At 64.9% G+C, this 55122-nt stretch carries 54 protein-coding genes, 1 tRNA gene, 1 other RNA gene and 1 pseudogene (1 of these 57 only partly in view); 29 read left to right on the forward strand and 28 right to left on the reverse strand.

What is annotated here, in order from left to right:
• Nucleotides 1-333: 333 nt before the first annotated feature.
• The 10 genes and pseudogenes from PVZ72_RS09155 to PVZ72_RS09195 all read right to left on the reverse strand — a co-directional run bounded on the left by PVZ72_RS09155 (nt 334) and on the right by PVZ72_RS09195 (nt 10045).
• Entirely contained in the window at nt 334-624 is a 291-nt protein-coding gene (locus PVZ72_RS09155; RefSeq protein ID WP_187980285.1) for a DUF2845 domain-containing protein, read from the reverse strand.
• 41 nt (nt 625-665) lie between these two features.
• Complete coding sequence (locus tag PVZ72_RS09160; protein ID WP_187980284.1) at nt 666-1247, reverse strand: DNA-3-methyladenine glycosylase; 582 nt, start codon at nt 1245-1247, stop codon at nt 666-668.
• Complete coding sequence (locus PVZ72_RS09165) at nt 1244-3043, reverse strand: glycoside hydrolase family 15 protein (protein ID WP_273861755.1); 1800 nt, start codon at nt 3041-3043, stop codon at nt 1244-1246. The genes PVZ72_RS09160 and PVZ72_RS09165 overlap by 4 nt, the downstream gene beginning before the upstream one ends.
• Before the next feature lie 5 nt (nt 3044-3048).
• Nucleotides 3049-3942 (reverse strand): SDR family oxidoreductase, encoded by an 894-nt coding sequence (locus PVZ72_RS09170; protein ID WP_187980282.1) that lies wholly within the window; start codon nt 3940-3942, stop codon nt 3049-3051.
• A 364-nt stretch (nt 3943-4306) separates the two neighbouring features.
• Nucleotides 4307-4561, reverse strand: coding sequence for a hypothetical protein (locus PVZ72_RS09175; RefSeq protein ID WP_133861354.1), 255 nt, complete (start codon nt 4559-4561; stop codon nt 4307-4309).
• Between the two features lie 166 nt (nt 4562-4727).
• On the reverse strand, nt 4728-5591 hold the full coding sequence (locus PVZ72_RS24190; protein WP_443218244.1) for a methyl-accepting chemotaxis protein: 864 nt from the start codon (nt 5589-5591) through the stop codon (nt 4728-4730).
• Nucleotides 5586-6368: pseudogene (locus tag PVZ72_RS24195) on the reverse strand (MCP four helix bundle domain-containing protein); the annotation flags it as partial. The pseudogene PVZ72_RS24195 and the gene PVZ72_RS24190, both read right to left, overlap by 6 nt.
• Before the next feature lie 109 nt (nt 6369-6477).
• Nucleotides 6478-7419 (reverse strand): Gfo/Idh/MocA family protein, encoded by a 942-nt coding sequence (locus tag PVZ72_RS09185; protein ID WP_273861757.1) that lies wholly within the window; start codon nt 7417-7419, stop codon nt 6478-6480.
• Nucleotides 7420-7485: 66 nt separating this feature from the next.
• On the reverse strand, nt 7486-8559 hold the full coding sequence (locus PVZ72_RS09190) for a saccharopine dehydrogenase family protein (RefSeq protein WP_133861351.1): 1074 nt from the start codon (nt 8557-8559) through the stop codon (nt 7486-7488).
• Between the two features lie 325 nt (nt 8560-8884).
• The gene (locus PVZ72_RS09195; RefSeq protein WP_273861758.1) at nt 8885-10045 is read right to left on the reverse strand and encodes a PQQ-dependent sugar dehydrogenase; all 1161 of its coding nucleotides are present in this window, start codon (nt 10043-10045) and stop codon (nt 8885-8887) included.
• Between the two features lie 28 nt (nt 10046-10073).
• On the opposite strand from PVZ72_RS09195, the gene PVZ72_RS09200 reads away from it, so the two are divergent.
• Nucleotides 10074-10544 (forward strand): hypothetical protein, encoded by a 471-nt coding sequence (locus tag PVZ72_RS09200; protein ID WP_273861759.1) that lies wholly within the window; start codon nt 10074-10076, stop codon nt 10542-10544.
• Between the two features lie 10 nt (nt 10545-10554).
• Here the strand turns inward: PVZ72_RS09200 and sugE are convergent, their stop codons facing one another.
• The 4 genes from sugE to PVZ72_RS09220 all read right to left on the reverse strand — a co-directional run bounded on the left by sugE (nt 10555) and on the right by PVZ72_RS09220 (nt 12092).
• On the reverse strand, nt 10555-10872 hold the full coding sequence (sugE, locus tag PVZ72_RS09205; protein WP_133861349.1) for a quaternary ammonium compound efflux SMR transporter SugE: 318 nt from the start codon (nt 10870-10872) through the stop codon (nt 10555-10557).
• Between the two features lie 174 nt (nt 10873-11046).
• Entirely contained in the window at nt 11047-11433 is a 387-nt protein-coding gene (locus PVZ72_RS09210; RefSeq protein ID WP_273861760.1) for a hypothetical protein, read from the reverse strand.
• A gap of 100 nt (nt 11434-11533) precedes the next feature.
• On the reverse strand, nt 11534-11764 hold the full coding sequence (locus tag PVZ72_RS09215) for a hypothetical protein (protein WP_273861761.1): 231 nt from the start codon (nt 11762-11764) through the stop codon (nt 11534-11536).
• Between the two features lie 251 nt (nt 11765-12015).
• Nucleotides 12016-12092 (reverse strand) — tRNA-Arg (locus tag PVZ72_RS09220).
• A gap of 342 nt (nt 12093-12434) precedes the next feature.
• Here PVZ72_RS09220 and gabD point away from each other — a divergent pair.
• The 3 genes from gabD (at nt 12435) to PVZ72_RS09235 (ending at nt 16694) form a co-directional block, all read left to right on the forward strand.
• Complete coding sequence (gene gabD, locus PVZ72_RS09225) at nt 12435-13883, forward strand: NADP-dependent succinate-semialdehyde dehydrogenase (protein WP_273861762.1); 1449 nt, start codon at nt 12435-12437, stop codon at nt 13881-13883.
• Between the two features lie 220 nt (nt 13884-14103).
• Nucleotides 14104-15384, forward strand: coding sequence for a 4-aminobutyrate--2-oxoglutarate transaminase (gene gabT / locus PVZ72_RS09230; protein ID WP_273861763.1), 1281 nt, complete (start codon nt 14104-14106; stop codon nt 15382-15384).
• Nucleotides 15385-15497: 113 nt separating this feature from the next.
• Complete coding sequence (locus PVZ72_RS09235) at nt 15498-16694, forward strand: HDOD domain-containing protein (protein ID WP_273861764.1); 1197 nt, start codon at nt 15498-15500, stop codon at nt 16692-16694.
• Here the strand turns inward: PVZ72_RS09235 and PVZ72_RS09240 are convergent.
• From PVZ72_RS09240 to oscA, 6 genes are all read right to left on the reverse strand, one after another.
• A complete protein-coding gene (locus PVZ72_RS09240; protein ID WP_273861765.1) occupies nt 16691-18241 on the reverse strand; it encodes a methyl-accepting chemotaxis protein in 1551 nt (516 codons plus the stop codon). The genes PVZ72_RS09235 and PVZ72_RS09240 overlap by 4 nt on opposite strands.
• A 143-nt stretch (nt 18242-18384) precedes the next feature.
• Complete coding sequence (locus PVZ72_RS09245) at nt 18385-19353, reverse strand: sulfate/molybdate ABC transporter ATP-binding protein (RefSeq protein WP_273861766.1); 969 nt, start codon at nt 19351-19353, stop codon at nt 18385-18387.
• 6 nt (nt 19354-19359) lie between these two features.
• Nucleotides 19360-20226: a sulfate ABC transporter permease subunit CysW gene (cysW, locus tag PVZ72_RS09250; protein WP_273861767.1), complete on the reverse strand. Its 867-nt coding sequence runs from the start codon at nt 20224-20226 to the stop codon at nt 19360-19362.
• A 10-nt stretch (nt 20227-20236) separates the two neighbouring features.
• On the reverse strand, nt 20237-21049 hold the full coding sequence (gene cysT, locus PVZ72_RS09255) for a sulfate ABC transporter permease subunit CysT (protein WP_133861341.1): 813 nt from the start codon (nt 21047-21049) through the stop codon (nt 20237-20239).
• A 106-nt stretch (nt 21050-21155) separates the two neighbouring features.
• Nucleotides 21156-22157 carry a sulfate ABC transporter substrate-binding protein gene (locus tag PVZ72_RS09260; protein ID WP_273861768.1) on the reverse strand — a complete coding sequence of 334 codons (1002 nt, stop codon included), beginning with the start codon at nt 22155-22157 and terminating at the stop codon, nt 21156-21158.
• Between the two features lie 77 nt (nt 22158-22234).
• Entirely contained in the window at nt 22235-22420 is a 186-nt protein-coding gene (gene oscA / locus PVZ72_RS09265) for a sulfur starvation response protein OscA (RefSeq protein ID WP_273861769.1), read from the reverse strand.
• Between the two features lie 250 nt (nt 22421-22670).
• Here oscA and desA point away from each other — a divergent pair, with 250 nt between their 5' ends.
• The 3 genes from desA (at nt 22671) to PVZ72_RS09280 (ending at nt 27113) form a co-directional block, all read left to right on the forward strand.
• A complete protein-coding gene (gene desA, locus PVZ72_RS09270) occupies nt 22671-23864 on the forward strand; it encodes a delta-9 fatty acid desaturase DesA (protein ID WP_133861338.1) in 1194 nt (397 codons plus the stop codon).
• A 113-nt stretch (nt 23865-23977) separates the two neighbouring features.
• Nucleotides 23978-24955, forward strand: a complete 978-nt coding sequence (locus PVZ72_RS09275) for a sensor domain-containing diguanylate cyclase (RefSeq protein WP_133861337.1) — start codon at nt 23978-23980, stop codon at nt 24953-24955.
• Between the two features lie 781 nt (nt 24956-25736).
• Nucleotides 25737-27113 (forward strand): OprD family porin, encoded by a 1377-nt coding sequence (locus PVZ72_RS09280; RefSeq protein WP_133861336.1) that lies wholly within the window; start codon nt 25737-25739, stop codon nt 27111-27113.
• 60 nt (nt 27114-27173) lie between these two features.
• Here the strand turns inward: PVZ72_RS09280 and aguA are convergent, their stop codons facing one another.
• Nucleotides 27174-28271, reverse strand: coding sequence for an agmatine deiminase (gene aguA / locus PVZ72_RS09285; protein ID WP_273861770.1), 1098 nt, complete (start codon nt 28269-28271; stop codon nt 27174-27176).
• A 142-nt stretch (nt 28272-28413) separates the two neighbouring features.
• Complete coding sequence (locus tag PVZ72_RS09290; protein WP_133861334.1) at nt 28414-29790, reverse strand: glutamine synthetase family protein; 1377 nt, start codon at nt 29788-29790, stop codon at nt 28414-28416.
• Nucleotides 29791-30196: 406 nt separating this feature from the next.
• On the opposite strand from PVZ72_RS09290, the gene PVZ72_RS09295 reads away from it, so the two are divergent.
• The 9 genes from PVZ72_RS09295 (at nt 30197) to PVZ72_RS09335 (ending at nt 40062) form a co-directional block, all read left to right on the forward strand.
• On the forward strand, nt 30197-30946 hold the full coding sequence (locus PVZ72_RS09295; RefSeq protein ID WP_273861771.1) for a gamma-glutamyl-gamma-aminobutyrate hydrolase family protein: 750 nt from the start codon (nt 30197-30199) through the stop codon (nt 30944-30946).
• Nucleotides 30947-30980: 34 nt separating this feature from the next.
• Complete coding sequence (locus tag PVZ72_RS09300) at nt 30981-32339, forward strand: glutamine synthetase family protein (protein WP_133861332.1); 1359 nt, start codon at nt 30981-30983, stop codon at nt 32337-32339.
• A gap of 22 nt (nt 32340-32361) precedes the next feature.
• Complete coding sequence (locus PVZ72_RS09305; RefSeq protein WP_273861772.1) at nt 32362-33720, forward strand: aspartate aminotransferase family protein; 1359 nt, start codon at nt 32362-32364, stop codon at nt 33718-33720.
• A gap of 105 nt (nt 33721-33825) precedes the next feature.
• Nucleotides 33826-34923 (forward strand): polyamine ABC transporter substrate-binding protein, encoded by a 1098-nt coding sequence (locus PVZ72_RS09310; RefSeq protein ID WP_133861330.1) that lies wholly within the window; start codon nt 33826-33828, stop codon nt 34921-34923.
• 149 nt (nt 34924-35072) lie between these two features.
• Nucleotides 35073-36131 carry a polyamine ABC transporter substrate-binding protein gene (locus PVZ72_RS09315; RefSeq protein WP_169853377.1) on the forward strand — a complete coding sequence of 353 codons (1059 nt, stop codon included), beginning with the start codon at nt 35073-35075 and terminating at the stop codon, nt 36129-36131.
• A 55-nt stretch (nt 36132-36186) separates the two neighbouring features.
• Nucleotides 36187-37341 carry a polyamine ABC transporter ATP-binding protein gene (gene potA / locus PVZ72_RS09320; RefSeq protein WP_133861329.1) on the forward strand — a complete coding sequence of 385 codons (1155 nt, stop codon included), beginning with the start codon at nt 36187-36189 and terminating at the stop codon, nt 37339-37341.
• On the forward strand, nt 37338-38246 hold the full coding sequence (locus tag PVZ72_RS09325) for an ABC transporter permease subunit (RefSeq protein WP_133861328.1): 909 nt from the start codon (nt 37338-37340) through the stop codon (nt 38244-38246). Before potA ends, PVZ72_RS09325 begins: the two co-directional genes overlap by 4 nt.
• Nucleotides 38243-39139 carry an ABC transporter permease subunit gene (locus PVZ72_RS09330; protein WP_133861327.1) on the forward strand — a complete coding sequence of 299 codons (897 nt, stop codon included), beginning with the start codon at nt 38243-38245 and terminating at the stop codon, nt 39137-39139. Before PVZ72_RS09325 ends, PVZ72_RS09330 begins: the two co-directional genes overlap by 4 nt.
• A 128-nt stretch (nt 39140-39267) precedes the next feature.
• The gene (locus PVZ72_RS09335) at nt 39268-40062 is read left to right on the forward strand and encodes a thymidylate synthase (RefSeq protein ID WP_133861326.1); all 795 of its coding nucleotides are present in this window, start codon (nt 39268-39270) and stop codon (nt 40060-40062) included.
• A 17-nt stretch (nt 40063-40079) separates the two neighbouring features.
• On the opposite strand, the gene PVZ72_RS09340 is transcribed toward PVZ72_RS09335, so the two are convergent.
• The 3 genes from PVZ72_RS09340 to PVZ72_RS09350 form a co-directional block, all read right to left on the reverse strand.
• The gene (locus PVZ72_RS09340; protein WP_273861773.1) at nt 40080-40574 is read right to left on the reverse strand and encodes a gluconokinase; all 495 of its coding nucleotides are present in this window, start codon (nt 40572-40574) and stop codon (nt 40080-40082) included.
• 41 nt (nt 40575-40615) lie between these two features.
• Nucleotides 40616-41479, reverse strand: a complete 864-nt coding sequence (locus PVZ72_RS09345; RefSeq protein WP_187980265.1) for an EamA family transporter — start codon at nt 41477-41479, stop codon at nt 40616-40618.
• A gap of 69 nt (nt 41480-41548) precedes the next feature.
• Nucleotides 41549-41893, reverse strand: coding sequence for a hypothetical protein (locus tag PVZ72_RS09350; RefSeq protein WP_133861323.1), 345 nt, complete (start codon nt 41891-41893; stop codon nt 41549-41551).
• Between the two features lie 229 nt (nt 41894-42122).
• Here PVZ72_RS09350 and PVZ72_RS09355 point away from each other — a divergent pair, with 229 nt between their 5' ends.
• The 8 genes from PVZ72_RS09355 to PVZ72_RS09390 all read left to right on the forward strand — a co-directional run bounded on the left by PVZ72_RS09355 (nt 42123) and on the right by PVZ72_RS09390 (nt 48605).
• The gene (locus PVZ72_RS09355) at nt 42123-44567 is read left to right on the forward strand and encodes a Lon protease family protein (protein ID WP_187980264.1); all 2445 of its coding nucleotides are present in this window, start codon (nt 42123-42125) and stop codon (nt 44565-44567) included.
• 161 nt (nt 44568-44728) lie between these two features.
• Nucleotides 44729-45070, forward strand: coding sequence for a PA4575 family protein (locus PVZ72_RS09360; protein WP_007160783.1), 342 nt, complete (start codon nt 44729-44731; stop codon nt 45068-45070).
• 95 nt (nt 45071-45165) lie between these two features.
• On the forward strand, nt 45166-45654 hold the full coding sequence (locus PVZ72_RS09365) for a TIGR00645 family protein (RefSeq protein WP_133861321.1): 489 nt from the start codon (nt 45166-45168) through the stop codon (nt 45652-45654).
• Between the two features lie 147 nt (nt 45655-45801).
• The gene (locus PVZ72_RS09370) at nt 45802-46107 is read left to right on the forward strand and encodes a DUF6482 family protein (RefSeq protein WP_133861320.1); all 306 of its coding nucleotides are present in this window, start codon (nt 45802-45804) and stop codon (nt 46105-46107) included.
• Nucleotides 46104-47654 (forward strand): cryptochrome/photolyase family protein, encoded by a 1551-nt coding sequence (locus PVZ72_RS09375; RefSeq protein WP_273861774.1) that lies wholly within the window; start codon nt 46104-46106, stop codon nt 47652-47654. The genes PVZ72_RS09370 and PVZ72_RS09375 overlap by 4 nt, the downstream gene beginning before the upstream one ends.
• A complete protein-coding gene (locus PVZ72_RS09380) occupies nt 47651-47809 on the forward strand; it encodes a DUF2256 domain-containing protein (protein ID WP_273861775.1) in 159 nt (52 codons plus the stop codon). Before PVZ72_RS09375 ends, PVZ72_RS09380 begins: the two co-directional genes overlap by 4 nt.
• A gap of 41 nt (nt 47810-47850) precedes the next feature.
• Nucleotides 47851-48468: an FKBP-type peptidyl-prolyl cis-trans isomerase gene (locus tag PVZ72_RS09385; protein WP_273861776.1), complete on the forward strand. Its 618-nt coding sequence runs from the start codon at nt 47851-47853 to the stop codon at nt 48466-48468.
• Between the two features lie 61 nt (nt 48469-48529).
• Nucleotides 48530-48605, forward strand: a non-coding RNA gene (locus tag PVZ72_RS09390) — sX9 sRNA.
• 12 nt (nt 48606-48617) lie between these two features.
• On the opposite strand, the gene PVZ72_RS09395 is transcribed toward PVZ72_RS09390, so the two are convergent.
• Nucleotides 48618-48872, reverse strand: coding sequence for a PA4570 family protein (locus tag PVZ72_RS09395; protein WP_007160789.1), 255 nt, complete (start codon nt 48870-48872; stop codon nt 48618-48620).
• Between the two features lie 137 nt (nt 48873-49009).
• A complete protein-coding gene (locus PVZ72_RS09400) occupies nt 49010-49984 on the reverse strand; it encodes a polyprenyl synthetase family protein (protein ID WP_133861316.1) in 975 nt (324 codons plus the stop codon).
• A gap of 400 nt (nt 49985-50384) precedes the next feature.
• On the opposite strand from PVZ72_RS09400, the gene rplU reads away from it, so the two are divergent.
• The 4 genes from rplU (at nt 50385) to proB (ending at nt 53454) form a co-directional block, all read left to right on the forward strand.
• Entirely contained in the window at nt 50385-50699 is a 315-nt protein-coding gene (gene rplU, locus PVZ72_RS09405; RefSeq protein WP_007160791.1) for a 50S ribosomal protein L21, read from the forward strand.
• A 26-nt stretch (nt 50700-50725) separates the two neighbouring features.
• Nucleotides 50726-50986, forward strand: a complete 261-nt coding sequence (gene rpmA / locus PVZ72_RS09410; protein WP_007160792.1) for a 50S ribosomal protein L27 — start codon at nt 50726-50728, stop codon at nt 50984-50986.
• Nucleotides 50987-51108: 122 nt separating this feature from the next.
• Nucleotides 51109-52320, forward strand: a complete 1212-nt coding sequence (cgtA, locus tag PVZ72_RS09415) for an Obg family GTPase CgtA (protein ID WP_133861314.1) — start codon at nt 51109-51111, stop codon at nt 52318-52320.
• Nucleotides 52321-52335: 15 nt separating this feature from the next.
• Nucleotides 52336-53454: a glutamate 5-kinase gene (gene proB, locus PVZ72_RS09420; RefSeq protein ID WP_017640856.1), complete on the forward strand. Its 1119-nt coding sequence runs from the start codon at nt 52336-52338 to the stop codon at nt 53452-53454.
• A 95-nt stretch (nt 53455-53549) separates the two neighbouring features.
• On the opposite strand, the gene rpsT is transcribed toward proB, so the two are convergent.
• The gene (gene rpsT / locus PVZ72_RS09425; RefSeq protein ID WP_007160795.1) at nt 53550-53828 is read right to left on the reverse strand and encodes a 30S ribosomal protein S20; all 279 of its coding nucleotides are present in this window, start codon (nt 53826-53828) and stop codon (nt 53550-53552) included.
• 243 nt (nt 53829-54071) lie between these two features.
• Here rpsT and murJ point away from each other — a divergent pair, with 243 nt between their 5' ends.
• Nucleotides 54072-55122 carry the 5' portion of a murein biosynthesis integral membrane protein MurJ gene (gene murJ / locus PVZ72_RS09430; RefSeq protein WP_133861313.1) on the forward strand. The gene runs 488 nt beyond the window's last position, so only the first 1051 of its 1539 coding nucleotides appear in the window; it begins with the start codon at nt 54072-54074; its stop codon lies beyond the right edge, outside the window.

A 55122-nucleotide genomic window follows, 5' to 3' on the forward strand; every position in this document is an offset into this window, starting at 1 on the left:
GCGCTCAACACAATCTACGCCTGAGCCGCCTCGCCCCTGCGTCGGAGCTGCTGCCTTTCCCCCTCTCCTTCCGGGAGAGGGTTGGGGTGAGGGTGTCTGGCCTTTGGGCTTCGCTGCGCTCAACACAATCTACGCCTGAGCCGCCTCGCCCCTGCGTCGGAGCTGGTGCTTTTCTCCCTCACCCTCAGGGAGAGGGTTGGGGTGAGGGTGTCTGGCCGTTGGGCTTCGCTGCGCTCAACCCAACCTACGCCTGAGCCGCCTCGCCCCTGCGTCGGAGCTGGTGCTTTTCCCCCTCTCCCTCCGGGAGAGGGTTGGGGTGAGGGAGGCTTCCCGCTAACGCTCGACTCTGATCTCCACCAGCTTGCCGTCGATGAACTTGAGGTGCCGCGAGGCGCCGTTCTCCGGGCCATAGGTCCAGAACTGGGTCTCGGCGGCATTGAATTTGGGCACGTTGTTGTTACGCAGCGCCGGTGGATTGATCTTGCGCTCGGCCGGGGCGCCGCAGGCGGCCAGCACCTGTTCGACGCTGTCGCCTTCCTCGACGAGACTCTGACCACAGCGCAGGCTCGCCTGGGCGAGGAGGGGAAAGAGCAGGGCGATAGGCAGCAGCTGACTGGCGCGCATGGGGCCTCCGAGAGGTTGCGGCAACGGTCGTTGCCTTCAGCCTAGCTGTTATCGCCGGGCTGGGGCGCTTTGGCAAAGCCACGACTCAGATAGTGCGAACCGGCCAGGCCGAAGCGCCAGGGCACCTCGCGCGCGCGGCTGATGCCGATGCGCGGGCCCGCGATCACCGCTACCTCGGCAGCCGCGGGCTCCAGCAGGAAGGGTGGCTCGATCAGCGGCAAGCCATCGTGACTGCCGTCGATGGCGAGGGCCTGGCATAGCCGGCCGGGACCGGCGCACAGCAGGCGATCGGCCAGGCCGCCCCGACGTTCCCGCATCACCTCCAGACCCCACAGTGGCTCCAGCGCGCGGATCAGCACACCCGCGCCATGCCCGGCCTCGCGGCAGACCAGATTGAAGCACCAGTGGATGCCATAGGAGCGATAGACATAGGCATGCCCGGGCGGACCGAACATGGCGCGGTTGCGCGGAGTGGGGCCGGAAAAGCTGTGGGAGGCCGGGTCTTCGCCGTCGTAGGCCTCGGTCTCGACGATCAGGCCGCCCACACCCTCGACCCTGAGCGTCGCCCCGATCAGTTGCCGGGCGACCTCGTCCACCGGGCGGGTGAAATCCAGATCGCTCACGCCTCGGGCTCCGGCTCTTCCAGGATCAGCGCCGCATGCACCATGGCCAGGTGACTCAGGCCTTGGGGGAAGTTGCCCAGGGCCGCGCCATCCCGGGGATCGCGCATCTCGGTCATCAGGCCGACGCCATTGAGACTGGCGGCCAGGACCTCGCGCATCAGTTCCCGCGCCTGGTCCACCTCGCCCAGCACGGCATGGGCCTCGACCATCCAGTAGGAACAGGCCAGGAACGCACCTTCTTCCTGCTCGGCACCGCTGTAGCGATAGACCAGAGGGCCATGGGCCAACTCACGGCGAATGGCCGCCAGGGTGCTGACCGAACGCTCACCACCGTCGAAGCCGAAGCGGATGCCGAGCAGCAGCCCGGCGTCCAGGCGCTCGGTACCGGCATAGAAGGTGTAGGCCTGCTTGCGTTCGCTCCAGCAGTGCTGGTTGACCCAATCGCGGATGCGGTCGCGCTCGCGCGCCCAGCGACCGCACATGGCGTCGGGGATATGGCCATCGCGGGCCAGGGTCACGGCGCGGTCCAGGGCGAACCAGCAGCCCAGCTTGGACAGGGTGTAGTGGCGCTCTTCAGGCAATTCCCACATGCCGGCATCCGGCTGGCGCCAACCATCGGCACAGAGATTGGCCAGGTCGGTGAGCAGGCTGGCGGTGGCGAAATCCAGCACATGGCCCTTGCTGGCATAGAGGCGGAAGGTCTCCAGTAGATCGCCATAGAGACTCAGCTGACACTGGGCGCTGGCGCGATTGCCGACGCGTACCGGCTGGGAGTCGCGATAGCCAGGAACCGGAATGATGCGTTCCTCGGGGGCCAGTTCGCCTTCCAGGGTAAAGCAGGTATGCAGGCGATTGCCGTGGCGGCGGATGACGTTCTGGATCCAGGCCAGGGCCGCCTGGGCCTCGCCGAGGGCACCCAGGCGCAGGAAGGCCTTGATGGTAAAGACCGCATCGCGCACCCAGGCATAGCGGTATTCATAATTCTTGTCGCCGCCGATGCGTTCCGGCAGCGAGGTGGTGGCGGCGGCGACGATGGCACCGGTGGGGGAGTAGAGCAGCAGCTTGAGAGCCAGCGCCGAGCGCTTCACCTCGCTGAGGAATTCGCCCCGGTAGGCGAAGCCCTGGGCCCATTCGCGCCAGGCCTGGTCACTGCGATCGATACGCTGGTCCACCTCGTCCAGGGAGGGCACCACCAGGGGTTCGTTCTCGGTCGCGGTCAAGGCCAGGACGCTGCGTTGCCCGGCTTCCAGTACCAGTCGCCCCACCAATCGGCGATCATCGCATTGGAGGATCTCCAGCCGCTCGCAATAGCGCAGGGTGGCCATCACGCCATCGACGTGCATGACCTCGCCATTGGGGGTGCTGCGCATCCAGGGCGACACGGTCTGGCCCTGGGTCCCGGGTACCAGCTCGATACGCAATTCGACCCGTCCGGAAAGGCCTTCGACGCGGCGACCCAGTTCGCACCAGGGCAGGCGTCCGGCCGAACCGCTGTTGAGCGATTCGGTGAGGCGCACGCTGCCGTCAGCGGTGTGAAAGCAGGTTTCCAGGACGTTGCTGTCTTCGCGGTAGGCGCGCTCTACGCGATAGTCGGCCACCGGCGCGATCGAAAAGAAACCGCCTGTCGGGGCATCCAGCAGGCGGTCGAACAGCGGTGCGGAATCCATGTTGGGCACGCACCACCAGTCCAGCGAGCCGTCCGGCGCCACCAGGGCGACCGAACGCCCATCGGAGAGGGCGGCATAGCCCGCCAGGGGCGCGTAGCCATCCTGGCGGGCGGGATCGAAGGCCGCCATGGCCGTCAGCCCATGCCTCCGGTGGCGCCATAGACCTCACCGGTCACATAGCTCGACTCCTGGGAGGCCAGCAGTACATAGATGGGCGCCAGTTCCGCCGGCTGCCCGGGACGCTTGAACACCGTCTCGCCGCCGAAGGTGGGGATCTTCTCCTGGGGCTGACCACCGCTGGGCTGCAGCGGCGTCCAGAAGGGACCGGGGGCTACGGCATTGACGCGGATGCCCTTGCTGGCGACCTGCTTGGCCAGCGCCTTGGTGAAGTTGGTGATGGCCGCCTTGGTCGAGGCGTAGTCCAGCAGGAATTCCGAGGGCTGGGTGGCCTGGATCGAGGTGGTGTTGATGATGGCGGCGCCAGCCGGCAGGTGCGGCAGCGCGGCCTTGCACAGCCAGAACAGGGCGTAGACGTTGGTCTTGTAGGTAGCGTCGAACTGCTCGGTGGTCAGCTCGGCGATGTCCTGCACGGCGGTCTGCTTGCCAGCCACATTGACCAGGATGTCGAGGCCACCCAGGGCCTCCTTGGCCTTGCTCACCAGTTGGGTGCAGAAGGCTTCGTCCTTCAGGTCACCGGGAACGCAGACGGCCTTGCGACCCTCGGCTTCCACCAGCTTGACCACTTCCTGGGCGTCGGCCTCTTCCTCGGGCAGGTAGTTGAGCACCAGATCGGCACCCTCCCGGGCATAGGCGATGGCCGTGGCCCGACCGATTCCCGAATCCGCGCCGGTGATCAGCGCCTTGCGCCCGGCCAGGCGACCGAAGCCCTTGTAGCTGGCCTCGCCATGATCGGGGCGCGGTTCCATGGCCTGGGCCAGACCCGGGGCCTGCTGGGGCTGCTTGGCAAATTCCGGCTGGGGATACTGGGTAAGGGGGTTCTGCATGCTGTACTGGTTGTCGCTGGACATGACATCTCCTGAAGGGGGCCAAAAGGCGCCCGTTTGGCATCTTTTCGATGACGTTCAAGGAAATGGAGCGACAAGTTACGTAAGAGGTTCCCACCGATCGGCGACGGATGTAGCGGGCCGGACGGCGTTCTTGCCTGACTTCAACCCATGTCTATGCCTTTTCCGGCTTGGCCTGGCGTCCAATGACGGGGAGAAGGGAAGGGCTCTTCGGCAGGAGCGATCGTCGTGATGGCGAAGAGCGCGAAAGTGGCCGCGCTGGCGGCCCTGTTGTGCTTGCCCGGGTACTGGCTGTTCATACCGCCGCCCGGTGGTGGAGGCCATGCTGGTGGCCCGAGATAGAGAGAATCGCGCTAGCCGTTCTGCCTCAGGCGTCGAGTGGCTCCAGCCGCAGGGCTACGCCAGTTCGCTGCAGGGTAAGGATATCCGCGTCGCGACAGCCGATCAGCTGGCCCTCGGCGGTGCGCAACTGGTCATCTTCCAGCTGCGCATAGGACTGCGGTTGCTTTCCATCGCCCGCGACCATGATGTAAAGCTGCCCACACAGCAATTGCCCAGCCAGACGACCATCGTCCAGGCCGATCAGGCGGTAGCTGCGGCGGGCATCGTAGGTAAAGCGCATGGGAGCATCCATTCAGGTCTTTCTGTTCAGAACCGCGCTGGCACGCAATGTTCAATTCCGAACATCGGCGCGTCACGTCGGCAGACCCATGGCCGCGCGGGAAGCCTGCCACTCGCTGCGGCGAGGGCAGGCTGACCGCCGGTCGGAAGGTCCCCTGGGTGGCCGATCAGTAACGGAATTGCGCCACCAGGCTCTGGAAGGAGGTGGCCAGTCGCGACAGCTCCTGGCTGGAGGCGGCCGTCTGCTGGGCCCCGGTAGCAGTCTGGGTGGACAGGTCCTGGATGTTGACCAGATTGCGATCCACTTCGCGGGCGACCTGGGCCTGCTCTTCGGCGGCACTGGCGATCACCAGGTTGCGCTCCTCGATCTGGGCGACCCCGGCGGCGATGCGGTCCAGGGCTTCACCGGCCCGATTGGCGCGCGCCTGGGTGCTGTCGGCCAGGGACTGGCTCTTGTGCATGGCGCCCACCGCTTCCTCGGCGCTGCTGCGCACGGCGCTCATCATGCGTTCGATCTCGCCGGTGGACCCCTGAGTGCGATGGGCCAGGGCACGGACCTCGTCCGCCACCACGGCGAAGCCGCGGCCCTGTTCGCCTGCCCGGGCGGCTTCGATGGCGGCATTGAGCGCCAGCAGGTTGGTCTGCTCGGCGATCCCGCGGATCACCTCCAGCAATTTGCCGATCTCGCGCACCTGGCCTTCCAGGGTCTGCACCTTCTGGGTCGAGTCGGTGATCTCGCCGGTCATCACCGCCATGGCCTGGGCGGCCTGCTGCACCTGCTCGCGACCCTGCTGGGCTTCGCGGCTGGTGTCCTGGGAGGCGGTGGAGGTGGAGGCGGCATTACGCGCCACCTCTTCCACCGCGGCGGTCATCTGGTTGACTGCAGTGGCAGCCTGCTGCACCTCGTCGTGCTGGCGGACCTGGCCACGCGAACTCTCCTCGGTCACCGCGTGCAATTCCTCGGCAGCCGCGGCGAGCTGGCTGGAGGCACCGGCCATCTGCTGCACGGTGTCTTTCAGGCTCCGCTGCATGCCGCCGAGGGCCTGCAGCAGCTGGCCGACTTCGTCGCGGCGACTGCTCTGGATCGGCTGGGTCAGATCGCCCTGGGCGACGCGCTCGGCGCTGCCCACCGCCTGGCGGATGGGCGAAACGATCAGGCGCGTGATGACGATGCTCAGCGCCAGGGCACAGAGCGTGGCCAGCAGCAGCCCCAGGCCGAGTGCCCAGACCGCTTTCTGGTAGGCAGCATGCGCGGCGTCGCCGGCTTCGGCGCTCTGGCGCTTGTTGGACTGAATCATGATCTTGAACGAGGCCATGGTCTTGCGGTAGGTGGGTTGCACCTGCTCGTTCAACAGCTTGGCGGCACCGGCTACGTCCTTGGCGGCCAGTCGCGCCAGGATGGCGTCGGTACCGGCGATATAGCTCTTCCAGTCCTGCTCGAAGGCATCACCGGCCTGCTTTTCATCGGCCTGCAGCGGCGTGGTGCGATAGGCGGCGAAGGGTTTTTCGGCATCGGCCTGGTTGTCGCGCAGGGAGGTGATGACGGTCTGGAGTTCGCTCTGGGGTGCCTCGCCGTAGGCCATGGACAGCACGCGGAACAGATCGCGGTTGTGGCCGATGACATTGCTCTTGGCATCGTTGAGCAGGCTGATGGAGAGCAGCGTGTCGCCCAGCACGTTATCCAGCTGGGCGTTGACGCTGCGGATACCGCTGAAGCCGACGGCGCCGATGCCCAGGGTGATGGCCGTGCACAGGCCAAAGGCCATGGCGAGTTTCTTCGCCAGTGCCAGATTGTTGAACCAGACCATGGAGCCTTCCTTTCTGCGAGGGGGGTATCAGCCAAGTTGCGCTGGATACCCTCGCTATCGGCACCAACAGTCCGACCTTTAGGTGGGGCCGGAGCGTTCGATTCCGCCTTCAACCGCGTCCATAGAGGCTATCAAGCAGCCGATTGGCCCTCAGGGCATCCGCCAGACCGGCCAGTTCCGGTCGCGGTTGGCCGAGCAGTTGGTCGAACACCGCCTGGGCGCCCTGGGGCACGCCGGGGTCCACGCCCTCGGCCAGCACCTGGCGATTGCCCTTGGCGTCGTGCAGCACCAGGCGCCCCGCGGAAAGCTCCAGGGTTCCCTCGCTACCGTCCAGACGAATGGCCAGCCGCGGACCGCGCAGGGTAGCGCTGGCGCGCAGATGAATCGGCAGATCACCGGCCTGGAGCAAGGCCTCGCCGCCATGATCCAGCGGCCAGCGCGGATCGCGGTCCAGTCGGCTATGGACGACCGTCAGGGCCTCACCGCATAGCCAGGCGCTGAAATCCAGCAGGTGCACGGCCAGGTCGCCAAAGGCGCCATAGCCCATGCGGCGCTCGTCCAGATGCGCCGGCCAATCGCTGAGCCAGCCCTCCAGCAGGCCCGGATGGCCGGCGGTCAGTGACAGGTGGCTGAGGCTACCGATGGCACCGTCCCGCGCCCGCTGGCGCAACAGCTGCAGGGCCGGGTCGGTGCGCAGATAGAAGCCGCTGAAGCAGGAACGCCCGGCGAGCTGATCGGCCAGGGCCGAGGCGCGGGCTGCCGAGACGGCCAGCGGCTTTTCCACGAACAGGTGCCGAGCGCGCGGGAGCAGGGCGGTCACCGCCGCCTCGTGATCCTCGATGGAGGTGGTGACGAAGGCCAGGTCCACCTCGGGCACCCGGGCGAAGTCATCCACTACCGGCAGACCCTGAGGGGTAGCGAGGCGCCGGGCGCGGGCGGGATCGCGTTCGCTGGCCACCGCCACTACCCGCACGCGCGGATCGACCAGGCTGGTGTCCAGATAGTCCTGGGCGTGGATCTGTTCGCAACCGACGATGGCGACGCTGAGCATGACGAGGGGTCCTCCAACGGTAACTGTTCCGTTATGGACCCCTGGTCTACCGCTAAGCTTCCCCGATCAGACCGGCTGGTAGGCCTTGCCGAAACGGTTGGCCAGGAAGGCCTCCATGTCCACCTGCTCCTGGGCGATGAAGCCGCGCTGCGGCAGCTTGCCTTCGCGGAACAGATCCAGGGCGGTGCAGATGCCGGCGGCGGTAGTGATCTGGATGGCGCTGGTCAGGCGACCGTCGCGCTCGGCGGCAAAGATCTTGCGGCTGAACACCTCCTGCACCAGCTTGCCGCCACGCATCCCGCTGACGGTGACGAACACCAGCACCACGTCCTGCATGGTGGTGGGCACGGCGCCGCGCAGGATGTTCTTGAGCTGCTCCTGGTCACCGGCCAAGCGCAGGTCTTCCAGCAGGAACTTCATCAGGTCACGGTGACCGGGATAGCGCACGGTCTTGTAGTCCAGGGTTTCCACCTGGCCCTGCAGCGTCTCGCAGAGGGTGCCCAGGCCGCCCGAGGTGTTGAAGGCCTCGTATTCCACGCCGTCCAGGGAAAAGTGTTCCAGGCCTTCCAGCGGCTGCACCAGTTGCAGCTCGCCGTTGCGCACGGCTTCGCAGGGGTGGCAGTACTCGTTGACCAGGCCGTCGACGCTCCAGGTCAGGTTGTACTTCAGGGCATTGGTGGGGAATTCCGGCAGGGCGCCGACACGCATCTTCACCTCGCGCACGCTGTCGAAGCGCTTGGCCAGGGAGTGCGCGGCGATACCGATGAAGCCGGGTGCCAGACCGCACTGGGGCATGAAGGCATTGCTCGCGCCCTCGGCCAGTTGGCGGATGGTCTTGGTCGCCTTCACGTCTTCGGTCAGGTCGAAATAGTGGGTGTTGGTGGCCTTGGCCGCCTGGGCCACCGGAATCGCCAGATGATAGGGCAGGGCATTGAGCACTACGTCCTGATCGTCCAGGGCCGCCGCCAGAGCGCTGGCGTCGGCGGTATCCAGGGTCCGGGTCTGCACGCCCAGGGCGGCGATGGCTGCCAGGGCGCGCTCGTCGCGATCCGCCACCGTCACCTGGTAGTCGCCACTGGCGTGCAGCAATTGCGAAATGGTGTAGCCGATATGGCCGGCGCCGAGCAGGGTGACTTTCATGGCGGGATCCTCCGTGGTTGAGGCTCCAGCTTAGAAAGCGGCGCTGTCAGATGTGAGCGTCAGAGCGTCGAATCGTTGTGCTTTATTTGACGAAACGGCGGAGTATTCGTCGTTTCGACGAGACGGCTCGCGGCTTACCCGAGTTGCCGCCCCAACAGGCTATCGATGTCTCCGTAGGTTGGGTTGAGACGGCTCTATCGTCGAAGCCCAACATGGCGAGCCCCGAGGCGATGTTGGGCTTCGCTGCGCTCAACCCAACCTACCGCGCACCGGCATGGCCGCGACTGGCGCTGTATAGGATCGGCACCACGGCTGTACTCACTACCTACCCCGGCACTACCCGCAACAGCTGGCCCTCCTGACCATCGGTGAGCAGCCAGAGATTGCCGTCCGGGCCGCTGCGCACCTCGCGCAGACGCTGGTCCAGTTCCTGGAACAGCAGCTCCTGCGGACCAGGCATACCCTCAACCAGCGGTATCCGCCGCACCGACTTCTCCCGCAGCGCCGCCACGAACAGACTGCCGCGCCAGGCGGGGAAGCCCTGGCCGTCGTACCAGGTCATGCCCGCGGGCGCGATCGACGGCGTCCATTCCAGCAGCGGTGGGGTGATGCCCGGCAACTCGCGAAAGGGCGAGATGCGCGCGCCGGTGTAGTCCACGCCGCCGGTGGTCAGCGGCCAGCCATAGTTGGCACCGGCGCGGATCAGATTGAGTTCGTCGCCGCCCTTGGAGCCGTGCTCGTGCTCGTACAGCGCCTGGCGCTCGGGCACCCAGACCAGGCCCTGGGGATTGCGATGGCCGAGGCTGTAGATCTCCGGCAGGGCGCCGGGTCGCTTGATGAAGGGGTTGTCCGCCGGCACCTGGCCGTCGCGGGTGATGCGCACGATCTTGCCCAGATGGGTATCCAGTCGCTGGGCATCGGTGCGCTCGACGTTGCCGTCGCCCAGGGCGATGGCCAGGGTGCCGTCGCCGAGCAGGGCCATCCGCGCCCCGAAGTGCTGCCCGAAGGCCTTGGCCGGCTGGCTGGTGAACAGCGGTTGGACGTCCTGCAGGCGTCCGCCGTCCAGCCGGGCGCGCACCACCTTCAAATGATTGGCCTGGCGCGTGCCGGTCGCATGGGAGAGATAGATGAATTGGTTGTGAGCGAAATCCGGGTCTGGCAGCACCTCGAACAGACCGGCCTGGCCTTCGGTATAGAGCTCGGGCAGTCCGCTCACGGCTTCCGCCTGCAGCCTGAGGCGGCCGGCACCGTCCGGTACCAGCAGCCGCAAGCGCCCGGTGCCCTCGGTCAGGAGCGCCCGGCCATCGGGCAGGAAGGCCAGCGACCAGGGTCTATCCAGCCCGGTCGCCACCGTCTCGATCCGGTAGGTCGGCGCCGCCAGCGCCAGCGGAACCGCCAGCAGGGCCAGCCATGCCAGCCAGGCCCAGCGGCCGGAAGCTTTAGGTAACGCTTGAGGTCTGTTCCGGGTACCCGCTTTCGCTAGCATCTGCCTCTCTCCAAGGGATTTTCCGACCATGCCCCAACCGCTCTGGCGCGCCCTGTTGCAACCGCGCACCCTGCTGGCGTTCGCCGCGGCCCTGCTGCTGACCACCGCCTGGGGCAGCCTGGTGCAGACCCAATACAACCTGGCCGCCCTCCAGGGACTCGGCCAGCCGATCGACCTGGCCACGCGCGGGCGCACCTCGCTGGATGATCTGCTGGGCTTCGGACCCGTCTATGCCGCCATCGTGCTCGCCGCTTGGTTACCAGCCTTTGCCGCGGCCCTCTGGCTGGGTCGTCATGGCGGTACCTATCGCGCCTGCCTGCTGCCGCTGGCCAGCAGCCTCAGCCTGATCGCCGCCATCCGCCTGATCGACGCCTTCGCGCCCATGCCGGTGCTTATCTACGCCACGCGCACCCTGGAAGGGCTGCTGGCGATGGCCGTGGGTGGGTTGCTTGGCGGGCTGCTGTTCATCTGGCTGGCGCGCTCGGTGCTCCCGCGCTAGGGGAGGGCGCTCAGGACGAGGTCAGCTTCATCAGCACCAGCCCGCTGACGATCAGCGCGGCGGCCAGGATGCGCAGCGGACTCGCCGCCTCGCCCAGCACCAGGATGCCGACCATGAAGGCACCCACCGCGCCGATACCGGTCCAGATCGTATAGGCGGTGCCCAGCGGCAAGCTGCGCATGGAGATCGACAGCAGCGCCACGCTGGCCACCATGGCGCCCCCGGTGATGATCGTCGGCGTGAGGCGGGTGAAGCCCGCGGATTGCTTCATGTAGAACGCCCAGACCACCTCGAGCAGTCCCGCGCACACCAGATAGAACCAAGCCAACGACGGCCTCCTGTAAAACCGGGCCGTCCCGGAACGCTGCCCACCGATCGCCGGGGTCGTCCCCGGGGGCCAAGAGAAGAGGGCGGCAAGCTGCCTTACCACCTGATCGATACCGTTATCCTAGCCGTTCATGGCCGCGCCTTTCGACCCAGCCTGGTCAGGCGCACCCGTCCGCTAGCGCGGCTGGCAGATTTGCGTGGCGATCCCGTCGAATTCCCGATCGAAACTGGCGCGTTCGGCCGCGCTGAGAAAGCCCTGCTGCCTGACCAGGTCATCGGTCTGGCTACGCACCGCGGCGATGCGTTCGCTGAAGGCCGTCGCCTGCTCCTGACTGATCCGCCGCGCCTTGCGCGCCGTGCTCACATCCGCCAACAGCACATTGGCCCGCATCGAGACATGCGCCTGCCGCGGATCCGTGATCGATCCGCCCCGTTCGCCCGGCACGGCGCGCTGTTCTGCCAGATTGCAGCTCGGCAGGCCGAGGTCGTCCTGCCGAACCGGCTCCCGGGTACAGGCGCCCAAGGCGAGGGGCAGCAGCAACAGGGGAATCAGGGATTTCATCCAGGTCTCCTCGGGGTGGCCGTAGTGGAGACCTTGAGAGCCCGGTTCGGGCGCTTCGTTCAAGCCGGGCTCTGCGCCAGGCCTTGGCAAAGTCCTGAGGCTAGTCGTCTCGCCGCGCCTGCCGTTCCAGCGCCGCCAGCTGCAGCCGCGCCCCTTCGGCCACCGGGCCCCTGCCGACCGCACTGCTCTGCAGCAGCGACAGATTCAGGGCGTGAGCAGCTGCCTCTATCCCTGGACGGATGGCATGGCCGGCCTGGGCCAGGGCGGTGTCTTCGGTCAGGAGCGGAGCGGCGAGAAAAAGGGTGACCGAGCTGGTCAGGAGGTATCTCATGAGGCGTCCTTGCGAGGTGATCCCAGGGTATCGGCATCCGGCCGGCTGGTTGGAGCGGGTCTAGGGGCAGAGCTTAGATCAGAATCGCGAGTGGGGTAGTGATAATGGTCAGAGAAATCACGCCGGCAATCTGGCGAAGGTCCTTTCACGAACGGTCTGTGCATCTTGGAAAGGCTTGAGCGACAGCCAGAAACAGCAAAGCCCGCGCGATGGCGGGCTTTGCTGAGGTTCACGCGACGGTGAACGGGAGATGGCGCACTCGGCGGGATTCGAACCCACGACCCCTGCCTTCGGAGGGCAGTACTCTATCCAGCTGAGCTACGAGTGCAGCGATTCGGTGACGCTGAATCGGTCGCCATCATACTCACCTTGCCCCCGACCGTCCATGCCCGGATGCACGATGTTGTTGATTTTGAACGACTGTTTCGCGGGGCGTAGCAAGGGCTGCATAAACAAGGAGGAGGGCGACGCGAAAACCTGGCTAGCGCTCTTGCGCAGGGGTTCAGGATTCTCCTAGGATGCGTTCAATATTTCGAACGCCTAGGGCGGTTCGGACGTTGCTCGAGCGGGCGCTGAACGGTGGCGATGCCAGCGTTTCCAGGCCTGACCCTATCGCAGGCGCAGGGGTGTCATGCCCTTGCTTCCGGCCCTTTCAGCCAAGGAGACCGTAATGCAGCTCAAAGACGCTTCCCTGTTTCGCCAGCAAGCCTATGTCGACGGCGCCTGGATCGACGCCGACAGCGGTGCCACCGTCAAGGTGGACAACCCGGCCACCGGCGAGACCCTGGGCACCATTCCCAAGCTCGGTCGCGCCGAGACCAAACGTGCCATCGACGCCGCCAACCGCGCCCTGCCGGGCTGGCGCGCGCTGACCGCCAAGGAGCGTTCGGCCAAGCTGCGGCGCTGGTACGAGCTGATGATCGAGAACCAGGACGACCTGGGCCGGCTGATGACCCTGGAGCAGGGCAAGCCGCTGGCCGAGGCCAAGGGCGAGATCGCCTATGCCGCCTCCTTCATCGAGTGGTTCGCCGAAGAAGCCAAGCGCATCTATGGCGATACCATCCCCGGCCACCAGGCCGACAAGCGCATCCTGGTGATCAAGCAGCCCATCGGCGTCACCGCCGCCATCACGCCGTGGAATTTCCCCACCGCGATGATCACCCGCAAGGCCGGTCCGGCCCTGGCCGCCGGCTGCACCATGGTCATCAAGCCCGCCAGCCAGACCCCGTACTCGGCACTGGCCCTGGTCGAGCTGGCCGAGCGCGCCGGCATTCCCAAGGGCGTGCTGAGCGTGGTCACCGGCTCCGCCGCCGAAATCGGCGCCGAGCTGACCGAAAGCCCCATCGTGCGCAAGATCTCCTTTACCGGCTCCACCGAGATCGGTGCCAAGCTGATGGAGCAGAGCGCGCCCACCATCAAGAAGCTGTCGCTGGAACTGGGCGGCAACGCGCCCTTCATCGTCTTCGACGACGCCGATCTGGACAAGGCCGTGGAAGGCGCCATCGCCTCCAAGTACCGCAACGCTGGCCAGACCTGCGTCTGCGTCAACCGCCTCTATATCCAGGACGGTGTCTACGACGCCTTCGCCGAGAAATTCAAGGCCGCGGTGGCCAAGCTCAAGGTCGGCAACGGCCTGGAAGAGGGCGTGACCATCGGCCCGCTGATCGACGCCAAGGCGGCGGCCAAGGTCAAGGAACACATCGACGACGCCGTGAGCCAGGGCGCCAGGGTCATCGCCGGGGGCAAGGCCCACGCCAACGGCGGCAGCTACTTCGAGCCGACCATCCTCGCCGACGTGCCCAGGAGCGCCAAGGTGTCCAAGGAAGAGACCTTCGGCCCGCTGGCGCCGCTGTTCCGCTTCAAGGACGAGGCCGAGGTCATCGAGCTGGCCAACGACACCGAATTCGGCCTGGCCTCCTACTTCTATGCCCGCGACCTGTCCCGCGTGTTCCGCGTGGCCGAGGCGCTGGAGTACGGCATGGTCGGCATCAACACCGGCCTGATCTCCAACGAAGTCGCACCCTTTGGTGGCGTCAAGGCTTCGGGCCTGGGCCGCGAGGGCTCCAAGTACGGCATCGAGGACTACCTCGAGATCAAGTACCTCTGTCTGGGCGTCTGATCCCGTTCGGTGGGCTTCGCTACGCTTAGCCCAACCTACCTATATCGTAGGTTGGGCTGAGACGGCTCCATCGTCGAAGCCCAACGGGGCCCGCCGATCCAAAGATTTCTCCCGGCGCGGACGCCGGGCCGTTGGCAGTCGATCATCGTATGCTGCCCGGAATCCGGTCCGCGCCTTTCCCGTAGCCGGCCGCCACGATGAGCGGCCATCGAGGACTGCAATGAGCCACACCAATGATTCCCTGATGCACCGTCGCAGCGCAGCCGTCGCCCGTGGCGTCGGCCAGACCCACCCGATCTTCGTCGACCGTGCGGAGAACGCCAAGGTCTGGGACGTAGAGGGCAATGAATTCCTGGACTTCGCCGGCGGCATCGCCGTGCTCAACACCGGCCACCTGCATCCGCGCGTGGTGGCGGCCGTGCAGGAGCAGCTGACCAAGGTCTCCCACACCTGCTTCCAGGTGCTGGCCTACGAGCCCTATGTCGAGGTCTGCGAAAAGCTCAACGAACTGGTGCCGGGCAACTTCCCGAAAAAGACCGCACTGTTCAACTCCGGCTCCGAAGCCGTGGAGAATGCCGTCAAGATCGCCCGCGCCGCCACCCAGCGCGCCGGCGTCATCGCCTTCTCCAGCGCCTATCACGGCCGCACCATGATGACCCTGTCGCTGACCGGCAAGGTCGCGCCCTATTCGGCCGGCATGGGCCTCATGCCCGGCGGCGTCTATCGCGCGCTCTATCCCTGCGAACTGCATGGCATCAGCGTCGATGACGCCATCGCCAGCGTCGAGCGCATCTTCAAGAACGATGCGGCCCCTGGCGACATCGCGGCCATCATCCTCGAGCCGGTGCAGGGCGAGGGCGGTTTCTATGCCGCGCCCAAGGCATTCATGCAGCGCCTGCGCAAGCTGTGCGATACCCACGGCATCCTGCTGATCGCCGATGAAGTCCAGTCCGGCGCCGGTCGTACCGGGACCTTCTTCGCCATGGAGCAGATGGGCGTCGACGCCGACCTGGTGACCTTCGCCAAATCCATCGCCGGCGGTTTCCCGCTGTCGGGCGTGACCGGTCGCGCCACGGTGATGGATGCCGTCACCCCCGGTGGCCTGGGTGGCACCTATGCCGGCAGCCCCATCGCCTGCGCCGCGGCCCTGGCGGTGATCGAGACCTTCGAGGAAGAAAAGCTGCTGGACCGCTCCAAGGCCGTGGGTGAGCGCCTCACCGCGGGTCTGCGCGAACTGGCCGCCAAGCACGCGCAGATCTGCGACGTCCGTGGCCTGGGCGCCATGATCGCCATGGAGCTGGGCAAGGAAGGCGACATCGAGCAACCCGATGCCGAGCTGACCAGCCAGATCGTGGTCCGGGCGCGCCAGAAGGGGCTGATCCTGCTCAGCTGCGGCAGCTACGGCAACGTGCTGCGCATCCTCGTGCCCCTGACCGCCAGCGACGAAGAGCTGGATCGCGGCTTGGCCATTATCGGCGAGTGCTTCGCCGAATTGGCCTGAGTCCTACCCGAACCGCCCTCCTGGAGGGCGGTTTTTCTGTGACACGCTTGGCATAAAGTCCGCTTTGACGCATCATCCGCCGCTTCGCTTTCCTCAAGCAGGAGTGGGTTGGGATGCCGCCCCTGATACTTATCGTCGACGCCAATCCCTGGACCCGTGACCTGCTCAAGTCACTGGTGCTGGCCGTGCGTGCCGATGCCCTGGTGCATGAATACGGCCATGGCTATCAGGCCCTTGCCGAACTGGATCAACGCAAGAGATGTGCGCTGATCATCGTCGAGCGACCGGCCGATTGCGATGGACTCGACCTGCTGCGCCGCATCCGCCAGCGCGGCGCCCAGCCGCTGCAGCCGGTGATCCTGCTGTCCGAACAGGCTGACGCCGCCTATGTACGCGCGGCCCTGCGCCTGGCGCCTACCGCCTATCTGGTCAAACCCTATGCGGCGGAAGAGGTGTTGCGTCGTCTGCGCAGTCTGTTGCCACCCGCGGGAGACGCGTCTCAGGCGGCCAGTGCTGCCGTCCTGGGCTCCCTGGACGATCATCTGCAGCGCATGGCCGCCGAAATCGACGCCGTGCCGCTGTTCGCCGATCTGCCGGCCATCATCGAGCGCTGTCGCGAGAGCGAGAGCTGCAGCCTGGGCGAGCTGGAAACCGAATTCGGCCAGGATCCCCTGGTCACGGCGACCCTGATCGCGGCGGCCAACAGCGCTTCCCAGCGCGTCGGCCAATCCTGCCAGACCCTCAGCCAGGCCCTGCCGCGGCTGGGCGTCGGCTTCACCCTCAATCTGGTCCTGGGCCTGAGCCTGCGGCGGGCGACCCGTCTGGCCGAGCCGTTGCTGGCCGGACGCGCCGAGGGCTACCTGCGCCTTGCCCAGCGCGCTGCCGACTGCGCCCGGCTGCTGGCGCTGCGCTATGTGCGCGAAGACGCCGAGCGTTGCTACACCGCCGGCCTGCTGCATCGCCTGGGTGAACTGGCGGTGCTGCAAGGCGTGCAGCGCTGGTGCGACGGGGGTGGCGTTATCGATGAGGCCGCGCTGGAGCGCGCGCTGCTGAGCTACAGCCTGGAGTTTTCCGCGGAATTGCAGCGGCACTGGCGGCTACCACTGGAGTTGCGCGAGCTGGTGGCCGCGGTGCACAGCCTGCACGGCGTGCTGCCCAAGCCGTCGCTGATCCTGCACCTGGCGGCGCAGGCGGCGAATCCCGCACCGGGCGAGTCTCTCGACACCCTGCTCGAGCACAAGGCCGGACGCATGCTCGGTCTGGAGGCCGCGGTCTGGCAACTGGCGGTCACCCAGCTCAAGCTGGGCTAGCGCGCGCTGTCGGGGCGATAGCCCAGGCGCAGTCCGCCCCAGTGCCGGCCGTTCACCAGGATCGGTACCGAGAGGTCGTGCATCACCTCGCCGGTGTCTCTCATGTAGGTCTGCAACAGCAGGCGGCGCTGATGGCTGCCGCAGCGCTTGCCGGTGCGATCGCTGAAGAGGCGCTTGCTGCGACTGCGCGCCGTATCCACCGCCACGTCGCCGGTAGGTGCCTGGGCGAAGGCACGGTTGTGGGTGGGCACATAGCCTTCCGGCGTACAGGCGATGGCGAAGACCAGACCGGGATGCTGGTCCAGCAGCGGTTCCTGGATCGCCGGTAGCACGCCATCGGTATAGCTGTCGAAACGAGTGCGGTACTTGGCCGGCTGACTGCCGGGCACGGGCTGGTACTGGCGGTCGAAGAGGGCGTCCTGGGTGATGCGCCCGGCGGCCAGGTCTTCCTCGAAGCGCCGGCCGATGGCATCCGCGCCCTGGCGCGCCAGTTCGAAGATGCGCTGGTGATAGCTGTCCAGGCCGACCTCGGCCAGGCGTTCGCTGCTGGCTTCGGCCATGTCCACCAGTTCGTCGGCGGCGCCGCTGAGCCGGCTGGTCTGGCGCTCGCTGTCGGCCAGATCGCGGTGCACCTGCTCCACCGCCTGGGCCAGGCTTTCCAGCTGGGCGAGATTGGCCGAGGTGCCCTGGGCGATATCCGCGGCCTGGCGCTCGGCGGTCTGCGCCAGCTGGGCAATCTCCTGCAGGCCTTCGCCGGTGCGCTCGACCTGGCGCACGCCGTCGTCCAGCGCCTGGGCCAACTGCTGGATCTGCGCCACCACGGCATCGGTCTGCTGGCTGATGTCGGCAACGATCAGCCCCACCTCGCCGGTCGCGCTGGAGGTCCGCGCCGCCAGGCCCCGGACCTCGTCGGCGACCACCGCGAAGCCGCGCCCGTGTTCCCCGGCGCGTGCGGCCTCGATGGCGGCATTGAGCGCCAGCAGGTTGGTCTGGCTGGCGATACCCTGGATGACCTCGGTGACCTGCTGGATCTTGTCGGTGCGGGCACTCAGGCCGGCGATCAGTTCGCGGCTCTGGCGGGCGTGCTCGCTGAGGGCGCGGATGGCGGCGATCGCCGTATTCAGGGCGTCCTGGCCGGCCTCGCTGCGCTGGTGCACCTGCTGCGCCACCGCCAGGGCCTGGCGGGCGCTGCCGGCGCTGTCGTGCTCGGTCTGGGTGAGGGCAGCGGCGCTGCTAGAAATCTGCGCGGCCGTGCTGGCCTGGGATTGCACCCGGGCCGCCAGTTGCTGAGCGGCAAAGGCCACACCGGCGATGGCCACGGCGTTGCGCGCCGTGCTGCGCGAGAGATCGCTGGTTAGCTCGTTGAAGGCCTGGCTCGGCGCGGGCGGCGCTGCGGCCTTGCGCAGCAGCAACCAGGGCCAGAGGGCAGCGGCGAGTACCAGTCCCACGCCTGCGGCCATGGGTAGCGCCAGCCACTGCCAGAGCAGCAGCGTGGCCACGAGGAGGGCCAGGTGAAGCGACAACACGACGGGCCAGCGCCTGGGCATGCGACCTCCTTGTTATTCTGCTCGATCGAGGACGAAGTGTGACGGGTGTCAGCTTCGTCGATCATGGAGCCCGCTTTCCGGAGGTTGCAACCGCTGTCTGGTCCCGGCGGCTACGACTTTGGTCTTAGCCGCCGGCGGCGGACTCAGGGCGTACGCGGCAGGAAATGCAGCGGCGCACCCCGTTGCAGCCCGGCCAGCACCGGGTGGTCCCTGACCAGCTCCACCTCGATTACCTCGCTCTGCTCCGGCACCTTCAGCGTGACCCGGGTGGTGGCGCCCAGCGGCCGGATGTCGCGTACTTCGGCGGCGTGATAACCCGCTCGCGGCTCACGCTCCAGCTCCACCTCGTGCGGACGGAACAGCACCTCCTGCTCGCCCAGGGCCAGGCGGTTGGAGTCACCGAGGAAGTGATAGACGAAGTCGCTCGCCGGCTGTTCGTAGACTTCGGCGGGCGAGCCGACCTGCTCGATCTGGCCCTTGTTCATCACCACGATGCGGTCGGCCACCTCCATGGCTTCTTCCTGATCGTGGGTGACGAACACCGAAGTCAGGTGGATCTCTTCGTGCAGCCGTGCCAGCCAGCGGCGCAGCTCCTTGCGCACCTTGGCATCCAGGGCGCCGAAGGGTTCGTCGAGCAGCAGGATCTTGGGCTCCACCGCCAGGGCGCGGGCCAGGGCGATGCGCTGGCGCTGACCACCGGAGAGTTGCTCGGGATAGCGATCGGCCAGCCAGTCGAGCTGCACCATGTTCAGCAGCTCGTGCACCTTGCTGGCAATCTGCGCCTCGCTCGGCCGCTCGCGGCGCGGCTTCATGCGCAGGCCGAAGGCCACGTTGTCGAACACCGTCATGTGGCGGAACAGTGCGTAATGCTGGAAGACGAAGCCGACGTTGCGGTCGCGCACGTCACGCCCGGAGACGTCCTCGCCGTGGAAGCCGATGTTGCCGGTGTCCGGCGCTTCCAGGCCGGCGATGATGCGCAGCAGGGTGGTCTTGCCGCAGCCCGACGGGCCGAGCAGGGCGACCAGCTCGCCACTCTCGATGTGCAGGTTGATGTCCTTGAGCGCCTGGAAGGCGCCAAACCTCTTGTTGATACCCTGGATCTCGATACTCATGGCGCCTTATTCCTCGTCACGGTGCTGCAGTTGGTGGCTCAGGCGACTCTCGCTCCACTGCCGCAGCAGCAGGATCACCAGGGCCATCATCAGCAGCAGGATCGCCACGCTGAAGGCGGCGACGATGTTGTACTCGTTGTAGAGAATCTCGATGTGCAGCGGCAGGGTGTTGGTCAGGCCGCGGATATGGCCGGAGACCACCGACACCGCACCGAACTCGCCCATGGCCCGCGCGGTGCAGAGCACCACGCCATAGATCAGTGCCCACTTCACGTTGGGCAGGGTCACGTGCCAGAACAGTTGCCAGCCACTGGCGCCCAGCAGGCGCGCCGCTTCTTCTTCCTGGGTACCCTGTTCCTGCATCAGCGGGATCAGTTCGCGGGCCACATAGGGAAAGGTGACGAAGATCGTCGCCAGCACGATGCCGGGCACGGCGAAGACGATCTGCACATCGACGCTCTGCAGGTAAGGACCCATCAATCCCTGGGCGCCGAACAGCAGCACATAGATGAGACCGGCGATCACCGGCGAGACCGAGAAGGGCAGGTCGATCAGGGTGATCAGCAGACTCTTGCCGGTGAACTCGAACTTGGTGACGCACCAGGCCGCGGCCAGGCCGAAGGCCAGATTCAGGGGCACCGAGATGGCGGTGGCGAACAGCGTCAGCTTGAGCGCCGAGATCGCATCCGGTTCGCTGATGGCGTCCCAGAAGGCGCCGATGCCGTTGGCCAGGCCCTGGCTCAGCACCATGTACAGCGGCAGCACCAGAACCAGCAGGAAGATCAGCCAGGCGCTGGCGATCAGCGCGATGGCCACCGGGGTGCGCTGCTTGCTGGCGCGCGCATCGGCCTTGGTCGAAGTCATGAGGCTCATGCGGTCGTCCTTAGATGTTGGGCTGGATGCGGCGCTGCAGGATGTTGATCAGCAGCAGCATGACAAAGGACACCAGCAGCATGAACACGCCGATGCCGGTGGCACCGGTGTAGTCGTACTGGTCCAGCTTGGAGACGATGAGCAGCGGCAGGATCTCGGTCTTGAACGGGATGTTGCCGGCGATGAACACCACCGAGCCGTACTCGCCCACACCGCGGGCGAAGGCCAGGGCGAAACCGGTCAGCCAGGCCGGCAGCAGGGTCGGCACCAGCACGTAGCGGAACACCTGCCAGGGGCGCGCGCCCAGGCAGGTGGCGGCTTCCTCGATTTCCTTGGGGATGTCCGCCAGCACCGGCTGTAGGGTGCGCACCACGAAGGGGAGGGTGACGAAGATCAGCGCCAGGGTGATGCCGATCGGGGTATAGGCGATCTTGAAGGGAAACAGCGAACCTATCATGCCGTTGGGCGCATAGAGCGCGGTCAGGGCGATGCCGGCCACCGCGGTGGGCAGGGCGAAGGGCAGGTCGACCATGGCATCGATCAGCTTGCGCCCGGGAAACTCGTAGCGCACCAGCACCCAGGCCAGCAGGGTGCCGAGGATGCCGTTGACCAGGGCGGCGAGCAGGGCCGTGCCAAAGGACAGCTGCAGTGCGGCCAGCACCTGGCGCCCGGTGATCAGCGACCAGAATTGGCCGAGGGTCAGCTGGCTGGCATGCAGGAACATGGCGCCCAGCGGGATCAGCACGATCAGCGCGAGGTAGGTCAGGGAGAATCCCAGGGTCAACCCGAAGCCGGGTATGACCGGGGAGAGACGGCGAGACATGAGACGTCCTTCTGCAAGGCGCCCCGGCGATGCATTCGCCAGGGCGCAGAGGGGTGGAACGATACCTGTTCCGGGCCGGTCAGCGTGAGCCGTCCCGGCTGGGGCGCTATTTGTTGATGTCGGCAAAGATCTTGTCGAACACGCCGCCGTCGGCGAAGTACTTCGGCTGCGCTTCTTTCCAGCCGCCGAATTCCTGGTCGATGGTCACCAGCTTGACCGGCTTGAACTGATCCTTGAATTCCGCCGCCACCTTGGCATCGCGGGGGCGATAGAAATTCTGCGCGGCGATGCGCTGGCCCTCGGGGCTGTACAGATACTGCAGGTAGGCCTCGGCCTGCTTGCGCGTACCCTTCTTGTCGACCACCTTGTCCACCACGGCTACCGGCGGCTCGGCCAGGATCGACAGCGACGGGGTGACGATCTCCAGCTGGTCGCCGCCTTCTTCCTTCAGCGACAGATAGGCTTCGTTTTCCCAGGCGATCAGCACGTCACCCAGCTGGCGCTGCACGAAGCTGATGGTGGCGCCGCGTGCGCCGGTGTCCAGCACCGGAGCGTGGCGATAGAGCTCGGTAACGAACTTGAGCGCCTCGGCATCGCTGCCGTACTTGGCCTTGGCATAGGCCCAGGCGGCAAGGAAGTTCCAGCGGGCACCGCCGGAGGTCTTGGGATTGGGGGTGATGACCTGGACATCCTTCTTCACCAGGTCGTCCCAGTCCTTGATGCCCTTGGGATTGCCCTTGCGCACCAGGAAGACGATGGTCGAGGTGTAGGGGGTGCTGTTGTCCGCCAGACGCTTCTGCCAGTTCGGGTCGACCAGCTGCTGGTGCAGATTGAGGGCATCGATGTCGCCGGACAGCGCCAGGGTCACCACATCCGCCTGCAGGCCATCGATCACCGAGCGCGCCTGCTTGCCGGAGCCACCATGGGAATTCTTGATGGTCACGTTTTCGCCGGTCTCGGTCTTCCAGTGCTTGGCGAAGGCGGCGTTGTACTGCTGGTAGAGCTCACGGGTCGGATCGTAGGACACGTTGAGCAATTCGACGGCGTGGACCTGGGTGGCGAACAGGGCTCCGGCCAGCGCGGCCAGGGCGAAACGGCGAATCGACATGAAAAGGCTCCTTGACGTGGGAAAGCCGGACACCGTCTGGCGGGCACCTTGCCCGCTCGTCCGCTGACCGCGAAAACTCAGGGCTTGTTGGCTTGGCCGGTCTGAGGCCGGAATTTTTCCTTGCGCTCGATCTGCACCACCTGTCCGTTGTGCACGGTGATCTCGATGGCGCCGAATCTCAGTCCGCGCAAAGCCTGCTGGATATCGCGGAGTAGTGCGGCTTCGTCCTGGTTTTCCAGGCTGCGGAACGGAACGGAGCTCATGGGTGGCGTCCTCGTGTACAGCGGTGGGCGGGGAGGTGGCGCCATCTTAGGGGGCCGATCTTTATTTCTTAAAAGTGCTAATAATGCTTTGTTTATTCACTTTTAGAATTAGCAGTCTGTGAAGGACACGTTGTGTAGCAAAAGGGAGGGCTGGATTTATCGCCCACCCCGGCAATAATGCGCGAACGCCTGTTCACTGAACTTTCAGTGACAGTTGCACCACACAACCCGCGCGAGGTCCTTTGCGTCCATGAGCTACAACGGCCTGCTTGACCTGTCGGTCTGGCAACTGGTGGTGGTCACCCTGCTGCTGACCCACCTGACCATTGTCAGTGTCACCGTCTACCTGCATCGCTACTCCGCCCACCGTTCGCTGGAGCTGCATCCCGCGCTCAGGCACGCCTTCCGCTTCTGGTTGTGGCTGACCACGGCGATGAATACCCGTGAGTGGACCGCCATTCACCGCAAGCACCACGCCAAGTGCGAAACCGAAGAGGACCCGCACAGCCCGGTGCACAAGGGCCTTGCCACCGTGGTGCGGCGCGGCGCCGAGCTGTACAAGGCCGAGGCGAACAACGCCGATACCCTGCGCATCTATGGCAAGAACTGCCCGGACGACTGGATCGAGCGCAAGCTCTACTCCAATCCGCGCACCCGCAATATGGGGGTGGTGCTGTTGCTGCTGATCGACATCGCCCTGTTCGGTGCCCTGGGTCTCACCGTCTGGGCCGTGCAGATGGTCTGGATTCCCTTCTGGGCCGCGGGTGTGGTCAATGGCCTGGGCCATGCCGTGGGCTATCGCAACTTCGAATGCCGCGATGCCGCCACCAACCTCATCCCCTGGGGCATCGTCATCGGTGGCGAAGAGCTGCACAACAACCACCACACCTATCCCAACTCGGCCAAGCTGTCGGTCAAGCGCTGGGAATTCGACATGGGCTGGGCCTGGATCAAGCTGTTCACCTGGCTGCGTCTGGCCAAGGTCAACCGTGTCGCCCCCATCGCCCATCGCATCGAAGGCAAGGGGCAGCTGGACATGGACACCGCCATGGCCATCCTCAACAACCGCTTCCAGATCATGGCCCAGTACCGCCAGCAGGTGATCGGCCCGCTGCTGCGGCAGGAGCGGGGCAGTGCGGCGCCCTCCCAGCGTCCGCTGTTCCGTCGCGCCCGGGGGCTGCTGGCCCGCGAGACCAGTCTGCTCAAGGCTCGCCATCAGGTGCGCATCGACGAACTGCTCGAGCACAGTCAGGCGCTGAAGCTGATCTACGAAAAGCGCCTGGCGCTGCAGCAGATCTGGGCGCGGACCAGCGCCAACGGCCACGACATGCTGGCCGCGACCCGGCAGTGGATCGGCGAAGCCGAAGCGAGCGGCATTCAGTCCCTGCGCGAATTCGCCGAACAGCTGAAAACCTATTCCCTGCGGCCGGCCGGAACTGCTTGAGAAAGGCTTCACAAAAGCCCACCGAAGCGGTGGGCTGCTCTATGCGGGGATTGAACCAGGCTGGTTTCAGCTGTCTCTAACTCCCTCAGGACCCCGCGTAGGCGCATGTGTATATGGATGAACAACCCTCTCTGTCTGCTCTTCCCACACCGGAAGAGAATCTGCTGGCTCTCCTGCATTCGCGGGCCGAGACAGATCGCCTGCGTGACCGGGAGCAGCTGTTCAGCGCGCTGCTGGAAAGCGTCAATGCGGTGCTCTGGGCCCTGGACTGGCGCACTCGCCAGATCATCTATGTCAGCCCTGCCTACGAACAGATCTTCGGTCGCTCCCAATCCCTGGTATTGAGCGACTACAGCACCTGGCTCAACAACATCTATCCCGACGACCTGGAGTACGCCCAGCGCACCCTGGAGCAGGTGATCGAGCAGGGCGCCGTGGAGTCCCGCGAGTACCGCATCATCCGCGCCGACGGCGAGATACGCTGGCTCAGCGACAAGTGCTTTGTCAGTCAGCGCAGCGAGGCCGGAATGCCGCTGCTGGTGGTGGGTATCGCCGAAGACATCACCGACAAGAAGCGCATGGAGGAGGAGCTGCAACGGCTTGCCACCACAGACGTCCTGACCCGCAGCAGCAACCGTCGACACTTCTTCGAGAGTGCCCAGCGCGCCTTCGAATTCGCCCAGAGCGAAGGCGAGCCCCTGGCCTTCCTGCTGCTCGACATCGACGACTTCAAGAAAATCAACGACCGTTTCGGTCACCAGATGGGTGATCAAGTGTTGCAGCGTGTTGCCGAATGCGGCGCCCAGACCACCCGCCGCGGGGATCTGTTCGGCCGTATCGGTGGCGAAGAATTCGCCCTGCTGCTGCCGGGTTGTGACAGTGACCTGGCATTGCAGATCGGCGGGCGCCTGCAGCGTGCCGTGCGGCAGTTGGCGGTACCCAGCGCCGAGGGGCCGCTGAAGGTCACCATCAGTCAGGGCGTCACCGTGTTGCGGGAGGGCGACGAGTCTCTCGACGCCCTTTATGTGCGAGCGGACGAGGCCATGTACCGGGCCAAGCGCCAGGGCAAGGATCAAGTCGTCCAGGGTTGAATATCCCTTGCCAGACCGCGCCGAGGGCAGCTCGGGCGGCCTGGTTCGCGGTTTCGCCCACCGCTGTCACGCCCTCTCACTCGGTCCTCCGCCACCCTTGCTTCCTTGTCCATCTGGCCTGCAGCCGATCTCTGGTCCGTGTCCTGTTGGCTGTCCTTGCTGAGGCAGCGGCACCCCGTCGATTAGAAGGAATGTTCCTGCGCGACCGACTGGGCAAGGTCGCTCTTGCAGCAGGGCAGGCGCTGCGTCATACCGGGCGATAGGCGTCGTCTTCAGGGCAAATCGACTGAAAGAGCAGTCGCAAAAAATTACAAGTCCTTGAGGCAGATAGGGAATTCCTTCAGGTCCGGCCTTTTTGATGCTGAAATTGGCCGTTTTCAAATACTTAGCCAGAGCCCTGGGAAGCCCGTTCCAGAGCCTCAGGGTGTATCGCTTTGGATGGCGTCTTCTCGGGGAAAGGCGAGCCTTGCCATAGGCGTAGGCGGCGCAGGTTCCCTTGGGCCATGACCGAACAGTCAGAGCGGAAGACCACAGGGCGGGTTTTCAACCAGGTATCGCTAGACGAAATGCTTTTTTGCAATTAGCTTTCGCAACGTGGAAGACGGTGGCAGGGGACCTGTGCTTGAAGTCGCAAATTAAAAGTCGACCAAGCCCGGGATAATTCTCCAAATTGAAATAAAAGCCCTCTAGCTTTCCCTTCCGCACGGCCCGTCGGGCATACCACCAGCAGGCGCTGACACCTCTGGTGGCCGCATAACAACGATTCACCCCTGGAGCACTCATGGTCAAGAAGCCACTGGTGGTCGCGGTCTCCGCGGCCTGTCTGAACCTGTCCCTCATTGCCGCCGCCCACGCTGCCGGCTTCGTCGAAGACAGCAAAGCTACCCTCAGTCTGCGTAACTTCTACATCAACACAGACAACCGCAACGGTACGGCCAATCCTTCCCGCGTGATGGATTGGGGTCAGGGCTTCATGCTGAACTACCAGTCGGGCTTCACCCAGGGCACCGTTGGCTTCGGCGTCGATGCGGTCGGCATGCTGGGCCTGCGTCTGGACAGCGGTGGCAAGGCCAACGGCGGTACCGGTGGCAGCGTGCAGAACGGCACCATGTTCCCGCGCGATACCGATAACAGCGCTGTAGACGAGTTCAGCAGCCTGGGCGCTACTGCCAAGATGAAGATCTCCGAAACCGAGTTCCGCTACGGCACCCTGATGCCGAAGCTGCCGGTTGTGGTCTCGAACGACGGTCGTCTGCTGCCGCAGACCTACCAGGGTGCTCAGATCACGTCCAAAGACATCAAGGATGTGACCCTGACCGCCGGCCAGCTCGAGCGTGCCAAGAACCGTAACTCCACCGACGAAGACGATCTGTCCATCGCCGGTTCCAACGGTGCTGCGAATGCCGCCCTGCGTCGCAACAGCGACCATTTCCGCTTCGTCGGTGCCGATTACAAGGTCACCAAAGACCTGACCCTGCAGTACTACTTCGGTCAGCTGGAAGACTTCTACAACCAGCACTTCCTGGGTCTGGTGCACAGCGTCAAGCTGGGCGACGGTACCTTCAAGACCGACCTGCGCTATTTCGATAGCAACAGCCAGGGCGAGAACCGCAAGGCCGACAGCACCGGTCTCTACGTGTCCAGTGGCTACTACGGTGGTACCCGTACTACTGGCGAGATCGACAACCGCCTCTACAGCGGCCTGTTCACCTACTCGATCTACGGCCACACCTTTGGTCTGGGCTATCAGGGCAGCAACGGCAACAGCGCCTTCCCCTACCTGAACGAGAACGGTGGCGCTTCGACCTATGCCATCACCGATATTCAGATCAACAACTTCACCCGTTCCGGCGAAGACACCTGGCAGGCTCGCTACTCCTATGACTTCGCTCAGCTGGGCGTCAAGGGTCTGACCGCTGGCGTCATCTATCAGCGCGGTGACAACATCCGTACCCGTACTGGCGACGCCATGGAATGGGAACGCGACCTGACCGTCAGCTACGTGATCCCGGAAGGCCAGCTGAAAGGTCTGGGCTTCACCTGGCGTAACGCCATGCTGCGTTCCGACCTGCCGGCCGTTTCCCAAGCCGGTGTGCCGGGCCAGCGTGACGTCGACGAAAACCGTCTGATCGTCAGCTACACCCTGCCGCTGCTCTAAGCCGCGCTCAGGTCAAAAAAAAGCCCGTCGCAAGACGGGCTTTTTCGTTTCCGCCGGAAATCAGCGACCAGTCGGCTGCTGCTGGGTGATGCAGTGGATGTTGCCACCGCCGAGCAGGATCTCGCGGCCGGGAACCTGTACCACCTCGTGCTCCGGGAAGCAGGCCTGCAGCGTACGCAGGGCCTCGGCGTCCTCGGGAACGCCAAAGGTCGGGGCGATGATGCCGCCGTTGACGATGAGGAAGTTGACGTAGGAGGCGGCCAGCCGCTCACCGGCCCGGCGTGGCTGGGTGCCGAGGCAGGCATCCACGTCGCGGCATTCGTCTTCGCTGGCGAACAGCGGACCCGGGGTGACGATGCGATGCACCTTGAAGGTGCGACCACGGGCATCGGTTTCGCGCTCCAGCACGGCCAGGGCCTCGCGGCAGCGGCCGTAGTTGGGGTCGGCCTGATCGTCGCACCAGCTCAGCAGCACCTCGCCCGGACGCACGTAGCAGCAGAAATTGTCCACGTGGCCGTTGGTTTCATCGTTGTACAGGCCGTGGGGCAGCCAGATGACCCTGTCCACCGCCAGGTAGTCGCTCAGGTAGCGCTCGATCGCTTCGCGATCCAGGTGCGGATTGCGATTGGCGTTGAGCAGGCATTCCTCGGTGGTGATCAGGGTGCCTTCGCCATCGACGTGGATGGAGCCGCCTTCAAGGACGAAGTCCGGGGTGCGATAGCCCGGCAGATTCTCGATCGCGAGGATCTTGCCGGCGACCTGGTCATCCCGCTGCCAGGGGAAGTAGAGGCCGCCATCCAAGCCGCCCCAGGCATTGAAGCTCCAGTCCACGCCGCGCACGCCACCCTGGCCGTCGCTGACGAAGGTCGGGCCGGTATCGCGGCACCAGGCGTCGTCATTGCTGATTTCCACCACCCGGATGTTCGGGTGCTGCAGGCGGGCACGGGCATTCTCGTACTGATTCGCCGAGGCGCCGATGGTCACCGGCTCGAAACGGGCAATGGCCTGGGCGACTGCGGTGAAGGCGGCCTGGGCGGGCTTGCCGCCCAGGCGCCAATTGTCCGGGCGCTCGGGCCAGACCATCCAGATCTGGCGCTGGTCGGCCCATTCGGCCGGCATGTGGAAGCCGTCGGCACGCGGCGTGGTGAGGGTGGTCATGGCGAAGCTCTCCGTCCAGAGTCGTCGTTGGCTGAGAAGGGGGAAAGGCCGGCAGGGCGCCGCGGGCGTGAACACGCGCAGGACTCCGGCGGTACCGCAGAACAGCTGCCGACCGGTGCGGGACCGGTCGGCAGGCAGGTCCCTACACGGTGTGCAGGTACCAGTTGTACTCGAGGTCGGAGATGGAGTGCTCGAACTCCTCCAGCTCGTGCTCCTTGCAGGCGACGAAGATGTCGATGTACTTCGGGTCGATGTACTCCGCCATCACCGAGCTGTCGTCCAGGTAGCGCAAGGCATCGCGCAGGTTGTTCGGCAGGCTCTGCTCGTGCTGTTCGTAGGAGTTGCCCTCGGTGACCGGGCCGGGTTCGATCTGCCGGGTCAGGCCATGGTGCACGCCGGCCAGGACGCCGGCCAGCAGCAGGTAGGGGTTGGCGTCGGCGCCGGCTACCCGATGCTCGATGCGGTGCGCCTCCGGTGTGCCGGTGGGAACGCGCAGGGCGGTGGTGCGGTTGTCCAGGCCCCAGCTCGGCGCATTGGGCACGAAGAACTGCGAGCCGAAGCGGCGATAGCTGTTCACGTTGGGGCAGAGGAAGGCCATGCAGGCGGGTAGGGTCTCGAGCACACCGCCGATGGCATGACGCAATGCGGCGTTCTGCTCGGGATCCTCGCCAGCGAAGATGTTGCGGCCGTCCTTGTCCAGCAGGGAAATATGGACGTGCAGGCCGTTGCCTGCCTGGCCCGGGTAGGGCTTGGCCATGAAGGTGGTGTCCATCTCATGGTCATAGGCGACGTTCTTGATCAGGCGCTTGAGCAGCACGGCGTAGTCGCAGGCCTTGATCGGGTCGGCAACGTGATTGAGATTGACCTCGAATTGCGCCGGAGCCGATTCGGCGACGATGGCATCGGCCGGAATGCCCTGGGCGCGAGCGCCGTCGATGATGTCCTGCAGGCAGTCCGCATACTCGTCCAGATCGTCCATGGAATAGACCTGGACCGACTGGGGACGCTTGCCGGAAATGGGCGAACGCGGCGGTTGCGGGCGGCCGTTGATGTTCTCCTGATCGATCAGATAGAACTCCAGCTCGAAGGCGGCGCAGACGGTGAGTCCGAGCTCGTCGAAACGCTGGACGACCTGGCGCAGGACCTCGCGGGGATCGGCGAAGAAGGGCTCGCCTTCCATCTCGTGCATGGTCATCAGCAGCTGCGCGGTGGGGCGCTTCTGCCAGGGTTCCATGGAGAGGGTGTCGGTGATGGGGAAGCAGACGCGGTCGGCGTCGCCAATGTCGAGCCCGAGACCGGTGCTTTCGACGGTGGAGCCGGTGATGTCGAGGGCGAACAGCGAAGCGGGGAGGTTGATTCCTTTCTCGAAGACTTTGGGCAGATTGGTGCGCTCGATGCGTTTGCCACGCACCACGCCATTCATATCCGCAATCAGAAGATCGACGAACTGGACCTCAGGATGTTCCCTGAGGAAGTCGGTCGCTTCATCCAAACGAACGGCACGCGGGGGTACCGACATGATGAAACACCTTTGCTTTTGGCTGCGCTCGACAAAACGGTTAGCGCCTGATGCGCCTGTTTGCCCAGTGGGCCAACCGCAGTGAGGGCACGAGTGCCCGCTGTCGATCCGACAGCGACCTGAGAGTACGGTCTCGCCTGCGCTCCGACGCTTTGTCAGCGCCCCTGTTAAAAATATCAATCAGCGGAGTTACCACCCTGGAGTCAATCCGAAAGGCGGACCAAAGTCAACTGGAGGCAACCCTGCTCAGGGGTGGTGCGCAGGTGCCTGTTTTTGGCGCATTCGGCGGGGCTGGAACGCCTCTGTTTCGCCGCTTCTGTGCAGAATCTCGAAACTTTTTGCCGGTGGTTGTGAAAAATAACGAACAAGACTAGGCTCGGATGATTCCTGTTCAACCCGGTGTCCCATGTCCGCGCTGCCCCTCATAGGTGTCACAGCCTGTACCAGGCAACTTGGCCTGCATCCCTTTCACATCGCCGGTGACAAGTATCTGCGCGCGGTGGTGGAGGGCGCCGAGGGCATGCCACTGGTGATTCCGGCGCTGGCCGATCTCATCGCCACCGAGGCCCTGCTCGAGCGCCTGGACGGTCTGCTGTTCACCGGTTCGCCATCCAACGTCGAGCCCCATCACTACCAGGGTACGCCCAGCGAGCCTGGCACCCTGCACGACGCGGCCCGCGATGCCGTGACCCTGCCGCTGCTGCGCGCCGCCGTGGCGGCCGGGGTGCCGGTGCTGGGCATCTGCCGCGGCTTCCAGGAAATGAACGTGGCCTTTGGCGGCAGCCTACACCAGAAGGTGCACGAGGTCGGCACGCTCATGGACCACCGCGAACGCGGCGAGACCCTGGAAGAGCACTATGGCCTGCACCATCCGGTCGAGGTCCAGGCCGGTGGCCTGTTCGAGTCCCTGGAGCTGCCGGCACGCTTCGACGTGAATTCCATCCATGGCCAGGGTATCGATCGCCTGGCACCGGGATTGCGCGCCGAGGCCCTGGCGCCCGACGGCCTGATCGAGGCCGTCTCGGTCCGCGAAGCCCGCACCTTTGCCTGTGGCGTGCAGTGGCACCCGGAATGGAAGGTGCGCAGTCACCCGGTCTATCTCGCCTTGTTCAAGGCGTTTGGCAAGGCCTGCAAGGCGCGCGCTGCCGAACGCTGATGCTGTTCATCCCGCTCGAACCTTCGAGGTCTTTATGAGCACCCCGCTTGACCGGCTCACCGCCTGGTTGAAAGAACGCAAGATCACTGAAGTGGAATGCCTGGTCGCCGATCTGACCGGTATCGCCCGCGGCAAGATTTCCCCCACCGCCAAGTTCCTCAACGAAAAGGGCATGCGCCTGCCGGAGAGCGTGCTGCTGCAGAGCGTGACGGGGGACTATGTCGACGACGACATCTACTACGAGTTGCTCGATCCGGCCGACATCGACATGCACTGCCGGCCGGACGATCGCGCGGTGTTCCTGGTGCCCTGGGCACTGGAACCCACAGCCCTGGTGATCCACGACACCTACGACAAGCGCGGCATCCCCATCGAGCTGTCGCCGCGCAACCTGCTCAAGAAGGTGCTCAAGCTCTATGCCGAGCACGGCTGGCAGCCCATCGTCGCGCCGGAAATGGAGTTCTACCTGACCAAGCGCAGCGACGATCCCGACTATCCGCTGCAGCCGCCGGTAGGCCGCTCCGGGCGCCAGGAAACCGGGCGCCAGTCCTTTTCCATCGATGCGGCCAACGAGTTCGATCCGCTGTTCGAAGACATGTACGACTGGTGCGAGGCCCAGGCACTGGATCTGGATACCCTGATCCACGAGGAAGGCACCGCGCAGATGGAGATCAACTTCCGTCACGGCGATCCGCTGCACCTGGCCGACCAGATCTTCGTCTTCAAGCGCACCCTGCGCGAGGCGGCGCTCAAGCACAACGTCACCGCCACCTTCATGGCCAAGCCCATGACCGGTGAGCCCGGCAGCGCCATGCACCTGCACCAGAGCGTGGTGGACCTGAAGACCGGCAAGACGGTGTTTTCCAACCCCGATGGCAGCATGAGCGAACTCTTCCTGCACCACATCGGTGGCCTGCAGAAATACATTCCAGAGGCGCTGCCGCTGTTCGCGCCCAACGTGAATTCCTTCCGCCGCTTCCTGCCCGACACCTCGGCGCCGGTCAACGTCGAGTGGGGCGAGGAGAACCGCACCGTGGGTCTGCGCGTGCCGGATTCCGATCCGCAGAATCGCCGGGTGGAGAACCGCCTGGCCGGCGCCGATGCCAATCCCTATCTGGCCCTGGCGGCCAGCCTGCTGTGTGGCTATCTGGGCATGATCGAGAATGTCTCGCCCAGTGCCCCGGTGCAGGGGCGCGGCTACGAGCGTCGCAACCTGCGCCTGCCGCTGACCCTGGAAGCCGCCCTGGAGCGCATGGAGCAGTCGGCCACCCTGGAGCGTTATCTGGGGAGTCGCTTCACCCGCGGCTACGTCGCGGTGAAGCGCGCCGAACATGAGAATTACAAGCGCGTGATCAGTTCCTGGGAGCGGGAATTCCTGCTGCTCAGCGTCTGACCGCGATTCAAGGAGAGGCTTCGTGACTACCTTTACCACCGCCCATTGGCAGGACCTGAGTCGCCGGCACCTGTTGGCGCCCTTCACCGACTATCGCCAGCTCAACGAGAAGGGCGCGCGCATCATCACCCGTGCCGAGGGGGTGCACCTCTGGGACAGCGAGGGTCAGCGCATCCTCGACGGCATGGCCGGACTCTGGTGCGTCAACGTCGGCTACGGTCGTGAAGAACTGGTCGAGGCGGCCAGCCGCCAAATGCGCGAACTGCCCTATTACAACCTGTTCTTCCAGACCGCCCATCCGCCCGTACTGGAGCTGGCCAAGGCCATCGCCGAGCTGGCACCGGAGGGCATGAACCACGTGTTCTTCACCGGCTCCGGCTCGGAGGCCAACGACACCGTGCTGCGCCTGGTGCGCCATTACTGGGCAACCAAGGGCCAGCCGGAGAAGCGCGTGGTCATCGGCCGCTGGAATGGCTACCACGGCTCGACCCTGGCCGGTGCCAGCCTGGGTGGCATGGCGGCGATGCACGAGCAGGGCGGCCTGCTGCCCGACATCGTGCATATCCCGCAGCCCTACTGGTTCGGCGAGGGCGGCGAGATGAGTCCGGAGGAATTCGGCGTCTGGGCGGCCGATCAGCTGGAGCGGAAAATCCTGGAGGTCGGCGAGGAGCGCGTCGCCGCCTTTATCGCCGAGCCCATCCAGGGCGCCGGCGGGGTGATCATTCCACCGGAAAGCTACTGGCCTCAGGTCCGCCAGATCCTCGACAAGTACGACATCCTCTTCATCGCCGACGAGGTCATCTGCGGCTTCGGCCGCACCGGCGAATGGTTCGGCAGCCAGTACTACGGCAATGCTCCGGACCTCATGCCCATCGCCAAGGGTCTCACCTCCGGCTATGTGCCCATGGGCGGCGTGGTGGTGCGTGACGAAGTGGTCAGGGTGCTCGACGAGGGCGGCGAGTTCTATCACGGCTTCACCTATTCCGGGCATCCGGTGGCCGCGGCCGTGGCCCTGGAAAACATCCGCATCCTGCGCGACGAAGGCATCGTCGACCGGGTTCGCAGCACCACGGCACCCTATTTGCAGAAACGCTGGGCGGAGCTGGCCGACCATCCGCTGGTGGGCGAGACCCGGGGTGTCGGCATGGTGGCGGCGCTGGAGCTGGTGCGCGACAAGAAGACGCGGGCGCGGTACGAGGGTGGGGCGGGCATGCTCTGTCGCGAGCACTGCTTCCGCAATGGCCTGGTGATGCGCGCGGTGGGCGATACCATGATCATCGCGCCGCCGCTGGTGATCACGCCGGAGTCCATCGACGAACTGGTCACCCTGGCGCGGCTGAGCCTCGATCAGACCCATGAGCTGCTGCGCCAGCGTGGCTAATGGCCGCCAAGGCTTGAGCCTGGCGGCGGACCTTGCCAGACTGCGCGCGGGCGCTGGCCGCGCGCCGAATCAAAAGACCAACGATGACTTGAGGAGCACCACCGCATGAATGTTTTTGGCAAGACTCTTCTAGCGCTGAGCCTGGCCGGCCTCTTTGCCGGTAACGCCTCGGCGGACCCCAAGGTCCTGCACGTCTACAACTGGAACGACTACATTGCCGAAGACACCATCGCCAACTTCGAGAAGGAGTCGGGGATCAAGGTGGTCTATGACGTCTACGACAGCAACGAGACCCTCGAAGCCAAGCTGCTCGCCGGCCGTTCCGGCTACGACGTGGTGGTGCCGTCCAACTCCTTCCTGGCCAAGCAGATCAAGGCCGGCGTCTACCAGCCGCTGGACAAGTCCAAGTTGCCCAATTACAGCAACCTGGATCCGCAGCTGATGAAGACCCTGGAGGTCAGCGATCCGGGCAACCAGTACGCCATCCCCTACCTCTGGGGCACCATCGGCATCGGCTACAACCCGGCCAAGGTCAAGGCCGCCCTGGGCGACAACGCCCCGGTGGATTCCTGGGACCTGATCTTCAAGCCCGAGAACCTTTCCAAGCTCAAGGGCTGCGGCGTGGCCGTGCTGGATTCGCCCACCGAGATCATTCCCGCCGGTCTGCACTACCTCGGCTACAAGCCGGATAGCCAGGATCCCAAGGAGATCAAGGCGGCCGAGGAGCTGTTCCTCAAGGTGCGTCCGTACATCACCTACTTCCACAGCTCCAAGTACATCTCGGACCTGGCCAACGGCAACGTCTGTGTGGCGGTCGGCTATTCCGGCGACATCGCCCAGGCCAAGGCCCGCGCGGCCGACGCCAAGAACGGCGTGACCGTGGCCTACAACATTCCCAAGGAAGGCGCCGGCACCTTCTTCGACACCATGGCCATTCCCAAGGATGCCGAGAATCCCGAGGGCGCGCTGAAGTTCATCAACTACATCATGGAGCCCAAGGTGATCGCGGCGGTCAGCGACTACGTGCAGTATCCCAACGGCAACAAGGAGGCGACGCCGCTCGTAGCTGAAGCGATCCGCACCAACCCGGGGATCTATCCGACCCAGGAAACCATGACCAAGCTGTACGCCTTCCCGGATCTTCCGGCCAAGACCCAGCGTCTGATGACCCGTACCTGGACCACCATCAAGTCCGGCAAGTGAGTTCGGTCGCCGCGTGCGACTGAAAGGACGGCACGCCGGAGTCACTCCGGCGTGCCGTACGTCTGTATGGACCGCTGAAAGGGTGTCGCCGCCGATGCCCACCATGAAAGGAGCCGCCCGTGCTTTCGTTGCGTAAAACCCTGCTGGCCATGACTACCCTGACCGTCATGGGAACTGCCGTCGCCGAGCCGACGGTACGCGTCTACAACTGGAGCGATTACGTCGGCGAGACCACGCTCGAGGATTTCCAGAAGGCCACCGGCATCACGCCGGTCTATGACGTCTTCGATTCCAACGAAACCCTCGAAGGCAAGCTCCTGGCCGGCCACACCGGCTATGACGTGGTGGTGCCCTCGAGCAACTTCCTGGCCAAGCAGATCAAGGCGGGCGCCTTCCAGAAACTGGACAAGAGCCAGCTGCCGAACTGGCAGAATCTCGATCCGGCGCTGCTCAAGCAGCTGGAAAAGAGCGATCCGGGTAACCAATACGGCGTTCCCTACCTGTGGGGCACCAACGGCATCGGGTACAATGTCGACAAGGTCAAGGCCGCGCTGGGCACCGACAAGCTCGATTCCTGGGCCATCCTGTTCGAACCCGAGAACCTCAAGAAACTGAGCAAGTGCGGCGTCTCCTTCATGGATTCGCCCGATGAGGTCTATCCGGCAGTCCTGCAATACCTGGGACTCGACCCCAACAGCACCAATCCCGACGACTACAAGAAGGCCGAGGCCCAGCTGCTCAAGGTGCGGCCATACATCACCTATTTCCATTCCTCCAAGTACATCTCGGATCTGGCCAACGGCAACATCTGCGTGGCCTTCGGCTATTCCGGCGATGTCTTTCAGGCGCGTTCGCGTGCCGAGGAAGCGAAGAAGGGCGTCAACATCGGCTACGCGATTCCCAAGGAGGGCGCGAACCTCTGGTTCGACCTCCTGGCCATCCCCAAGGATGCCAAGAACGTGAAGGAGGCCCATGCCTTCATCAACTATCTGCTGCAGCCCGAGGTCATCGCCAAGGTCAGTGACTATGTCGGCTACGCCAACCCCAATCCGAAGGCGGGCGAGCTGATGAATGCCGAGCTGCGGCAGGACGAGACGGTCTATCCGCCACAGGCGGTGATGGACAAGCTGTACGTCATGAAGGAGCTGCCCCCGCAACTCCTGCGCCTGGAAACCCGCAGCTGGACGCGGGTCAAGTCCGGCAAATAACCAACGCTAAAGCGGACCGGTCCGACCGGTCCCCGATTTTCCTGGGGAGATGTACATGGCGACTGCCACCAGTGCCTTCAAGAAAGCCGCCACCGGCGACAAGAAAGCCAAGGAAGTCTTGGTCAAGATCGACCGGGTCACCAAGAAGTTCGACGAAACCGTCGCTGTCGACGACGTCTCCCTGACCATCAACAAGGGCGAGATCTTCGCCCTGCTCGGCGGCTCGGGTTCGGGCAAGTCGACCCTGCTGCGCATGCTGGCCGGTTTCGAGCGACCCAGCGAGGGGCGCATCTTCCTCGATGGCGTGGACATCACCGACATGCCGCCCTACGAGCGGCCGATCAACATGATGTTCCAGTCCTATGCGCTGTTCCCGCACATGAGCGTGGAGCAGAACATCGCCTTCGGTCTCAAGCAGGACAAGCTGCCCAAGGCCGAGATCGACGCCCGCGTGGCCGAGATGCTCAAGCTGGTGCACATGACCCAGTACGCCAAGCGCAAGCCGCACCAGCTCTCCGGTGGCCAGCGCCAGCGGGTGGCCCTGGCGCGCTCCCTGGCCAAGCGGCCCAAGCTGCTGCTGCTCGACGAACCCATGGGCGCCCTGGACAAGAAGCTGCGCTCGCAGATGCAGCTGGAACTGGTGGAGATCATCGAGCGCGTGGGCGTGACCTGCGTGATGGTGACCCACGACCAGGAAGAGGCCATGACCATGGCCGAGCGCATCGCCATCATGCACCTGGGCTGGATCGCCCAGGTGGGCAGCCCCATGGACATCTACGAGACCCCGGCGAGCCGGCTGGTCTGCGAGTTCATCGGCAGCGTCAACGTCTTCGACGGCGAGCTGACCGACGACGGTGCCGACCACGCCATCATCCACAGTCCGCAACTGGAGCGACCGATCTACATCGGTCACGGCATCAGCACCCGCGCCCAGGAAAAGCAGGTCACCTTCGCCCTGCGCCCCGAGAAACTGCTGATGGGCACCAGCCTGCCGGCGGATCACGAGCATCCCGACTACAACTGGTGCAGCGGCACCGTGCACGATATCGCCTACCTGGGCGGGCACTCGGTCTATCACGTCAAGCTGGGCACCGGCCCCATCGTCCAGTGCTTCATCGCCAATGCCGAGCGCCTCGGCAAGCGACCCACCTGGGATGACGCCGTGGTGGTGTACTGGGAAGACGACAGCGGCGTGGTACTGCAAGCATGACCAGACCTCCCTTGCTCAAGCGCCTGCTCGATGGCCGCCGCCTGACCATCGGCGTGCCCTTCGTGTGGCTGTTCCTGTTCTTCCTGCTGCCGTTCCTGATCGTGCTCAAGATCAGCTTCTCGGTCGCGGACGTGGCCATTCCGCCCTATACCGAGCTGTTCACCTACGCCGACCAGCAACTGGATATCGCGCTCAACTTCGGCAACTACCTGATGTTCGCCGACGATCCGCTGTATCTGGACGCCTACCTCGGCTCGCTGAAGATGGCCGGCATCAGCACCCTGATCTGTCTGCTGATCGGCTATCCCATGGCCTACGCCATCGCCCGGGCCAGTCGCGAGAAGCAGACGGTGCTGCTGCTGCTGATCATGATGCCGACCTGGACCGCCATCCTCATCCGCGTCTATGCCTGGATGGGGCTGCTGTCCACCAACGGCCTGATCAACAGCTTCCTGATGAATCTGGGGATCATCAGCAGTCCGCTGCAGATGCTCAACACCAATTTCGCGGTGTACCTGGGGATCGTCTATTCCTATCTGCCGTTCATGATCCTGCCGCTGTTCGCCAATCTGGTGAAGCATGACCTGACCCTGCTGGAAGCCGCTGGCGACCTGGGTGCCAGTCGCTTCACCAGCTTCTGGAGGATCACCGTGCCGCTGTCCAAGAACGGCATCATCGCCGGCTGCATGCTGGTGTTCATTCCGGCGGTGGGCGAGTTCGTCATTCCCGAGCTGCTGGGTGGCCCGGAGACCCTGATGATCGGCCGCGTGCTCTGGCAGGAATTCTTCAACAACCGTGACTGGCCGGTGGCCTCGGCCCTGGCGGTGGTGATGCTGGTGATCCTCATCGTGCCCATCGTGCTGTTCAACAGAAACCAAGCCAAGGAACTGGAGGGCAAGCTATGAAAGGCCTCAAGTTCACCAACCTGATGCTGGTGCTCGGGCTGCTGTTCATCTACCTGCCGATGGTCATCCTGGTCATCTACTCCTTCAACGAGTCGCGGCTGGTGACCGTCTGGGGCGGCTGGTCGGTGAAGTGGTACGTCGGCCTGCTGGACAATACCCAGCTGATGAGCGCGGTGTTCCGCTCGCTGGAGATCGCCTTCTACACGGCCATCTCTTCGGTGATCCTCGGCACCCTGGCGGCCTTCGTGCTGACCCGCATCCCGCGCTTCCGCGGCCGCACCGTCTTCGGCGGCATGGTCACGGCGCCGCTGGTGATGCCCGAGGTGATCACCGGTCTGTCGCTGCTGCTGCTGTTCGTCTCCATGGCGCAACTGATCGGCTGGCCGCAGGACCGCGGCGTGACCACCATCTGGATCGCCCACACCAGCTTCTGCTCCTCCTATGTGGCGGTGGTGGTCTCCTCGCGCCTGCGCGAACTGGACCTGTCCATCGAGGAGGCGGCCATGGACCTGGGCGCCCGGCCGTGGAAGGTGTTCCTGCTGATCACCATTCCCATGATCGCGCCCTCGCTGGCGGCGGGCGGCATGATGTCCTTCGCCCTGTCGCTGGACGACCTGGTGCTGGCGAGCTTCGTCTCGGGCCCCGGCTCGACCACCCTGCCCATGGAGGTATTCTCCGCGGTGCGCCTGGGCGTGAAGCCGGAGATCAATGCCATCGCCAGTCTGATCCTCCTGGCAGTCTCGCTGTTCACCTTCTTCGCCTGGTACTTCACCCGCCGCGCCGAGAAGAAGCGCCTGCAGGGCCTGCAGGAAGCCATGGACGCCACGGCCTCGGAGATCACCCGGCGCGAACGCGAAACGGCGACCCTCATGGCGCCGCCGGCCAACAGCTGAGGATTGATGGAAAAGGCGGCCTCAGGGCCGCTTTTTTTGTGTCCGATGGTCAGGGCTGCGACAAGCGCGACCGCTCTCGCGAGGCGCGATTTGATACCATTTGCCTTTTGCCAGGTAGCGCTCCCGCCATGAAACAGTACCTCGACCTGATGCGCCACGTGCGCGAACACGGCACCTTCAAGAGCGACCGCACCGGCACCGGGACCTACAGCGTCTTCGGCTACCAGATGAGATTCGATCTGGCCGAGGGCTTTCCCCTGGTCACCACCAAGAAGTGCCATCTGCGATCCATCATCCACGAGCTGCTGTGGTTCCTGCAGGGCGAGACCAACATCCGTTACCTCAAGGACAACGGCGTGTCCATCTGGGACGAGTGGGCCGACGAGAACGGCGAACTGGGCCCGGTCTATGGCTACCAGTGGCGTAGCTGGCCGGCACCGGACGGTCGCCATATCGACCAGATCGCCGGGGTGGTGGACATGATCCGCGCCAAGCCCGACTCGCGGCGGCTGATCGTCTCGGCCTGGAATCCGGCGCTGGTGGACGAGATGGCGTTGCCGCCGTGCCATGCGCTGTTCCAGTTCTATGTCGCCGATGGCCGGCTGAGCTGCCAGCTGTATCAGCGTTCCGCGGACATCTTCCTCGGCGTGCCCTTCAACATCGCCAGCTACGCGCTACTGACCCTGATGGTGGCCCAGGTCACCGGACTGCAACCGGGTGAATTCATCTGGACCGGCGGTGATTGCCATCTCTATGCCAATCACCTGGAGCAGACCGATCTGCAGCTGACCCGCGAACCGCTGCCGCTGCCGACCATGAAGCTCAATCAGGCGGTCACGGACCTGTTCGCCTTCCGCTTCGAGGATTTCGAACTGGCAGGCTACCAGGCCCATCCGCACATCAAGGCGCCGGTCGCGGTCTGAGCCGGCGGCCGCCGCGCTCAGGTGCCGTGGCCGTGCTCAAGCACCTCGTCCACCAACTGCTCGGGCGCCTTGCGTACGTCCAGCACCTGGGCTTCCAGGTGATCCGGCGCCTCCAGGGTGTCGAGCTGGCTCTGCAAGAGCTTGGGATCGAAGAAATGCCCGCGGCGACTGCCAATGCGCTCGGCCAGCAGCTCGGGTGAGCCCTTGAGGAACAGCAGCCGGACGCCTTCCAGGCCGTTCAGCAGGCGATCGCGATAGACCTTCTTCAGCGCCGAGCAGGCGAACACCCGCGTGGTGCCTTCGGCCTTCGCCTGCTGCATGGCGTCGTGGATGGCATCCAGCCAGGGCCAGCGATCCTCGTCGGTGAGGGCGATGCCCTTGGCCATCTTGTCCTTGTTGGCCTGGCTGTGAAAGGTGTCGGCATCGTCGAAACGGCAGTCCAGCCGGCTGGCCAGGAGTTCGCCCAGGGTGGTCTTGCCACTGCCCGAAACGCCCATTATCAGATAGATCATCGTCGTCGCTCCGCGTGAGGATTCGCCTCGCTATAGAGTGTCTAGAGTGGCGTTTGCTCCGGGGTCAGGCGGCTGCTCCAGGTGGCGCCGATGGACGCGGCGATGATGCAGGCGAGGGCGAACCACTGGGCAACGCCCAGGATCTCGCCGAGGAATACCCAGCCGGAAAGGGCGCCCAGCGCCGGTTCCAGACTCATCAGGGTGCCGAAGGTGGCGGCCGGCAGGCGGGTCAGGACGACCATTTCCAGGGCATAGGGAATGGCCGTGGACATCAGCGCCAGGGCCAGCGCCAGCGGCCAGATTTCCGGTTGCAAGAGATTGCTGCCGCTGTGGACGATGCCGATGGGCAGCACGACCAGGGCGGCGATGGTCGCGCCGAAAGCCACCGTGCCGGTACCGTGAACCGCGCCGGCGCGCTTGCCCAGGACGATGTAGATCGCCCAGCAGGCGCCAGCCCCCAGGGCCAGGGTGGTGCCCAGCGGATCCAGTGCCGAGGCGTTGTGGCCGAAGGGCAGGAGCACGGCCAGGCCGGCCACCACCAGCACGATCCACAGCAGGTCCAGCCAGCGGCGCAGGGCGCACAGCGCCACCACCAGCGGACCGACGAATTCCAGGCCGACGGCGATGCCGATCGGCAGCCGCTGCATGGCCAGGTAGATGGTCAGGTTCATCACGCCCATGGCGACGCCATAGCCCAGCAGGCTGCCCAGCGCCGCGCGGCGGAAGTTGCGCCAGGGGCGCAGCACGATCAGCAGGACGAGAGCCGCGAAGATCAGCCGCAGGGTGGTGACGCCCACCGGATCGAGACGCAGGAACAGGGTCTTGGCCAGGCTGGCGCTGGTCTGGATCGAGGTCATGGCGACCAGCAGCAGGGCGACGGCAAACAGCGGAGAGCGGGCAGACATCGGCAGGGCTCGACTAGCGGGCCCGCCAGCATAGGTCATCCGGTCAGGGTCGCAAGGTTGGCTGCGACCTCAACGTGTTCTCGAGCGCTGCAGCAGCGATTCGGCGCTTTCGCGATTTTCCCGGACCTGCTCGATGAAGCGCTGCTGCTCTTCGCGCTGGGCCACCTGCACGCATTGCGCGTAGCCCGCGTCCCACCCCTGCTGGTAGGGCTTTTCCGCGGCGAAGCGACGGGCGTCCTTGTGCTCGTAACCGATGCCATTGACCGCCTGTTTGCCGGTCTGGCAACCGTCGCTGAAGCCATCGGCATAGGCCGGGGGATAGCCCTTGGCGATCAACTGGTCGTGGTAACTGGTGCAGGCCGCGAGACTGGCCAGCAGGATGAACAGCGAGGCGAGACGACGAGAGACAGCCATGGGAGCCTCCTCACGGGATACTACGTCTGATCCCTATGGATAAAGCTTAGTTGGCGCCTGGTGAGAATTTCGTCAAAAAACGCCTGGGTTGAAAAATACCGACGGACGTCATGGCAAGCCCCTCGAACCGCTGCGCTTAAATACGCGGCGGAGCGCCGCTTGCCTTGCTTCGGCTGTCATCCCGGTCGCAGAATGCGGGCACTGCTTGCATGCCTGACAAGGACTTACGATGCACGATCCCGTCGCAGCCGGTCTCCGGCTCGCCCCTGATGAGCTGACCCGCCCCTTCGCCCCCGAACAGTTTTCCTTCGCCGATACCGATCAGCTCGAGCCCTTTCGCGGCATCCTGGGTCAGGAGCGCGCGGTGGAAGCCCTGCAGTTCGGCGTGGCCATGCCGCGGCCCGGCTACAACGTCTTCGTCATGGGCGAGCCGGGCACCGGTCGTTTCTCCTTCGTCCAGCGCTATCTCAAGGCCGAAGCCAAGCGCCAGCCGACGCCCAACGACTGGGTGTACCTGAATCACTTCGAAGAGCCCCGGGCGCCAAGCGTGCTGGAGCTGCCCCCCGGCGAGGGCGAGGCCTTCGTGGCCGACATGGCCCATTTCATCGACAACCTGCTGGCCACCTTCCCGGCGGTATTCGAGCATCCGGCCTTCCAGCAGAAGAAGAGCGCCATCGAGCGCGCCTTCAACCAGCGCTATGACCAGGCGCTGGACGTGGTGGAAAAGCTCGCCCTGGAAAAGGAAATCGCCCTCTACCGCGACGCCAACAATGTCGCCTTCACCCCGATGAAGGAAGGCAAGGCGCTGGATGAAGCCGACTTCGCCCAGTTGCCCGAGGCCGAGCGGGAGCGGTTCCACGCCGACATCTCCAGCCTGGAAGAGCGTCTCAACGAAGAGCTGGCCAGCCTGCCGCAGTGGCGCCGGGAATCGAGCAACCAGCTGCGTGCCCTGAACGAAGACACCATCATCCAGGCCCTGCAGCCGCTGCTGGCGCCGCTGTCGGAAAAGTACAACGACAACCCCGGGGTCTGCGCCTACCTGCAGGCGATGCAGGTGGACCTGCTCAAGACGGTGGTCGAGCAACTGGCCGACGACGCCAAGCCCGACATGCAGCGGCGCAAGGAGCTGCGCGAGCAGTACGAGCCCAATCTGATCATCGGCCACCACGTCACCGGCGGTGCCCCGGTAGTGTTCGAGTCCCACCCGACCTACGACAACCTCTTCGGTCGCATCGAGTACCAGTCCGATCAGGGCGCGCTCTACACCAACTACCGCCAGCTGCGCCCCGGCGCGCTGCACCGCGCCAATGGCGGCTTCCTCATCGTCGAGGCGGACAAGCTGCTGACCGAGCCCTTCGTCTGGGATGCCCTCAAGCGCGCCCTGCATTCGCGTCAGCTGAAGATGGAATCGCCGCTGGCCGAGCTGGGTCGGCTCACCGCCATGAGCCTGGCGCCGCAGCAGATCCCGTTGCAGCTCAAGGTCATCATCATCGGCTCGCGCAACATCTACTACACCCTGCAGGAGCTGGATTCGGACTTCCAGGAGATGTTCCGGGTGCTGGTGGACTTCGACGAAGAGCTGCCACTGCGCGACGAAAGCCTCGAGCAGTTCGCCCAGTTGCTCAAGACGCGTACCTCGGAAGAGGGCATGGCGCCCCTGACCTCGGCGGCCGTGGCGCGGTTGGCCACCTACAGCGCGCGGCTGGCCGAGCACCAGGGCCGGTTGTCGGCGCGTATCGGCGATCTGTTCCAGCTGGTCAGCGAAGCCGACTTCATCCGCCACCTTGCCGGCGACGAGCGTACCGACAAGGGCCATGTCGAGCGTGCGCTCAAGGCCAAGGAAACCCGCACCGGTCGCGTCTGCGCCCGGGTGCTGGACGACATGCTCACCGGACTCATCCTCATCGATACCCAGGGTGCCGCGGTGGGCAAGTGCAACGGCCTCACCGTGCTGGAGGTGGCCGATTCCGCCTTCGGCATGCCGGCGCGCATCTCCGCCACGGTCTACCCGGGCGCCAGTGGCATCCTCGACATCGAGCGCGAGGTCAGCCTCGGACAACCCATCCACTCCAAGGGCGTGATGATCCTGACCGGCTACCTGGGCAGTCGCTATGCCCAGGAATTTCCGCTGTCGATCTCGGCCAGCATCGCCCTGGAGCAGTCCTATGGCTATGTCGACGGCGACAGCGCCTCCCTCGGCGAGGCCTGCACCCTGATCTCCGCGCTGTCGCGCACGCCGCTCAAGCAGTGCTTCGCCATCACCGGCTCGATCAACCAGTTCGGCGAGGTGCAGCCGGTCGGCGGCGTGAACGAGAAGATCGAAGGCTTCTTCCGCCTCTGTCAGGCCCGCGGTCTGACCGGCGAGCAGGGCGTGATCATCCCGCGCGCCAACGTCACCAACCTGATGCTCGACGAGACCGTGCTGGCAGCGGTGCGCGAGGGGCTGTTCCATGTCTATGCCGTGCGCCAGGCGGACGAGGCTCTGTCGCTGCTGGTGGGCGAGCCCGCCGGGGCACCGGATGCCAAGGGTCGCTTCCCGGACGGCAGCGTCAATGCGCGCGTGGTACAGCGTCTCAAGGAAATCGCCGAGCTCGAGCTGGAAGATGAACTGGCCGACAAACTCAGTGATAACTCCAAGGCAAAAGGGAAAAACAACGAAGCGCAGGAGAACTGAGCTCCAGGGGGCAGGTCGGATTTTGTACAAGGCGTCGCAGCCCAAGTAGCACGGCGCCCAGACCCGCTTGCCCCCTGTTGACCAACAGGGTTGTCCACAGCCTTTGTGGATACCTCTGGCCTAGGAACGGCGAGCATTGAGCGCTTCGAGAGGATGACGCCATGTCCCGCACCATTACCCTGATCCGTCCCTGCCTGGGCCTCGTCACCCGTATCGAATGCGAAATCAAGCCGCTCGGTCAGGAACAGGGCCTCTGGACCCTGTTGTGCGCCGCCGGCCTGAATGGCCAGCAGCCCACCGCAATCAAGGCCCAGGGGCCTTTCCACGGTCCCAAGGCGGCCGAAGGCGTCATGACCGCCATCGCCGAAAACCTGGTGGAACAGGGCTATATCCAGGTCGAAGAGACCCAGATCTGGCGCCTGCACATGCAGAGCGAGCTGCGCAAGATGAACGGCGAACGTGCCCACCAGCAGGTGCGTTTCCAGGTCGGCCCCGACGCCTGAGTCAGGTACAACCTGCCGCATTGGTCCGCCCGCACCGCCCCGGTATACTCGCCCGGCCCTGGTAATCCGAGCGAGTCTGCATGGAGCGAGTCTGCATGGAACGTCTGATCGAAAAAGCCCTTTACGCCTCCCGCTGGCTGCTGGCCCCCATCTATCTGGGGTTGTCCCTGGCGCTGGTCCTGCTGGCGCTCAAGTTCTTTCAGGAAGTCTTCCACGTCCTGCCGCACATCTTCCAATCCACCGAAGCCGAACTGATCCTGCTGGTCCTGTCGCTTATCGACATGGCGCTGGTGGGTGGCCTGCTGGTCATGGTGATGATCTCCGGCTACGAGAATTTCGTCTCCCAGCTGGACATCGACGAAGGCTCGGAAAAGCTCAGCTGGCTGGGCAAGATGGATTCGGGCTCGCTGAAGAACAAAGTGGCTGCCTCCATCGTCGCCATCTCCTCGATCCACCTGCTGCGCATCTTCATGGATGCCCAGAACACCAATCCCGAATACCTCAAGTGGTACGTGATCATCCATCTGGTGTTCGTGGTCTCGGCCTTCGCCATGGGCTATCTGGATCGGCTGACCAAGCACTGACGGGCCGGGCGGCCACTTGTCCGCCGCCGGCAGCTTTCGTTTACGCTTTGTGGATTGCGCCGCTGCGCTTGCTTGTCCTAGGTTGTCGAATGCTTACAGCTGCCGATCGACGCCCTTCCTAGCGTCGATCTCGACCCGGAGGTTTCCATGCAATTGCCGGAATTGACCCAGCGCGCCCAGGCCGGCGAGGTCCGTGAACTCAATCTGCTGTCCATCGAGGGCGGCTTCTATGTACTCGAGGTGCTCACCCAGGACGGTCGCACGCGGCTGACCGGGCGGGATGGCCACTTCTACCGCCTGGGCTCCGCTGCCCAGGCCCGCCGTCTGCTGGCCGACCTGCCGCCGCTGCCGTGCTTTCTCATCCAGCACAGCGCCTATGACGAGATGGTCGGCATGGCGCCACGCTCCTCGGAACCCCTGAAGATCCCGCTGAACTACCGGAACGCCTCTTGAGCAACGGCGCCGTCCGGCGCCTGCTGCCGATCCTTGGCGATCAGTTGTCGCCCCGGCTGGCCTCCCTGCGTAATGCCGATCCCGTGCAAGACGTGCTGCTGCTCGCCGAGGTCCAGGAAGAAACCAGCTACGTCCCGCACCATCCGCGCAAGATCGCCCTGATCTTCAGCGCCATGCGCCATTTCGCCAGCGAGATGCGCACGCATGGCTTCCAGGTCCATTACCGCACCCTGAACGACCCGGACAACCAGGGCTCGCTGCCGGCCGAGATCGCTTTCTGGGCGAAGAGGACGGGTGCGCGCGAGGTTCACCTGACCGAAACCGGCGAATGGCGTCTGGAACAGGCCTTGCGGAGTCTCGCTCTGGCGGTGCCTGTGCAGTGGCACGGCGACGACCGATTCCTCTGCAGCCGCGGCGCCTTCGCCCGCTGGGCCGGGGCGCGCACCGAGTTGCGCATGGAGGCCTTCTACCGCGGCATGCGCAGACGACACGGTTGGTTGATGGAAGGGGAGGGCGAACCCTGTGGCGGGGTCTGGAATCTGGACAGGGACAATCGCAAGGCCCTGCCCAGGGACCATCCTGTCCCCGAGCCCTTCAGCTGTCCGCCCGATGCCTGTACCCGGGAGGTGCTCGACCTGGTCGGGCAGCGCTTCGCCCACCACTATGGCCGGCTGGAGGGCTTCGACTATCCGGTGACCCGTCCCGATGCCGAGCGCCTCTGGCAGCACTTCCTGGCGTCGGGTCTGCACGACTTCGGCCGCTACCAGGACGCCATGGCCCATGGCGAGCCCTATCTGCATCACGCGCGGATCAGCGCGGCACTCAATATCGGGCTGCTGGACCTGCGTCAGCTCTGCGCCGACGTGGACGCCGCCTATCGCGAGGGCAGGGTGCCGCTCAACAGCGCCGAGGGTTTTCTGCGTCAACTGATCGGTTGGCGGGAGTACGTCCATGGCGTCTACTGGCTGCGCATGCCCGACTACCGGGAGCTCAATGTGCTGGGCAATAGCCGGCCGCTACCGGAGTTCTATTGGACCGGGACGACCCGCATGGCCTGCATGCGCGAAGCCATCGGCCAGACCCTGGCGCTGGGTTACGCCCACCATATCCAGCGGCTGATGGTCACCGGCAACTTCGCCCTGCTGGCCGGCATCGCGCCCCAGGCCATCGGCGAGTGGTACCTGGCGGTCTATCTGGATGCCTTCGAGTGGGTCGAGCTGCCCAACACCCAGGCCATGGTAATGCACGCGGACGGTGGCTATCTGGCGAGCAAGCCCTATTGCGCCAGCGGCCAGTACATCCGTCGCCAGTCCGACTATTGCAAGGGCTGCCACTATCAGGTCGGCGAAGCCCTGGGCGAGCGGGCCTGCCCCTTCAATGCCCTCTACTGGCATTTCCTGATCCGCCATCGCGGGCGCTTCGCCCACTATCCGCGCATGCTCAATCTCTATCGCAATCTCGATCGTCAGACGCCCGAGCGGCAGCAGGCGCTCTGGCAGCGGGGCGAGGCACTGCTGGCACGTCTCGACGCAGGAGAATCCCTATGAAGAAGGCCGATCTGCCCACCAAGCTCTGTCCGGTCTGCCAGCGGCCCTTCACCTGGCGCAAGAAGTGGGAGCGCAACTGGGACGAGGTGCGCTACTGCTCCGAGCGATGTCGCCGGCAGCGTGGCAGCCTGGGCGGCGGCGAGTCGAGTCGCTGATGTGCTAGGCTCGGCTCCTTTTTGACGATGGAAAGGCTGCAATGAACGACATCCTGCTCGACACCAACGAAGCCCGCGTCAGCTATGGCATCGGCCGCCAATTGGGCGATCAGCTGCGCCAGAATCCGGTCCCCGGCATGCAGCTGGCAGCCGTGCTCGCCGGTCTCAACGAGGCCTTCGACGGCCAGGAGTCCCGGGTGGACGTCGAGTCGCTGAACGCCAGCTTCCGGGTCATCCGCGAGCGCATGCAGGCGGAAGCCCAGATCAAGGCCGCCGCGGCCGCCCAGGAAGGCGTCGACTACCTGAAGGCCAATGCCGAGCGCCCTGGCGTCGTGGTGCTGCCGTCCGGTTTGCAATACGAGGTGCTCACCCAGGGTGACGGCGCTACGCCGACTCGCGAAGACCAGGTGCGTACCCACTACCACGGCACCCTCATCGACGGCAGCGTGTTCGACAGCTCCTACCAGCGCGGCCAGCCGGCCGAGTTTCCGGTGGGCGGCGTGATCGCCGGCTGGACCGAAGCCCTGCAACTGATGCCTGCCGGCAGCAAGTGGCGTCTGCATGTGCCCAGTGAACTGGCCTATGGCGCCCAGGGCGTCGGCGGCATCCCGCCGCACAGCGTGCTGGTGTTCGACGTGGAGCTGCTCGACGTCCTTTAAGAGCGACCAACAAAACTACTGCGCGTCCGCCAGGCGGGTGCGTGCCGTGCTCGAAATCCTCATGTACCACTTGTACATTGCGGTTTCTGCGCTCCGCGCGCACCCGCCTAACAACCGCTCGCTACGTTCTGTTGGCCACTCTCCGGCCTTCAGCAGTCCAGCCGCAGCGCCTCGTTGTCCGGGCGCAGCGCCAAGGCGTAGCTGAACAGGAAGACCTGGCGGATCTGCTCCTTCACCACCCGCGGTTCGCTGGAGGTGAGGCTGTGCAGGTCCAGCTCGCCCAGGTCCTTGAGTTCTTCCAGGGCCGTCTCGTCCAGTTCCGCGCAGACCTTGCCGGTTTCCCGGTTGAGGATGCGCAGATAGGGGTGCGGCCGGTCCAGCCAGGCGTCGATCAGATAAGTCATGGCAAGAGCTCCTGCTGTGCTATTTATGAGAATAATTCTTATTCGCTAAATAGCAAGCCGATTACCTGACTTTTTTAGTAGGACATGAAAAAGCCCGCAGTCTGGCGACGGCGGGCCTGGTCAGTCGACGGCAGGCCTCAGTGGGTACGGGCCACCGAGAAGCGACCCAGGTCGGCGAGCGCGTCGCGATATTCGCTGGCGGGCAGGGCATCCAGGCAGGCGATGGCCCGCTCGGCGAATTCCTGCGCCTTGCGCGCGGTATAGTCGAGGGCGCCGGCGGCTTCGACGGCGGCGCGCACGCCTTCCAGATCCTGGCTGCCGCCCTGGCGGATCGCCTGGCGTACCAGTGCGGCCTGTTCGGCAGTGCCTTCGCGCATGGTCACGATCAGCGGCAGGGTCGGTTTGCCTTCGGCCAGGTCGTCACCGACGTTCTTGCCCAGGGCCACGGCGTCGCCCTGGTAGTCGAGCAGGTCGTCGACCAGCTGGAAGGCGACGCCCAGATGATCGCCATAGCGGCGCAGGGCGTCCGCCTGTTCGGCGCTGGCGTCGGCCAGGATCGCCGCGCTGTGGGTGGAGGCCTCGAAGAGCATGGCGGTCTTGCCGCGAATGACCTCCATGTAGATCTCTTCGGTGGTACTGGCGTCGCGGATCTTCGACAGCTGCAGCACCTCGCCCTCGGCGATGACACGAGTGGCCTGGGAGATGATGCGCATCACCTCCATGGAACCCAGCGCCACCATCATCTCGAAGGAGCGGGCATAGAGGAAGTCGCCGACCAGCACGCTGGGGGCATTGCCCCAGAGGGCGTTGGCGGTGGAGCGGCCGCGGCGCATCCCCGAGGCATCGACGACATCGTCGTGCAGCAGGGTGGAGGTGTGCAGGAATTCGATGGTCGCCGCCAGCAGCTGCAGATCGTGGTCGGCGCGCCCGAGCGCCTTGCCGGCCAGCAGGACCAGCAGCGGACGCAGGCGTTTGCCGCCCGCGGAGACGATGTAGTCGCCAATCTTCTCGACCAGCGGCACGCGCGAGGTCAGCTGCTGGCGGATGATGCCGTCTACGGCGGCGAAATCGTCCGTCACCACGCGATAGAAGGACTGGGATTGCTGCGTCATTGAGAGGTGTCCACTGGAGGTCCGGGCAATATTCAGGCGGCCGGATGGCGCATGACCGCCAGACTATGCCCTAGGGACCGGCACGAGTGCCATGCCCAGGGATTGCCATCGCGCTCCCGCGGCTCGCCGCTCCTGCCGATTCGGCTGGGCACCGGCCCGGCATGGCCGCTGAACGAGGTTGCGCGGCATGCTAGGGGTGGGGTGGGGGGCTGTCAAGGCGCGGGCGGACGGCTCTTGCCTCCTGGCCCGGGCTTGCGTAGAATCGCTGGCCCTGAACATTCCTAGGGTTAACCCCCTGTCTTACGCAATTGCGCGGCGGTCCTTCCGGTCCCGTGCAGCCATGCCGGTCGACGATACCTCCTATAAAGCACCGGGTGAGCAGGTTTAACGGAGATTTACCATGTCCTACGCAGTTATCGTTACCGGTGGCAAGCAATACAAGGTCGCCGAAGGCGAATACCTGAAGGTCGAGAAGCTCGACATCGCCACCGGTGAAACCGTCACCTTCGACCAGGTTCTGCTGGTTGGCAACGGTGACGACGTCAAGATCGGTCTGCCGGTCGTTGATGGTGCCAAAGTGACCGCCGAAGTGACCGCCCAGGGCCGTCACGACAAGGTCACCATCATCAAATTCCGTCGTCGTAAGCATCACATGAAGCGTCAGGGCCACCGTCAGTGGTTCACCGAAATCAAGATCACTGGCATCCAGGCCTGATCTCGCCTCTAACGGAGAATTGACTCATGGCACACAAAAAAGCGGGTGGTTCTACTCGTAACGGTCGCGATTCCGAAAGCAAACGCCTTGGCGTGAAGCTGTACGGCGGCCAGGTCGTCAAGGCCGGCAACATCATCGTGCGTCAGCGCGGCACCCAGTACCATGCCGGTTACGGCGTGGGCCTCGGAAAGGATCACACCCTGTTCGCGAAAGTGGACGGCGTGATCAAGTTCGACGTGAAGGGCGCCTTTGGCCGTCGTTACGTGAGCATCGTCGCCGCCGCCTAAGGCCCGTGACGAAAGAAAAGCCCTGTCTACCCGACGGGGCTTTTTCGTTTGTAGTTAAGCTATTTCCCTTGTAGTTAAGCTATTTCCTTGTTTGCAGCGGCCCGCGAGCGCGGGAGGTCCAGATGAAATTCGTCGATGAAGTATCCATACACGTAAAAGCGGGTGACGGCGGCAACGGCATGATGAGTTTCCGCCGGGAGAAATTCATCGAGAAGGGTGGCCCCAATGGCGGTGACGGCGGCGATGGCGGGTCGATCTGGCTTGAAGCCGACATCAACCTGAACACCCTGGTCGATTACCGTTACACCCGACGTTTCACCGCGCAGAACGGTGAAAAGGGCGGGAGCACCGAGTGCACCGGCGCCAAGGGTGAAGACCTGGTGCTGCCGGTCCCCGTGGGCACCACGGTGATCGATGCGGCGACCCAGGAGATCATCGGCGACCTGACCCAGCCCGGTCAGCGCATCCGGGTGGTCCAGGGCGGCTGGCACGGCCTCGGCAATACCCGTTTCAAATCCAGCACCAACCGTGCGCCGCGGCAGACCACGCCCGGCAAGCCCGGCGAAGAGCGTGATCTCAAGCTGGAGCTCAAGGTGCTGGCGGACATCGGCCTGCTCGGCCTGCCCAATGCCGGCAAGAGCACCTTCATCCGTGCGGTGTCGGCCGCCAAGCCCAAGGTGGCGGACTATCCCTTCACCACCCTGGTGCCGAACCTGGGTGTGGTCAGCGTGGGGCGCTTCAAGAGCTTCGTGGTCGCCGACATTCCGGGGCTGATCGAGGGTGCCTCCGAAGGCGCCGGTCTGGGGATCCGTTTCCTCAAGCACCTGGCGCGAACCCGCCTGCTGCTGCACCTTGTCGACATGGCACCGCTGGATGAGAGCGATCCGGCCGAGGCTGCCGAGACCATCATCAACGAGCTCACCAAGTTCAGCCCGGCGCTCGGCGAACGTGACCGCTGGCTGGTGCTGAACAAGGCCGACCAATTGCTCGATGACGAGCGCGAAGAGCGCCTCAAGGCGGTGGTCGAGCACCTGGACTGGCAGGGTCCGGTCTTTGTCATCTCCGCGCTGGAGCGCGAAGGGACCGAGCAGCTCTGTCAGGCGATCATGCAGTATCTCGACGAGCGCACCCTGCGCCTCGCCGAGGATCCGGCCTATGCCGAAGCGCTGGAAGAACTCGATCAGCGCATCGAGGACGAGGCGCGGGCACGGCTGCAGGCGCTGGATGACCAGCGTGCCCTGCGTCGTTCCGGGGTCAAGGCGGTGGACGATGCCGATGACGACTTCGATGACGAAGACGACGGCGACGGTCCGGAAATCTTCTACGTACGGTAAGAAAGGAGCTTGCCCATGCGTGATCAGGTGTCTGGCGCCCAGCGCTGGGTGGTAAAGATCGGCAGTGCCCTGCTGACCGACGACGGTCGTTGTCTGGACGGTGGGGCCATGGCCGGTTGGGTCGAGCAGATGGTGGCCCTGCACCAGGCGGGCATCGAGCTGGTACTGGTGTCCTCGGGTGCGGTGGCGGCTGGCATGAGCCGGCTCGGCTGGGCGCAGCGCCCGACCGCCATCAACGAGTTGCAGGCGGCCGCGGCGGTAGGGCAGATGGGGTTGGTGCAGGCCTGGGAATCCAGCTTTGCCGAGCACCAGGTACAGACCGCGCAGATCCTGCTGACCCATGACGACCTGTCCGATCGCAAGCGCTATCTCAACGCCCGCAGTACCTTGCGGACGCTGGTGAGCCTGGGCGTGGTGCCGGTGATCAACGAAAACGATACCGTCGTGACCGACGAGATTCGTTTTGGCGACAACGACACCCTGGCGGCCCTGGTGGCCAACCTGGTCGAGGCTGATCTGCTGGTCATCCTTACCGATCGCGATGGCATGTTCGACGCCGATCCGCGCAACAACCCCGACGCCAGTCTTATCAGCGAGGCGCGTGCCGACGATCCGGCCCTGGATCTGGTCGCTGGCGGTACCGGTGGTGCCCTGGGGCGTGGCGGCATGCAGACCAAGCTGCGTGCTGCCCGTCTGGCGGCGCGTTCCGGTGCCTATACCGTCATCGTCGGCGGGCGTATCCAGCAGGTGCTCAGTCGCCTGCAGCAGGGCGAGCAGCTGGGGACCCTGTTGTCACCCGAGCGCGGCCTGGTGGCGGCGCGCAAGCAGTGGCTGGCCGGGCATCTGCAGGTGCGCGGCACCCTGCGCCTGGATGCGGGCGCGGTGCAGGCCCTGGTGGGCGGTCATCGCAGTCTGTTGCCGGTGGGGGTGCGGGAGCTGGAAGGCAGCTTCCGGCGTGGCGAGATGGTCGCCTGCGTCGGTCCGGATGGGCGCGAAGTGGCGCGTGGCCTGGTCAACTACAGTGCGACCGAAGCGCGGCGCATCCTGGGGCGGCCCTCGGATGCCATCGTCGTCGAGCTGGGCTACGTCTACGAGCCCGAACTGATCCACAGGGACAATCTGGTCCTGGTCTGACGATCGTCGAGCCTGGCGCTTCTCCGGAGGCGTTAGGCTCTTGAATCGCAGGCAATAAAAAACCGGCCTAGGCCGGTTTTTTGTTCGAACGCTTATCAGGCAGCGGCGGGGGTAGCCAGGGCCTTGATGTGAGCGTTCAGGCGGCTCTTGTGACGAGCGGCCTTGTTCTTGTCGATGATGCCCTTGTCGGCCATGCGGTCGATGACCGGAACGGCAGCAACGTAAGCGGACTTGGCTTTTTCCAGGTCCTTGGCTTCGATCGCCTTGACGACGTTCTTGATGTAGGTACGCACCATGGAGCGCAGGCTCGCATTGTGGCTGCGACGCTTCTCAGCCTGTTTGGCGCGTTTTTTGGCGGAGGGGGAGTTAGCCACCGTGGAGCTCCTTCGAAAAAGACTGTATTGGGTACAGAGCGAACTCTGTAGCAAGTACAGAGCTAAATTAAGGTCGCGAATCTTGACGTCCCTGGCGTCGGCTGTCAAGGCCGTCTGGATGGATATCCGGCTGGTCGCCGATGAAGGGCCTCGTTACACTCGATCGCTTATGCCCATCGCACGACTGCGCTCGCGCGCTTCCTTCGTCACGTCCCGCTGCGTTCACCGAGTCCTCTCCCAGCCATGAATCTGCTCAAGTCCCTGGCCGCCGTCAGCTCCATGACCATGCTGTCCCGCGTGCTGGGTTTCGTGCGCGACACCATCGTCGCCCGCACCTTTGGCGCCGGCATGGCCACCGATGCCTTCTTCGTCGCCTTCAAGCTGCCCAATCTCCTGCGCCGCATCTTCGCCGAGGGCGCCTTTTCCCAGGCCTTCGTACCCATCCTGGCCGAATACAAGGCCCAGCAGGGCGAGGAGGCCACCCGGACCTTCCTGGCCTATGTCAGCGGCCTGCTGACCCTGGTGCTGGCGGTGGTCACGGTGCTGGGCATGCTGGCCGCGCCCCTGGTGATCTGGATCACCGCGCCGGGCTTTGCCGATACCCCGGAGAAATTCGCCCTCACGTCCAGCCTGCTGCGGGTGACCTTTCCCTACATCCTGCTGATCTCCCTGGCCTCCCTGGCCGGCGCCGTGCTCAATACCTGGAACAGATTCAACGTGCCGGCCTTCGTGCCGACCCTGCTCAACATCAGCATGATCATCTTCGCGCTGTTCCTGACGCCCTATTTCGATCCGCCGATCATGGCGCTGGCCTGGGCGACACTGGTGGGTGGCCTGGCCCAGTTCCTCTATCAGCTGCCACACCTCAAGCGCATCGGCATGCTGGTGCTGCCGCGGCTGAATCTGCGCGACACCGGTGTCTGGCGGGTCATGAAGCAGATGGGGCCGGCGATCCTCGGGGTCTCGGTCAGTCAGATCTCGCTGATCATCAACACCATCTTCGCTTCTTTCCTGGCGGCCGGCTCGGTGTCCTGGATGTACTACGCCGATCGCCTGATGGAGTTGCCTTCGGGGGTGCTCGGCGTGGCGCTCGGGACCATCCTGCTGCCGGCGCTGTCACGTACCTACGCCAAGGCCGATCGCCAGGAGTATTCGCGACTGCTCGACTGGGGGCTGCGACTCTGCTTCCTGCTGGTGCTGCCCTGTTCCGCGGCCCTGGCGTTGCTGTCCGAGCCGCTGACCGTCTCGCTGTTCCAGTACGGTCGCTTCGATGCCCATGACGCCCTGATGACCC

Origin of the sequence: Pseudomonas sp. LA5 (assembly GCF_028640825.1) — a bacterium.
GTDB lineage: Bacteria > Pseudomonadota > Gammaproteobacteria > Pseudomonadales > Pseudomonadaceae > Chryseomonas > Chryseomonas aestiva.

Excerpts from the sequence above, each read along its gene's own strand:
- PVZ72_RS09345 (WP_187980265.1), bottom strand. The coding sequence starts at position 41,479 with ATGTCTGCCCGCTCTCCGCTGTTTGCCGTCGCCCTGCTGCTGGTCGCC.
- rplU (WP_007160791.1), top strand. The coding sequence starts at position 50,385 with ATGTCCTACGCAGTTATCGTTACCGGTGGCAAGCAATACAAGGTCGCC.
- PVZ72_RS09260 (WP_273861768.1), bottom strand. The coding sequence starts at position 22,157 with ATGTCGATTCGCCGTTTCGCCCTGGCCGCGCTGGCCGGAGCCCTGTTC.
- PVZ72_RS09185 (WP_273861757.1), bottom strand. The coding sequence starts at position 7,419 with ATGCTCAGCGTCGCCATCGTCGGTTGCGAACAGATCCACGCCCAGGAC.
- PVZ72_RS09335 (WP_133861326.1), top strand. The coding sequence starts at position 39,268 with ATGAAACAGTACCTCGACCTGATGCGCCACGTGCGCGAACACGGCACC.
- desA (WP_133861338.1), top strand. The coding sequence starts at position 22,671 with ATGAGCTACAACGGCCTGCTTGACCTGTCGGTCTGGCAACTGGTGGTG.
- cysW (WP_273861767.1), bottom strand. The coding sequence starts at position 20,226 with ATGAGCCTCATGACTTCGACCAAGGCCGATGCGCGCGCCAGCAAGCAG.
- aguA (WP_273861770.1), bottom strand. The coding sequence starts at position 28,271 with ATGACCACCCTCACCACGCCGCGTGCCGACGGCTTCCACATGCCGGCC.
- gabT (WP_273861763.1), top strand. The coding sequence starts at position 14,104 with ATGAGCCACACCAATGATTCCCTGATGCACCGTCGCAGCGCAGCCGTC.
- PVZ72_RS09245 (WP_273861766.1), bottom strand. The coding sequence starts at position 19,353 with ATGAGTATCGAGATCCAGGGTATCAACAAGAGGTTTGGCGCCTTCCAG.
- PVZ72_RS09380 (WP_273861775.1), top strand. The coding sequence starts at position 47,651 with ATGAAGAAGGCCGATCTGCCCACCAAGCTCTGTCCGGTCTGCCAGCGG.
- rpmA (WP_007160792.1), top strand. The coding sequence starts at position 50,726 with ATGGCACACAAAAAAGCGGGTGGTTCTACTCGTAACGGTCGCGATTCC.
- PVZ72_RS24190 (WP_443218244.1), bottom strand. The coding sequence starts at position 5,591 with ATGCAGCGGAGCCTGAAAGACACCGTGCAGCAGATGGCCGGTGCCTCC.
- PVZ72_RS09310 (WP_133861330.1), top strand. The coding sequence starts at position 33,826 with ATGAATGTTTTTGGCAAGACTCTTCTAGCGCTGAGCCTGGCCGGCCTC.
- PVZ72_RS09295 (WP_273861771.1), top strand. The coding sequence starts at position 30,197 with ATGTCCGCGCTGCCCCTCATAGGTGTCACAGCCTGTACCAGGCAACTT.
- PVZ72_RS09315 (WP_169853377.1), top strand. The coding sequence starts at position 35,073 with ATGACTACCCTGACCGTCATGGGAACTGCCGTCGCCGAGCCGACGGTA.
- PVZ72_RS09330 (WP_133861327.1), top strand. The coding sequence starts at position 38,243 with ATGAAAGGCCTCAAGTTCACCAACCTGATGCTGGTGCTCGGGCTGCTG.
- PVZ72_RS09355 (WP_187980264.1), top strand. The coding sequence starts at position 42,123 with ATGCACGATCCCGTCGCAGCCGGTCTCCGGCTCGCCCCTGATGAGCTG.
- PVZ72_RS09170 (WP_187980282.1), bottom strand. The coding sequence starts at position 3,942 with ATGTCCAGCGACAACCAGTACAGCATGCAGAACCCCCTTACCCAGTAT.
- gabD (WP_273861762.1), top strand. The coding sequence starts at position 12,435 with ATGCAGCTCAAAGACGCTTCCCTGTTTCGCCAGCAAGCCTATGTCGAC.
- PVZ72_RS09175 (WP_133861354.1), bottom strand. The coding sequence starts at position 4,561 with ATGCGCTTTACCTACGATGCCCGCCGCAGCTACCGCCTGATCGGCCTG.
- PVZ72_RS09365 (WP_133861321.1), top strand. The coding sequence starts at position 45,166 with ATGGAACGTCTGATCGAAAAAGCCCTTTACGCCTCCCGCTGGCTGCTG.
- PVZ72_RS09370 (WP_133861320.1), top strand. The coding sequence starts at position 45,802 with ATGCAATTGCCGGAATTGACCCAGCGCGCCCAGGCCGGCGAGGTCCGT.
- PVZ72_RS09210 (WP_273861760.1), bottom strand. The coding sequence starts at position 11,433 with ATGAAATCCCTGATTCCCCTGTTGCTGCTGCCCCTCGCCTTGGGCGCC.
- PVZ72_RS09165 (WP_273861755.1), bottom strand. The coding sequence starts at position 3,043 with ATGGCGGCCTTCGATCCCGCCCGCCAGGATGGCTACGCGCCCCTGGCG.
- PVZ72_RS09290 (WP_133861334.1), bottom strand. The coding sequence starts at position 29,790 with ATGTCGGTACCCCCGCGTGCCGTTCGTTTGGATGAAGCGACCGACTTC.
- PVZ72_RS09235 (WP_273861764.1), top strand. The coding sequence starts at position 15,498 with ATGCCGCCCCTGATACTTATCGTCGACGCCAATCCCTGGACCCGTGAC.
- PVZ72_RS09340 (WP_273861773.1), bottom strand. The coding sequence starts at position 40,574 with ATGATCTATCTGATAATGGGCGTTTCGGGCAGTGGCAAGACCACCCTG.
- oscA (WP_273861769.1), bottom strand. The coding sequence starts at position 22,420 with ATGAGCTCCGTTCCGTTCCGCAGCCTGGAAAACCAGGACGAAGCCGCA.
- cysT (WP_133861341.1), bottom strand. The coding sequence starts at position 21,049 with ATGTCTCGCCGTCTCTCCCCGGTCATACCCGGCTTCGGGTTGACCCTG.
- cgtA (WP_133861314.1), top strand. The coding sequence starts at position 51,109 with ATGAAATTCGTCGATGAAGTATCCATACACGTAAAAGCGGGTGACGGC.
- PVZ72_RS09195 (WP_273861758.1), bottom strand. The coding sequence starts at position 10,045 with ATGCTAGCGAAAGCGGGTACCCGGAACAGACCTCAAGCGTTACCTAAA.
- PVZ72_RS09190 (WP_133861351.1), bottom strand. The coding sequence starts at position 8,559 with ATGAAAGTCACCCTGCTCGGCGCCGGCCATATCGGCTACACCATTTCG.
- PVZ72_RS09325 (WP_133861328.1), top strand. The coding sequence starts at position 37,338 with ATGACCAGACCTCCCTTGCTCAAGCGCCTGCTCGATGGCCGCCGCCTG.
- PVZ72_RS09275 (WP_133861337.1), top strand. The coding sequence starts at position 23,978 with ATGGATGAACAACCCTCTCTGTCTGCTCTTCCCACACCGGAAGAGAAT.
- PVZ72_RS09360 (WP_007160783.1), top strand. The coding sequence starts at position 44,729 with ATGTCCCGCACCATTACCCTGATCCGTCCCTGCCTGGGCCTCGTCACC.
- PVZ72_RS09385 (WP_273861776.1), top strand. The coding sequence starts at position 47,851 with ATGAACGACATCCTGCTCGACACCAACGAAGCCCGCGTCAGCTATGGC.
- PVZ72_RS09200 (WP_273861759.1), top strand. The coding sequence starts at position 10,074 with ATGCCCCAACCGCTCTGGCGCGCCCTGTTGCAACCGCGCACCCTGCTG.
- PVZ72_RS09400 (WP_133861316.1), bottom strand. The coding sequence starts at position 49,984 with ATGACGCAGCAATCCCAGTCCTTCTATCGCGTGGTGACGGACGATTTC.
- PVZ72_RS09300 (WP_133861332.1), top strand. The coding sequence starts at position 30,981 with ATGAGCACCCCGCTTGACCGGCTCACCGCCTGGTTGAAAGAACGCAAG.
- PVZ72_RS09240 (WP_273861765.1), bottom strand. The coding sequence starts at position 18,241 with ATGCCCAGGCGCTGGCCCGTCGTGTTGTCGCTTCACCTGGCCCTCCTC.
- PVZ72_RS09350 (WP_133861323.1), bottom strand. The coding sequence starts at position 41,893 with ATGGCTGTCTCTCGTCGTCTCGCCTCGCTGTTCATCCTGCTGGCCAGT.
- potA (WP_133861329.1), top strand. The coding sequence starts at position 36,187 with ATGGCGACTGCCACCAGTGCCTTCAAGAAAGCCGCCACCGGCGACAAG.
- PVZ72_RS09215 (WP_273861761.1), bottom strand. The coding sequence starts at position 11,764 with ATGAGATACCTCCTGACCAGCTCGGTCACCCTTTTTCTCGCCGCTCCG.
- PVZ72_RS09155 (WP_187980285.1), bottom strand. The coding sequence starts at position 624 with ATGCGCGCCAGTCAGCTGCTGCCTATCGCCCTGCTCTTTCCCCTCCTC.
- proB (WP_017640856.1), top strand. The coding sequence starts at position 52,336 with ATGCGTGATCAGGTGTCTGGCGCCCAGCGCTGGGTGGTAAAGATCGGC.
- PVZ72_RS09280 (WP_133861336.1), top strand. The coding sequence starts at position 25,737 with ATGGTCAAGAAGCCACTGGTGGTCGCGGTCTCCGCGGCCTGTCTGAAC.
- PVZ72_RS09395 (WP_007160789.1), bottom strand. The coding sequence starts at position 48,872 with ATGACTTATCTGATCGACGCCTGGCTGGACCGGCCGCACCCCTATCTG.